The organism is Frankia sp. R43, from assembly GCF_001306465.1.
GTDB classification, from domain to species: Bacteria; Actinomycetota; Actinomycetes; order Frankiales; family Frankiaceae; genus Parafrankia; species Parafrankia irregularis.
The window spans coordinates 173014-230470 of the sequence record NZ_LFCW01000007.1 but is presented as its reverse complement, the minus strand read 5'-3'; the positions used below and the strand labels follow the sequence as shown (position 1 = coordinate 230470).

Sequence of the window (57457 nt, the reverse complement as noted above, 5' to 3'; positions counted from 1 at the left end):
GAACGCGGCCTCGTTGCTGGTCCGACCGGAGGTGTAGAAGGCGGCCTCGTCCGGGCTCGTCAGCCCGGTCAGCTCGGCGGCGATGATCCCGAACGCCTCGTCCCAGCCGATCGGCTGGTAGTGGTCGCTACCGGCCGGCCGGAACATCGGCTCGGTCAGCCGGCCCTGCTGGCCCAGCCAGTAACCCGACCGGCCGGCGAGATCCGCCAGCGAGTGGGTGGCGAAGAACTCCGGCGTCAGCCGCCGCAGCGTCGCCTCCTCGGCCACCGCCTTCGCGCCGTTCTCGCAGAACTCGGCCAGGTGGCGGTGCTCGTGGTCCGGGTCCGGCCAGGCGCAGCCCGGGCAGTCGAAGCCGGACGTCTGGTTGAGCAGCCGCAGCGTGGTCACCGTCCGCCGGACGCCCATCTGGCTCCAGGCCTGCCCCAGCGCGTGGGAGACCGCGGGCAGCCCCGCGGCCGAGGCCGCCGGGCCACGTACGGACAGCTGCTCGTCGCCCGGATCCGCACTCACCGGTCCGCGTGCCACGGTGGCCCACCTCCACAAGGTCTTCGGAGCGGGACCGAACCCGGCCCGGCTGATACCCGTCGCTTGGCGAGCCGTGACATCGTACGAGACCCGCGCGCGCGGACCCGGGTGCCGCGAGGCGCACCGAACGTATTCATTGCTGACCGGTTCCGGTCCGCGCTGGCCCTTGCGCGAGGCGCAGTGCCCAGATCTGGACACTGCGGGTTGGATGGAATGCGCGCTCTGTGGGTGGGTGGGTGCCCTGCGACGTGACGTGGTGCGGTGCGGCGTGGTGCGGCGCGGTGCGGTGCGGCGTGGTGCGGTGCGGCCGTCGGACGGTGGCGTTGCTACTGGGCGATGGCGGTGCCGGAGGGGCCGGCCTGGCCGGTCATGTTGCCCTTGATCGGGACGACCCGGTACTCGATCCTCAGCCCGGCCGGCAGGGTGCCGGTCGTCCACGTGTTCGTCCCGGGCTTCGCGGCCAGCGCGTACGGCAGCCGGTAGAACGTCTGCTCACCGTAGGAGAGCACCCGCTGCTCGACGAGGTAGGCGGTCGCGCCGGGCGTCGCCGCCCAGGTCAGCGTGTGCTGGCCGGGTTTCCCGACGGCGGTGACCGCGCGGCCGGTGCCGGGCCACGGCACGGTGCCGTACAACGGGCCGAACGTCGTGCCGATCCCGAGCTGTGCCAGGGCGTTCGCGACCGCGCTGGCGATCACGAAGTCGCCGGTCGGGTTCGGATGCGACCCGTCCCAGGTGTGCTGGTAGGGGTTCCAGGCGGCGTAGTCCCGCGCGACGACCACCTTGGACGTCGAGGTCTGCCAGTTGCCGACCTGCTGGTCGAGCAGGGTGTTGTAGGCGGTGGCCTGGGCCTGCAGGTCGCGCCCGCCGACGTAGTCGGAGCGGTCGAGGACCTGGGCGACGACGACGTCGATGTCGGGGTTCACCCGGCGCGCGTTGTTGATCAGTGCCAGCATGTCGTCGGCGGCCTGCTGCGGGGTCGAGAAGTAGGTGAGGTCGTTCGCGCCGAGTGCCACGATGAGCACGTCGGCGGGGGTCGCGCGCAGCAGGCCCTCGACGGCGTCGCGCTCGGTCCGGGTGGCGTCGCCCCAGACGGCGTGGTGGTCGCGGTCGAACCAGGCGTCGACGTAGTCGTTCGAGCCGGCCGTGTTGGCGGTGTTGTCCCAGACGTCGATACGGTCCCCGACGAAGTTGACGGCGCCGGGCGCGCTGAGGTTCAGGTGCTGGGCGAGCCGGTAACGCCAGGTGTAGTCCCCGGCGGTCTGGTGGGTGATCGAGTCACCCAGGATCATCACCCGGGTCTGCGTGGCGGCCACGGCCGCCGGGCTGGTCACAACCGTTCCGGCCAGCGTCACGGTGCCGGTGAGCACGATCGTCGTGCCGGCCACCCCGGCCGCCCTGCGGATCGGCTGCCGCAACCGCGCGCCGGGGCTGGGCTGGACGCGGCGGTGTCTGCCCACGCTCGTCTCACCGCCTTTCGCCGAATCGGGAGGGACGTCGCTGATCCTGGCACTGAGGCGCCTTCGCCGGCCGGCCGTCGGGCATCCGGCGGGCGGCAACACCTTCGGGTTCACCCGAAGGTGCCAGTCGGCCGCGCGGCGTGCACTGTCCCGGCTCGGTGTGGGCTGGCCGTCCGGCCCAGGCAGGTGACCCTGCGCGGCGCGTGACCGAATGCCGCGCAACTCGGCAAATAATCCGATTTGCCGAGTTTGGTCGCCCATGCTTCGGGTTTCCTGCCCGGCGATCCGGCGATCCGGCGATCCGGCGATCCGGCGATCCGGCGATCCGGCGATCGGCGACGGGGTTTCCGTGGGCATGTTTGCCGAGGGTGACGGTCCGGGTGCGCGCGCCGGTGTGGTCCCGTTTGTTTCTGATAGTCGATTCGGTGATTCGGTAATCAGTAAAATCCGGCGTTCCGGGGTGCGTGGAGAACTGGGCTCGGTCTGCTGAATGCTGCCGAGTGCGCGACTTCGGCGTGCCCGAATCGAGAGGAAACTCACGTTGCCGCAGATCCTGCCGCCCCCACAGATCCCGCCGTCGTCACAGGTCCGACCAGCGTCCGGGAGGCTACCAGTTCAAAACGACAACCTTAGATTAACAGACTCGCCATCAATGCGCGGCGATTCGTCCATGCGAAATGGATCGCGAGCCGGCGCCGGCGCCGCGACACGGCGGCGGCGTGGCGGGGGACCTGTGCGTGCCCTGGCCGGCCGGTGCGCCGTGGCGGTCACCCTGCCGCTGCTTCTCGCGACGACGTCCGCCTGTTCGGGGAGCAGCGGTGCACCGGCCGCCGAGAGCTGCGTCGCTCCGGGAGTCACCGCGGACCAGGTGAAGATCGGCTTCGTCTACCCCGACACGGGCACGGATGCCGGTGCGTTCTCCGCGGCGCGCGGCGGGGTGGAGGCGCGGGTCGGTCTGGCCAACGAACAGGGTGGCATCAACGGCCGCGAAGTCAGCTACGAATGGCGCGACGACCAGATGTCGACGGAGACGAACCGCCGTGTCGTCGGCGAGCTCGTCGAGGATGTCAGTATCGCGGGGCTCGTCGCGACCAGCTTCACGATGAGCGGCTCCGCGGCCTATCTGGCCGAGCGGGGCGTCCCGGTGACAGGTGCGGGCACCGAGCCGGTCTGGTCCCAGTACGAGAACATGTTCGTGTTCGCCAACATGAGTGGTTCCGTCGACACCTGGGGGCGGTACCTCAGAAACAACGGGGGCACCCGGGCGCTGATCGTCATCCCGGAGAACGTCGCGTCGACGGCCATCTATGCCGATCGGATTTCGCTCGGCCTACGGGCGGCCGGTGTCGTTCCGGCGGGCATCGTGCAGTTCGCCGAGGCCTCACAGAGCCCGCAACGGGTCGCCGAGGCCTTCGCCGCCACCGACGCCGACGTGCTTGTCAGCATCATCGACCCGCCGGTTCTCGCCGGCATTCTCAACGCCCTGCGCAATGCCGGCGCGACGCTGCGGGCGACGCTCTCCGTCCCCGGCTACAACGCGAACCTGCTCGGCCGGTACGGTCCCGCGCTGGCCGGGGTGTCGATCATGAGCTATGTGACGCCGCTGGAGCTGGGTGGGCCCGCCGCGGAGCAGTACGCGGCCGCGATCGCCCACCACGCCCCGCAGGTGGGGAACCCGGAACAGGAGTTCACGATCCGTTCCTACATCGAGACGGACATGCTGCTGCGCGCGGTGGCGGCCGCGGGGGAGTGCCCCGACCGGGAGAGTGTGATCAGGGCGCTCGACGGAATGCGCGACTACGACGCGGGCGGGCTGATCCAGCCGACGGACGTCAGTGGTCGCCGCAGCCAACCGCAGAACTGTCTGGCCTTCGTCCGCGTCAACGACGCCGGTAGCTCGTTCGACGTGGTGGACCGCAAACTCTGCGGGAGCGTGCTGCCAGCCCGGTGAGATACGACCCCTGCAAGCCCGCCACCTGACCGGACGCGAAACCCCGGCCCCGGCCTTCGGAGACAACACGAAGGCCGGGGCCGGGCTGTGTCAGCCATGCTCGACGACGCCGGCGCGCGGGCGCGGGGCCGGGTGGCCACCCCAGCGGGGCAGCCACCAGTTCGCCCTGCCCAGCAATGTCATGATCGCGGGGACCAGGATCATGCGGACGATCGTCGCGTCGAGCACGATCGCCGTCGCCAGCCCGAGGCCCAGCATCCGCACCAACGGCGACGGGTCGGCGACGAAACCCAGGAACACCACCGTCATGATCAGAGCGGCCGAGGTGATCACGCGCCCGGTGCCGGCCAGGCCCCGGGCGACTGACTCGACGTTGTCGCCGCTGGCGTCGTACTCCTCGCGGATCCGGGAGAGGAGGAACACCTCGTAGTCGACGGACAGGCCGAAGAGCACCGCGAAGAAGATCGTCGGCAGCGGAGAGGCGATCTGGTAGGTCTCCTCCAGGCCGAACACGCTCCCGAACCACCCCCACTGGAACACGGCGACGACGACGCCGTACGCGCCACCGATCGACAGCAGGTTCAACGCGGCGGCCTTCAGCGGCACCGCGATGGAGCGGAACATCACCATCAGCAGAAGGAACGACGCCGCCAGAATCGCCGCGATGAAGATCGGAAGGGTGTCGCTCAGCTGCCGGTCGAGGTCGTCGGTCATCGCGGTCAGGCCCGCGACCGCGACGTTGCCCGGGACGAGACCACGGACGCGGGCGAGTGTCTCCGAGGTCGCGTCGTCCGCGGGTGCAGTGGTGGGCAGCATCGACAGCACCGCCGTGTCGCCGTCGGGTGAGAACCGGGGATCACCGACCTCCGCGATGCCGGGGTCGGCTTCGACCCGATCGGACAGCACGGTGAGGGCGTCACGATCCACACCTGGGCTGCGCAGGTCGGCCACCAGCAGTAACGGCGCGTTGACGCCCGGACCGAAGCCTTCGGCGAGCAGATCGTAGGCCCGGCGGGCGGAACTGCTGCTGGGCGAGTCATCACCTGCGTCCGGGAAGCCCGTCTGCAGGCGCAGTGCGGGGGCGGCCAGCACGAGCAGCACGGTTACCGAGAGGATCAGATACGGCCACGGCCGGCGGGCGACCCGGTGAGCGAAGCGCCACCACACGGTGCTCTCAGGCGGCGAGTGGAGGCGGCGGCCCGGGACTCGGCCCGCGTCGACACGGTCACCGAGCAACGAAAGCATCGCTGGCAGCAGGGTCAGTGCACTCGCTACCGCGCAAACCACCACCAGAGCGGTGCTCAGACCGACCGAGGTCAGGAAGCCCAGACCGGTCAGCGCGAGGGCCGCCATCGCGGCGACTACCGTCCCACCGGCCAGCACGACGGCGTTGCCCGAGGTCGCCATCGCCGCGGAGAGCGCGGCGGCGTTGTCCTGGCCGGCGCCACGGTTCTCCCGATAGCGGGCCACGATGAACAGGGCGTAGTCGATGCCGACGCCAAGACCGATCATCGCGCCGATCGTCGGTGCCGCGGAGGAGACCTCCAGGACGTTCGCCAGCAGCAGCACGCTCCCCAGCCCCACGGCCACTGTGATCAGCGCGAGCGCGACCGGGATCAGCGCGGCCACGATCGTGCCGAAGGCCAGGAGCAGGACCACCAGCGCGGCCAGCAGGCCGATCGCCTCCGCACCTGACGTAGCCGCCTCACCGTTGATGAACGCGGCGTCGCCGCCCAGCTCTGTCACGACACCCGCGTCACGCGCCGGCCGCATGGCGCCGCTTATCGCGGTGAGTGCTCCTGGACCGAGATCGGTCGCCGGCACATCGAACGTGATCTGGGCGTAGCCGATCCGGCCGTCCGGTGAGGTGGTACCGGCGGCGAACGGGCTGGCCACCGCGGCGACATGATCCACCTCCGCGATCCGCGCGACGGCGGCGGTGACGGCCGCACGGTGATGGTCGAGTCGTTGGCCCGCCGGCACGGCGAACACTGCCTGCGCGCTGCCATCGGCGGCGTCGGGAAAGCGCTGCTCCAGCAGATCCGTCGCCTTCTCGCTCTGGCTGCCGGGGGCGACGAAGTCGTCGACGAACGACCCTCCGAGGGTGCTGGCCAGGGCGAGGGCGAGGACGGCGGCGAATACCCAGGCCGCGACCGTGCGTCGAGGCCTGCGTACGCTCGCTGCTGCGATGTGGCGGGTGAGCCGATTCATGGCTACCTCTCCTGCGAGATTCGGCGTGGTTCGGCCGGTGGCTCTGAGGGGCGGGACCGGCCGGGACCGCCCGGCGGCGGTGCCATGTGTGCGGACGGTGGGCCGGGCCGGCCCGGCCCTCGACCCGAGCGCCGTGCGGGCTCAACTGTGCTGGCTGTGCCCCGAAGCTGTCGCCCGCCTGGGAGCGGATTCGGAAACCCGCCGGGAGAAGGATTGCGTCGGGTGGATTCCGAGCCGTTCTCCGTCTGGCGGGGGAGAACCGTCCCCGCCGGAAGGCCGGAGACCGCACTGTCGCACTGGCATACCGTGAGCCCATGCCCACCGACGAAGCCGCGACCAGTCGCGGTTCACCTCGCTGAGAACCAGATGGAAAGCCGTGCGATGCCGATTACCCCGACGCCGCATGAGGACGTCCCGCGGAGGTTCCGCGGGCCCTTCGCCCGCTGGCCGCGCGCCGCCGACACCGTGCTCGTCCTCGCGCTCTACTTCATGGCCGCTTTCATGGCCGACGGGCCCGGAGACGCGATAACGATCCGCCCGCTCGGCGATGTCCCGATCCTCGTCCTGCTGGTCTGCGCGGTGGCCAGTCCGGCCCTGTTCTGGCGCCGGCGCGCGCCGCTGCGTGTGCTCGGCCTGACGTTGGTCTGCTGGGCCGCGCTGGTCGGCAGCGACACCCAGCTGGGCTGCGTGTCGATCATCGCGCTGTACGCCGCGGGGCGGTACAGCTCGGCGGACTGGCAGGGCGCTGTCGGAGTTGTCGTCGCGACCGGCCTGGTCGGTCTCGATGGCCTCGACGATCCGGGCCCGTGGTGGCAGGAGCCCGCGTTCGGCGGCCTCTTCATGGCCGGGGCGTGGTATGCAGGGCGCCGCATCCAGCTGCGCCGTGCCCGCACCGTCGAGCGCCGCCGCGAGCACGCGGCGGAGAGCCGGCGGATCGTCATGGAGGAGCGGGCCCGCATCGCGCGGGAGCTCCACGACGTCGTCGCCCACCGGGTGAGCCTCATGACCGTGCAGGCGAGCGGAGCCCGGGCCGTCGCGGCGCAGGACCCACAGGCCGCGCTGCACGCGATGACGGCGGTTGAGGAGGCGGGGCGCCAGGCCCTCGACGAGCTTCGCCACCTTCTCGGCGTGCTACGTCCCGAGGCAGGCCATGACGGCCTGGGCCCCCAACCCAGCCTCGCGGAGCTCCCCCGGCTGATCGAGCAGCTCCGCGGGGCCGGTGTGGTCGTGCAACTGGCGATGGACCTGCCGTCAGCGGAGATCTCCGCCCGGACGGATCTGTTCGCCTACCGCATCATCCAGGAGGCGCTGACCAACGTCCTCAAGCACGCCGGCCCTGGAACCCAGGCTGAGGTGAGTCTGCGTACCGGGCACAACGGCATGGTCATCGAGGTCCGCGATGATGGTCGCGGCAGCACCGTTGCCGCCAGGCCGGACGCCGATGGTGGGCATTCGGGAGGCCACGGCATCGTCGGGATGCGGGAGCGGGCTCTGCTGCTGGGCGGGAGCCTGGACGCAGGACCTCGTGTGGGAGGCGGGTTCCAGGTCGCTGCCCACCTGCCTTTCGGAGGGAAACCGGGTTGACTGTTCGTGTTCTCATCGTCGACGACCAGGCACTGGTCCGTGGCGGCCTGGCCATGGTGCTGCGGATCCACAGCGACATCGACGTCGTCGCCGAGGCAGGCAACGGGCTGGAGGCGATGGAGGCCGCCCGGGAGCATCGTCCCGACGTGATTCTCATGGACATCCGGATGCCGGAGATGGATGGCCTGGAAGCCACGTCGAGAATTCTCGCCGAGGCCGACTGGGGCGTGCGGGTACTGATTCTCACCACCTTCGATCCGGACGAGTACGTCTATGAGGCGCTCCGCGCCGGAGCGAGCGCCTTTGTGTTGAAGGACATTCCGGCCGACCAGCTCGCCGTCGCGGTCCGCACCGTCGCCGATGGTGGCGCACTGATCGCGCCGTCGATCACCCGGCGCCTCATCGGCCGGTTCACCGAACGCAGGCCTGTCAGCTCGACGGTTGCGCGCCGCGTGGAACGCCTGACCGACCGCGAACGTGACGTGGTGGTCGCGGTCGCCCGCGGGTCCAGCAATTCGGAGATCGCCAACGAACTCTTCATCGGGCCCGCGACAGTCAAGTCGCATGTGTCGAGCATCCTCACCAAACTCGGCCTTCGCGACCGCGCCCAGGTCGTGGTCTTCGCCTACGAAAGCGGGCTGGTCGAGGCCGGCGACCACGACATCGGCCGGTGAGACCGGTGCCTCGGCCCGTCAGACAGCCTCGTCGTAGCCTCGTCAAGGTTCGAACTGTGCGTCCGAAGGAGGGCCTTGGTGGCTGATGCCGACGATGTGCGGCGCCTCGCGATGAGCCTGCCGCATGTCGTGGAGATCGACAGCGACGGTTTCGACTTCCGGGTCGCGGACAAGGGATTCGTCTGGTCCTACCCGGAACGTGTGCCGGGGAAGCCGCGGGTGATCCGAACTGACATCGCCGTGCTCTTCGTCGGTGACGAGGCGGAGAAGCAGGCGCTCCTGCTCGGCGAACCGGACCTCTTCTTCACCGCGCCCGGTTACGACGGCTGGCCGGTGCTGATGGTGCGCCTGACGAAGGTGACGGCCGAGCGGCTGGCGGAGCTGGTGACCGACGCCTGGCGGATGCGCGCACCCGAAGAGCTGGTGAGCGACCTGGACGAGGCGAGTCTCGGGCAGGCCCGCTGAGCAGGGGAGTCCGCGGTGCCGGGCACAGACGTTTCAGACGTGCCAGAAGCGCCGCTGCTACCCGGGCGCGGGTCGGACTCACCGCGTTTCCTGCCCATGGGCGCCGAAAACACGAACGCCGCTGCCGGCCCGTGGCGATGTACGGGCTGGCAGCGGCGCGGACGAACCCGAGCCGTCAGGCAGCTCAGGGAGCGTCGGCGTAGCGGAGGTAGGGCTTGACCTCTTCGACGTTGCTGAACTTGCCCTTGGCGTCCTCGGTCGACAGCGTCGGCGCGACGATCACCCGGTCGCCGGGCTTCCAGTCGACCGGCGTGGAGATCGGGTTCTTGTCGGTCGCCTGCAGCGCGTCGATGATCCGAATGATCTCGTCGAAGTTGCGCCCCACCGACTTGGGGTAGGTGAGGGTGAGACGGATCTTGTTGTTCGGGTCGATGATGAAGACCGAACGAACGGTGGAGGTGTCACCCTCGCCGGGGTGGATCATGTCGTACAGCTCGGCGACGGCACGGTTCGGGTCCGCGATGATCGGGAAGTTCAGCGCCGTCCCGCTCACCTCGGCGATGTCGGGTGCCCAGCCGCGGTGGTCCTCGACCGAGTCGACCGACAGCGCGATCGCCTTCGTGTTGCGCTTGTCGAACTCACCATGCAGAGCCGCGGTACGCCCGAGCTCGGTGGTGCACACAGGGGTGAAGTCGGCCGGGTGGCTGAACAGCACGGCCCACGAGCCCTGCTTCCAGTCGTGGAACGAGATCTCGCCATCGGTGGTCGTGGCGGTGAAATCGGGCGCGATGTCGCCCAGGCGGAGGCCCATAGGAGCGTCCCTTCGTCGTTGTCAGAGACCGCACGGCTGCCACGGCCCGAGGCGTGACAGTAGGCCAGAAACTACCTGAGATTGCGCTGCCCCCCGCACGTCCCGGGGTCCAGCATCGCAGAGACGTCCGAGGTCACGACGGCCACGAGGACGCCGGCACCACCCATCCGCGGTCCGCCGCCGAGCGGCCTGGCCTCAGGTGTCGGCTACCTGCCCCAAAAGCACTAGTCCGATGTAGCTACGATGGTGGTCGGCCAGTGCCATCCGAGAGGGAGCTGCGACATGAGCAACCGCTCTGACGTCTCCTACGTGCCGCCGCAACCAGACGCCGGCCCGGACGACTTCGCGTGGTGGGTACACGAGATCGACCCGTTCCACCGGCTCTCGCCGCCTGTCCGCCAGGCCCGCGCCCGAGCCGCCCGCCGCCATTGGCTCGCCGACAACGAGGCCGCCGCCATCCGCTGCCGCCTCGCCGAGAGCCGGTAGCCGGCGCACTGCCCGTGCTGAGGTCACCAGGCCGCCCGGGCTGAGGTCACCAGGCCGCCCGGGCTGAGGTCGCCAGGCGCAGGGGCAGGCCGCGAGCCGCAGGGGCAGGTCGCCGAGCGCGGGCCAGGTGGCCAGGCCAGGCAGGTGGTCGTGGCTTGGGCTCCCCGGTTTCCGTGCTGCGTGCCCCCGCGGCGCATGGGAGCATGCGGTCGCGTGGCGACCGAGAGACGGTGATCGGCACGATGGGTGTGCTTGACGGCAGGACGGCGCTGGTCACCGGGGCCAGCCGTGGCATCGGTCGGGCGATCGCGCGGCGGCTCGCCGCGGACGGGGCGGTCGTGGCCGTCCACTTCGGCAGCAGTGTGGCCGCGGCGAAGCAGACCGTTGAAATGATCCTTGCTGCCGGCGGCCGCGCGTTTCCGGTGCACGCAACGCTGGGCGCGCCCGGCGACGCGGCGGCGCTCTGGGCCGCCTTCGACGCGGGGCTCGCGTCAGCCGGCCTCGACCCCGGGGTCGACATCATCGTGAACAACGCGGGCATCGGCCGGTCGGAGGACATCAGGAACGTCACGCCGGCGGAGTTCGACCAGCTGTTCGCGGTGAATGTGCGGGCACCGTTCTTCATCGTGCAGCACGGCCTGGTCCGGCTGCGTGACGGCGGGAGGATCATCAACATCTCCTCGGGCGTCACCCGCATCGCCACCCCGGACATCCTCGCCTACGCCATGACCAAGGGCGCACTCGACACGTTCAGCCTCGCGCTGGCCAAGGATCTCGGCGTGCGCGGCATCACCGTGAACTCGGTCAACCCTGGCATCATCGACACCGATGTGAACGCCGACTGGCTGCGCGGCGACGAACAGGCCCCCGCGGCGCGGTCCGCCGCCTCCCTCTCGGTCTTCGGTCGGGTGGGTCAACCGCAGGACGTCGCCGATGTGGTCGCCTTTGTGGCCTCTCCTGACGCCCGCTGGGTCACCGGCCAGACCATCGACACCACCGGCGGCTCGGCACTGTAGGTCTGAGCCCACTACGGAGGTCTGAGCCCACTACGGAGGTCTGAGCCCACTCCGGCAGCCGTACCTCACACACCCCGGCTGTACGTCCGGAACCTCCCTGCCGCTGGCAACCGGGTGCGGAGACGGTTGTCGACCCCGACCGGCACGACGCGCGGCGTGTCGGCGCCTGAAAGGCGCTGACCAGGGCCTCTTCGAGCCGATGCCGATTCGCGGCCTCCCGTGAGCCCGACACACACTTCGAACTAGTCAGATATGACTAGAATTGGGTAGTCCATCAGTGCCATTCACTGGAGAAGTCGAGATGCGCATGCGCTCAGCCATCACTCACAACCCGCCTCAGCCGGACGTCGAACCCGACGACTTCGCGTGGTGGGTGCACGAGATCGACCCGTTTCACCGGCTCGCTCCGACCGAGCGCGCGGCTCGCGCCTGGGCCGCCCGACAGGGATGGCTCACGGATATCGAGGCAGCCGCCAGCCGGCACCGACTCGCCGGTTCCAGGCGGGCCGCGGACCGGACGACCGGCCGATGGCTCACTTCGAGCCCGACCGTCAGGCCGGCATGCTGATCGTCGTCGCAACTGTCGAAGAAGACAGGCACCCAGTCAGCGCCCAACAGGCCGAACCGCCCGCGGCAGCTGACATCTCATGCTCTGGACCGGCGTCCCATTCCCCGCCAAGAGATCAGGACGCCGGAACCAGAGGTCTTCCCTGCAACCTCAACGAGAGAGGCCGCTTTGAGTAGACCATGCCCGCCACACAGGCGCAGCGACGGACCCGGCGTCCCACGGCCGGCCGCGACTGCCAGTTGTGGCAACCCGATGGCCGGACGCCTCCGCCCGGTGCGCACGGCACTGGCGATCGGCACCATCGTCATTCGGCTTATCACCGTCCTGTCCGTTCTGCACGGCAACCACGACGACATCGACCCGCACTTCTAGCTAGCTGATCAACCGTTCTGCACCGAGGGTGGACGTCGTAGGACCGATCTGGACGACGCCCTGCCGAAGACCACTGGTCGAGCTCGTGTCGAGGGGTCCAGCGCGGACGGCGGGACGGCCACCATCCGTCCCGCCGCGCCGTGGGCAAGACCGACCGCCCACCGGACGCTCACCGGATGCCCACCGGCCGCCAGCCGGCCGTCCTCCGTGCCGGCATGCTCTGCGTCACCGGGTTGTAGCCGGGTGGTCATCATCGACGCGGACGGTGGCCTTTGCGCTTTACCGAGCGTTCATCCGCCGCTGGCCGGCGTGCGGTGCTTAGGAAAGGGGGCCTTACTTGAATCGTCCAGCCTGCCGGAGTGTTTTCGGTGGGTCTCGGGTGGGAGCGCTCGCGGGGGACCCGGGCGGGACGGACGAACAAGGACTGCGAGACAGGTGAAACACAGGCAGAGATGGGCTCGGTCGTGGCACCGGGTGGCCGCCGTGACCGCGGCCGTGGCCACGGCTTCGGCTGTGAGCGGCGTGCTGGTGGTCGGGGGGGTGTCGGTGGCGGCGGCCGACACCACAGGTGAGCAGGTCGTTCTACAGCAGGACTTCTCCGGCGGCTCGCTGCCCGCCGGCTGGAACGCGGTCACCGGCAACTGGCGGGTCGAGAACGGCCGCCTGGTCGGTACCGGCGCCGCGTACTCGGCCAGCCCCGCGCGGATCACCTTCGGCCAGCACCTGGAGAACTACCGGTTCGACGCCACGGTGCGGTTCGAGTCGGTGGACAACACCAGCCGCTGGCAGGCGCTCGCGCTCGACATGGCGCCCGACGGCGCCGTGCCGTGGCAGCACGCCGCGATGCGCACCACCACCACCGCGACCAACGGGCTCGAGTTCGCCCAGCGCACCGCCTCGAACACGTGGAACGTGACCGACACGGCCGCGGCGCCGACGTCCGCCGGCACCGGCAAGGACGTCCACGTCTCGATCGTCGTCGAGGGCACCCACGGCGAGTGGTGGTTCGAGGGGCAGAAGATCTTCGAGACCGAGAACCTGGTCCGCAGCGCCACCGGCGTCGAGGGCTTCGTCGTCGACGGCGCCACCGTCTCCTACGACGACGTGACGATCACCCAGCTGCCGGACCCGAACGCGGCGAACATCGTCCTGTCCGAGGACTTCTCCGGCGGCGTCGTCCCGGCCGGCTGGACCGCGGTCAACGGCAACTGGCGGGTCGAGAACGGCCGGCTGCTGGGCACCGGCGGAAGCATCGTCCGGATCACGTTCGGCCAGCACCTGGAGAACTTCCGGTACGACGCGACCGTCCGTTTCGAGGCGGTCAACGAGGCCACCCGCTGGCAGGCCCTCGCGCTCGACATCCCCGCGAACGGCGGGGTGCCGTGGCAACAGGCGGCGATGCGCAGTGGCACGACCGCGGCCAACGGGCTCGAGTTCGCCCAGCGCACCGCGGCGAACGCCTGGTACGTCCCCGCCACGAGCGCCGCGCCGACCGCGGCGGGCACCGGCAAGGACGTCCAGGTCTCGATCGTCGTCCAGGGCACCCACGGCGAGTGGTGGTTCAACGGCCAGAAGGTCTTCGAGACCGACGGGCTGCTCCGCAGCACGACCGGCGTTCAGGGCCTCGTCGTCGACGGCTCCACGGTCTCGTACGACAACATCAGGATCACCAGGATCGACCCGCTTCCGCCGGCGGCGTGCGTGCCGGTCGGCACCACCGCGCCGGGGCAGACCGGGCTGGTCATCGCGCACCGCGGTGACTCCGCCGCCTACCCGGAGAACACGCTGCCGGCGATGCGGTCGGCTTTCGCGAAGGGCGCGGACTACCTGGAGACGGACATCGACTGGTCGTCCGACGGTGTCCCCTTCCTGATGCACGACGACAGCGTCGACCGCACCACCGACGGCACCGGTGCCAACCACAGCCTCACGATCGCCCAGATCAGGCAGCTGGACGCCGGATCGTGGAAGGGCGCCCAGTTCGCGGGCACCCCGGTGCCAACGCTGGAGGACCTGCTCGCCTGGATGAAGCAGAGCGGTGCCAAGCTCCTGCTGGAGTACAAGGGCGACTGGCCGGTGAACTACATCCAGACCACCAGGGACCTCATCGAGCAGTACGGGGTGCGTGACCAGGTCATCGCGCAGGGCTTCAGCACGACCACCATCGACCGGCTCTACCAGGTGCACCCCGAGCTGCCGACGATGATCCTCGCCAACTTCCCGGCCGACCCGGTGACCTTCACCCAGGCGCACCACGCGATCGGCCTGAACCCGGACACCTGGCCGAGCAAGGCGGCGCTGGAGGCGATGCGTGCCGCCGGCCTGAAGACCTTCGTCTGGACCGAGAACTCCGCGACCGCGTGGGCGAGCCTCACCGCGCTCGGCGTCGACGGGATCATCACGGACCTCGGCGGTGAGCTCGTCACCTGGCGGGCGAACTACAACGCGACGCCGCACGCCGAGCCCAACTGGTGCGAGGCGCCCGACACCGACGCACCCGCCGCCACGGCGTCCCTGACCGGCGCGGTCGGTGGGCAGTGGCTCGGTGCCGACGGCCGGGTCGTACTGGCCGCGACCGACGAGGGCTCCGGCGTCGCCACGGTCGAGTACCGCGTCGACGGCGGCGCGTGGGTGGCCTACAGCGCGCCGTTCGCGGTGCCGGCGGGCCAGCACCAGATCGAGTACCGCGCCACCGACAAGCAGGGCAACGTCTCCGCGGTCGCCAGCCTGCAGGCCGGCCTCGACGCCACCGTGCCGGCGGTCACCGTCGCGACCGAGCGGCTCGCCCTCACCGGGGCCGTCCGCCCGGTGAAGATCACCCTGACCGCTCAGGACGCCGACAGCGGCGTCGCGAAGACCCTCTACCGGATCGACGACGGCGCCGAGGCGGAGTACACCGGCCCGTTCGCCGTCGACGCCGCCGGCGAGCACACCGTCACCTACCGGGCGGTGGACCGGACCGGCAACGCCAGCGTGCCGGCGGGCGAGGCCGTCCGCGTCGACGGTGCGAAGACCGCCCCCGCGAAGGGCGTGCTCAGCTCCGACGAGGGCTGGGACACCGGCCTGAGCGACGGCACGTTCAACGTCATGCTGAACATGTGGTACGGCGAGAACGCCACCTCGTTCGAGCTCTACCAGGCCGGCGAGCGCCTTGCCACGCTGCCGCTGACCTGGGCCACCCCGGGCGTGCAGAAGGCGTCCTTCCAGGTCGGTGGCCTGCCCAACGGCCAGTACACGTTCACCGGCGTGCTGATCAACTCTGTCGGCCGCACCGAGACGACGACGCTGCGCGTCACGGTGGACGACGCGAACCCGGCCAGGCCGGTGCTCTCGCACGACAACTGGGACAACGACGGTTCCTACCAGGTCACCGCGAACCTGTGGTGGGGCACCAACGCCACCGGCTACCGCTTCTTCGAGAACGGTGTGCAGGTGGCCGAGGGCGCGCTGACCGCGGCGAGCCCGGAAGCCCAGAAGGCGGTGCTGAACGTGACCGGCAGGGCCGCCGGCACCTACCGCTACACCGCCGAGTTCCGTAACGCGGCGGGCGCCACGACGAGCGACGAGCTCGCGGTGACGGTCCGCTAGTCCGCAAAACCGCTGGACCGGCGGATCGTCCTGCCTACGGGCGGGACGATCCGCCAACCCGCCCGGGTGTTTTGACAGCCGCGTCGGGACTGCGTTGAAAACTCTGTTCGGCGGCCTTCGGCGATGCTACTGTTCCGATCTGGAATTCTCGGACTGATGGTGCCGACAGAAGTCCCGCCAGGTGCATCCGCCGGCGGTGCTGGCCCGTTCCGTGCGGACGGTTCCAAAGGGGGATTCATCATGGTCGCCGGTGTTCATATTCCCGTCCTCGACGACGTCGACCCAGGTGCGGCGCTTACAGCTGTCATCGAGCACGGCGCGGCGTTCATCAAAAGGCCAGGAACCACCCTGTTCGACTTCAGGGAGTTCACCGATGCGCTCATGGTCCCGATGGTTCACCACGCAACGAACACCATCGAACGTGACCCGGTGGGCGCGGATCCAAGCACGTCCACCGTCAACAAGGGTATGGACGCGATTCCGCTGCACCGGGAGGGCTCCTACGCGCCGGGCTGCCCGGACCTGCTCGTCCTCTACTGCGAGCGCCCCGCCGCCGCCGGTGGTGAGACTGTCCTGTGCGACGGGGCGGAACTGCTGCGGCGCCTCGACGAGTCGACCCGTGCATACGTCTGCGACCTGGACCTTTACTGGAGCTGGGAGGCTACGCCGGCACGCTGGCAGCAGACCTTCGGCGTGACCGACGTGGCGCAGGCCCGGGTGGCGCTGGCTCGGGTCGGCAGTTTGCTGCGCCCCTACGAGCGGCTTGACGGCGACTTCCAGGGGGATGTGCTCCACGGCCGGTTCCGCACAAAGGCGGTGATCCCGTCAGAAGGTGGTGTTCCGTCCTTCTGCAACTCGCTGATGATCTATGCCTATCGGGAGAAAAGCGACTATTACGCCAGGGACAGCTTCCGTGTCGCGCTGGCGGACGGGAGCCCATTCCCGGCCGATCTCCTCGCCGAGATCCGCAAGGTCGCGGAGACGGTCTCCGTGCGCGTCTCCTGGGAACCCGGGAACCTCGCGGTCTTCGACAACTCCCGTTTCATGCACGGCCGCACGGGGTTCGATGACACCGGCCGCCGGGTCCTCATCAGGATGGGCCATCTCAGGAACCGGTGATCCTATTTCGTCTCACGGCGCATGGCCGGGGATGCCGCAGGTCCGAGTCGACGACGGAAAAGGATCGGTCATGATTGAAATCTTCGACGGGAGTGACGCGGCCCGCCTCGCCACGGTCCTCTCGCTTCGGAGGGCCGCGTTCTCCGGCAGCCGGCGCGATCCGGCCCACCTCGACGCCTGGGCGTCGGACACGTACGACCGCGCCTGCCGGCACATCGTGATGACGGACCACACCGGTGCTCCGGTCGCCGCGGTGCGGGTCGTCCTCGAAGGCCGCTGGCCGCTGCAGGACCGCTATGACGGCCCCCTGGAGCAGACGAGGGGCGCGGAGTTCGGCCGGCTCTGTGTGCTGCGGCGGGAGACCGCCGACGTCAGGAACCTGTACGAGCTGATGGTCAACGCCGCCCGGCACTGCGTCGAGTTGCAACGGCCGATGATGTACGGCCTGACCATCGCACCCTTCTGGCGCGCCCTGGCCCGGGCGGGCGTTCCCCTGGCGCCACTTTCCGGCCCGATCCAGGCCTACGGCGAGGAGGAGAACGTCATCCTCTTCGACGCCCACGACCTGATCGCCTTCTACGACGGCTGGCGCTCACAGCGGACCACGGCCGACCACGGCGGACACGGTGACCGGTGAGCGGGCCTGAGCGCCCCGTGACGATCCCGGCCCGCGTTCTCGGGGAGCGGGCGATGCGGAGGCTGGCGGAGAACGCCACCCCCGGCAGCCTCCAGGAGACCGCCCGGCTGCTGCGCGCGGGGGAGCTCTCCCCACGGCAGGTCCTCGACGACTGCCACCGGCGCGCGACCCGGGCGAACGCCGCGCTGAACTGCTACGTCACCATCGGCGCGGAGCAGGCCCTGGAACAGGCACTCGAGCAGTCGCTTTCCCGCTTCCGCACCAGCGCGCCGGACGAGCGGCCCCTGCTGTGGGGAATCCCGACCTCCGTCAAGGACCTGACCCCCACCGCGGGAATGCGCACGACCTTCGCGTCCCGTGCGTTCGCGGAGCACGTACCGCCGCACGACGCGCCGGTGGTCGGACGGATGAAGGCCGCCGGCGCGGCCGTGTTCGCGAAGACGAGCACGTCCGAGTTCGGCATCCTCCCGGTCACCGAGCCCGAGCTGAACGGTGTCTGCCGAAATCCCTGGGATCACACGCTCAGCGCCGGCGGGTCGAGCGGAGGCGCCGCCGCGAGTGTCGCGGCCGGGGTCACCGCCGTCGCGCACGGAAGCGACGGGGCGGGATCGCTGCGCATCCCCGCCTCGTGTTGCGGGGTCTTCGCGGTCATGCCGGGGCCGGGCCGCCTCCCCGTGACCCCGCGCCCGGCCCTGGGCGCGGGCGCCCAGGACGGTGTCGTCAGCCGCACGGTCGCGGACGCGATCTACTGGCTGACCGCGCTGGGTGCGCTCGACCTCGACGAGGTGGCCCTGGCCGTGTCCGAGGATCCGTGGCCGGCGGACGACCACCGGATCGTGCTGACGAACGTCCCGCCGGTCGACTGCGAGGTCGACCCGGTGTGCACCGCCGCCGCGGTGGCGGCCGCGAACCTGCTGGCAGGGGCGGGGTGCCGGGTCGAGGAGGCGGCACCGGACTGGTCGGCCGACGCGGTTCTCGACGATCTGATGCTGGTGCGCAGCACGGTTCCGGTGGCGTACGGGGATCCTCGGCCCGAAATGCTGGACGCGACGACCCGGGCGGGCCTCGAGCTCGCCGGCCGGACCAGCGCGCTCGACCTGCACCGGGCCATCGCACGGCTCGGCGCGTACACCCAGCGGGCCAGCCGCGTGCTCGCCGAAGGCGACGTCCTGCTGACCCCGACCGTCGCGAGGCCGTCGGTCCCGCACGGCTGGGTCACCGCCCCCGCACATCCGGCGGACGTCTTCCGGCGCGCCGCGCACTTCGCGCCGTTCGCCGCGTTCGCCAACCTCGCGGGCCTCTGCGCGGTCTCGCTACCGCTGGGCGCACCGGGCGCACCGGGTGCATCAGGCGTACCGGGCGCGCTGGGCGCCGCCGCGTCGGTTCCGGTCGGGGTCCAGCTCATGGCACGGCCGCGAGACCTGGCGGGCCTGCTCGGGCTGGCCCTGCGGCTGGAACGGCTCGCCCCCTGGGCGGACCGGGTGCCGCCCGTCTGGGTCGGTTGACCAGGCACCGTCATACCCGAGCCGCCACACAGGAGCGCTCCTCTTGACCACACGCGAAACGCTCAGGCCGATCTCGGCGCCTGCCAGCCCCCGCTTCCACAATGCCGCATCGCTCGACGGCCTGCTCGAGCGGGCCGGCCTCGCCGGGCCCGACCGCCTGATGGCCCGCGCCGTCGCGGCCGTGCTGCCGTTCCGCGTCAACGACTACGTGGTCGACGCGCTCATCGACTGGGACGCGGCCCCCGACGACCCGATCTACCGGCTGGTCTTCCCGCAGCCGGACATGCTGCCCGCCGAGCAGGTGGCGCCGATCGCCCAGCTCCTGGCGCGCGGCGCGCCCACGCGTGAGGTCCAGGCCGCCGCGGCGGCGGTGCGTGCGGCGCTCAACCCGCATCCGGCGGGCCAGCGGGAGCTCAATGTCCCGGAGCTCGCCGGCACCCGCCTGGACGGGCTCCAGCACAAGTATCCCGAGACCGTCCTGTACTTCCCCGCCCACGGGCAGACCTGCCACGCGTACTGCACCTACTGTTTCCGGTGGGCGCAGTTCGTCCAGGAGCCGCACCTGCGGATGGCCTCGCGCAACGTGGACGACCTCGTGAGGTACGTACGTGCGCATCCCGAGGTCACCGACGTCCTGATCACCGGGGGCGACCCGATGGTGATGTCGGCCGAGATGCTGGCGCGGTGCGTGCTGCCGCTGCTCGACGAACCCGGGCTCGGGCACCTGCAGTCGATCCGGATCGGCACGAAGTCGTTGTCGTACTGGCCCGCGCGGTTCGTCACGGATCCGGGGGCCGACGACACCCTGCGGCTGTTCGAACGAGTGGTGGCCAGCGGGCGCAGCCTCGCCCTGATGGCCCACTACTCACACCCGCGTGAGCTGGAGACCGACCTCGCCGAGCACGCGGTGCGCCGGGTGCTCGCGACCGGGGCGGTGATCCGGACCCAGGGCCCGGTCATCCGCTCCGTGAACGACGACGCCGGGGCCTGGGCGGCCATGTGGCAGCGCCAGGTGCGGCTCGGCATGGTTCCGTACTACATGTTCGTGGAGCGTGACACCGGGCCGCGCGGCTACTTCGAGGTCGCGCTGCTGCGTGCCTACGAGATCTTCAGCGCCGCCTACCGCTCCGTGTCCGGTCTGGGACGCACCGTCCGTGGGCCGGTGATGTCCGCCACGCCGGGAAAGGTGGTGGTCGACGGTGTTCATACCGTGGGTGCGGAGAAGTACATCGCGCTGAGATTCCTGCAATGCCGCGATCCGGGACTGGTGAACCGGCCGTTTCTGGCCCGGTATGATCCGCGGGCGTGCTGGTGGGACGACCTGCGCCCACCGGTTGGCGCGGCGCCCGGCGTGCCGTGGTCCTCCTGGGGCGTGGACCACGGCCCCGATATTCCCCTGGCGCGGTAAGAAAACCGACCGCGGGCCCGGCCGGCTCGGGTGCGCTCCGTGCTCACTGCGGCTCACTGGTAGGATTGGCCTCCAGTGCCGGCACGGTGATGAGTTGCACGACGATAAGCTGCACAGTCGAAGTTGCATAGTCGAAGTTGCACGGTCGAGCGCGGGAGGAAATCCGAGCACGATGTTCGATCCGGCTGGATTCAGCGAATTCTCCTATGAGGGCTATTCCTTCGATTCGACCGGGGAGACGTTTCGCGCCTTCTACTCACTGCTGGGGCAGGCTGGGAGCATCGAGTTCGTCGAGACGATCCGCCTCCCGAACGGGAACCAGGGCCGGCCCGCTGGAGTGCCGTCGGCGCGGACGGCTCGGCTGCTGGCACTGGCGAGTGGCCTGAGCTACTACAAGGCGGCCGCTCCCGGTACCGTCCGGGTGGGGTTCGGTCTCACCGACGGAGAGCACACGTTCCTGTCGGAGCTGATCAGGAACGGGCTCGGCGAATTCGCGTTCCGTAACCAGCTGCCCGGCGCCCTCACGCCCCAGATCACGGGCAAGCGCCTGGACGAGGTCCCCGACGAGATCACGGGCGCGGGCGGCGGCGGAGCCGCTGGCGGCGGCGGCGGAGCTCGCGACGGTGGCGAAGCTGGCGGCGCGGTGGCCGCGGCGCCGGCCGCGCCGCTCGTTCCGGTCGGCGGCGGCAAGGACTCCGTGGTCACGATCGAGTCGCTGAAGGCCGCGGGCTTCGACCCGGTGCTCTTCTCCGTCAACACGTTCGCGCCGATCACCCGCTGCGCGCGGGTCAGCGGGCAGCCACTGGTCTCCGCCCAGAGGTCGATCGACCCCACCCTGCTCGAGGCCAACCGGCAGGGGGCTCACAACGGCCATGTGCCCGTCACCGCGGTCGTCAGCCTGATCGCCCTGATGGCCGCGGAGCGCCTGGGCCTCGGCCCGGTGGTCATGTCCAACGAGCGGTCGGCGGAATACGGAAACCTCTCCTGGAACGGCCACACCATCAATCATCAGTGGTCGAAGAGTATTCATTTCGAGGCTTTGCTCCGTTCGGCGTTGGAGCGTTCCGGGGGAGCTGCTTCCGGAGGAACCGGTGCCGACGCGTACTTCTCGCTGCTTCGCCCGCTCTCGGAGCTGGAGATCGCCCGCCGGTTCGCCGGGTTGCCGGCCTATTTCGAGGCTTTCACCAGCTGTAACCGCAGCTTCCGGATCGACGAGTCCAAGCGGGCGTCGTCCTGGTGCCGTGAATGCCCGAAGTGCCAGTTCGTCTTCCTGGTGCTCGCCCCCTTCATTTCGAGCGGGCGGCTGACGGAGATCTTCGGGGGAAACATGCTCGACGACCCGGCGAACCTCGACGGCTACCTGGAGATCCTGGGTCTTCGCGGGCACAAGCCCTTCGAATGCGTCGGCGAGTACGACGAGGCTCTGGTCGCCCTGGCCCGGCTGGGGCGCGATCCCGGGTGGGCCCGGGCCCGGCTGGTGGGGCCGCTCACCGACGAGATGCACGCCCAGGGCCAGGCCCCGGCCCCGGGGCTCGATGCCGCGTTGCTCGAGCCCTCGGCCACCCACTTCATCCCGCAGTCCTTCCGCGAGGCACTCGATGCGCTTGGCTGAGATCGCCACCAGGCGCGTCGGGATCTGGGGTCTCGGGCTGGAGGGGCGCGCCGTCCTCGGCGCCGTCGCGGCCTCGCCCGCCGGGGTGGTCGTCGTGGATGAGCGGGAGGCGTCCGCGCTCGCGGCCGAGCCTCTCCCCGGGGTCGACTACAACTGGGGTGCCGGCAGCCTGGAGCGGCTGCTCGACTGCGACCTCGTTGTGGTGAGCCCGGGGATACCGAGGACCCACCCGTTCCTGGAGACGCTGCGGGCGAAGGAGATCCACCTGACCTCGGGCTCCGCGGTCTGGCTCGAGTCCGAGGCCGCGCGGGCGGTCGGGGTCACCGGCACCAAGGGCAAGAGCACCACGGCGTCCCTCATCCACGCCATCCTGAGCCAGCCGACCGGCACCCGCTCCGGCTCCGGCTCCGGCTCCGGCTCCGGTTCCGGCTCCGGCACCGACGCGGGCGCCGTGCTCGCCGGGAACATCGGCCTGCCGCTGCTGGCCGTGCCGCCGGGCCCGGCCACGGTGGTCGCGGAGCTGTCGAGCTACCAGTGCTTCTGGATCACCCGGTCGCCGCGGGTGGCCGTCGTCACCAACCTCTACGAGGAGCACCTTCCCTGGCACGGCTCACTGGAGCGGTACTGGCAGGACAAGGCGCGGATCGCGGTGCACGGTGCCGCGGTGCTGGTCTGCGACGAGCCGACCCTGGCGAAGTTGGTCTCGGTCGAGCCGCGGGTCCGCGGGCTGCCCACCCTGTTGGCCGCCACGTCCGGCGAGGACATCGTGGACCGCGACGGCACCCGCCTGCTCACGGTGCGCGAACTGCCGCCGCACCTGCGGGCCGGCCATCTGGTCTCCAGCGTGCGACTGGCGGTGCTGGCCGCCGGCGCGGCCCTCGAAACACCGCTGTCGCCGGACGCCGTGCGCCGAGGCCTCGCCGGGCATGCGCCCCTCCCGCACCGGCTGGAGACGATCAGCCGTGACGGCGGGCTCGTCTGGGTCGACGACACGTTGTCCACCACGGCGAACAGTGTCGTCGCCGCGGTCGAGGCGTTCGACGCCGAGCACACGATCCTCATCGTCGGCGGTCAGGACCGCGGCATCTCCTACCAGCCGCTCAACGACTTCCTGCTGGGCAGCCCCCGCAGGGTGGACGTCATCGCGATTCCCTCGAACGGTCTCGCGACGGTCGCGGAGTTCGGCGAGCGCCACCCGGATCGGGTCCACCCCGCCGCCGGCCTGCGGGAAGCGGTGGCCCTGGCGGCCCGCCTGGGCTCGCCGGGCTGCCACGTGATTCTCTCGCCGGGCGCGCCGAGCTACGACCGGTACGCGAACTACGCCGAGAAGTCCGCGGAGTTCCACGACGCGGTGACCCGGCTCCACTCCCCGACCCCCCAGACCCCCCAGATCGCCTGACGGCCGGCGCTACCTGAGGGGCCGCCGCTGCTGCCGAGCACCGAGAAGTACTGGCGATTAACTCATTTTGGAACAATGGGGGACAGAGTCGTTTGACGGCTCGCAAGAAGTGAGGATTTCGGTTGTTGTCGCAGCCGATATCCTCACTTCTTGCTCGGTGACAACGACAACGACGGCTGCTGGACGACGAACATCTCCAGATCGTCGGATGGGCTGGCCCCGGCGGCGCTTCCGATCTCTAGCGTGGAGCTCCCGGCAGGTGCACCAGCGATGCCAGCAGGGCGCGATGGGCACCCGGGGTGCCGAACGCGATCTGGTCGGCCTTGGCCTTCTTCAGGTACAGATGCGCCGGGTACTCCCAGGTCATGCCGATGCCGCCGTGCAGCTGCACCGCCTCCTCCGCGGCGACGACCGCGAGGTCGCCGCAGAACGCCGCCGCGACGCTGGTGGCCACGGCCAGGTCCGGGTCGCCGGACGCCAGCGCCGCGGCGGCGTAGCGGGCGGCCGCCGCCGCGGACTCGACGCCGGCGTAGAGGTCGGCCAGCCGGTGCTTGAGTGCCTGGAAGCCACCGACCACCCGGCCGAACTGCCGACGTGTCCTGAGGTACTTCACGGTCTCGTCCAGGCACCAGCTCGCCACGCCGAGCTGCTCGGAGGCGAGCAGGGCGGTGCCCGCGGTCAGCCCGGCGCGGATCGCCCGCTCGGCGGCTCCGGGATCGTCCGGGTCGTCGAGCACCGGCGTGGCCTCGACGTCGAGCAGGTGCACATCGGCAAGCTGGCGGGTCATATCGAACGAGACCACGGGCCGCCGGTCCGCCGCGGCCGCGTCGACGGCGTAGAGCGTGACGTGGCCGTCCCGGTAAGCCGGCACCAGCAGCAGGTCCGCCTCCAGCGCGCCGGCCACGGTGGTCACCGTCCCGGTGAGCGTGTGCGGCCCGACAACGTCGACAGCGGTCAGCCGAGCGCCCCGCGCCTCCGAGCCCGGTGCATCCGAGCCCCGCGCCTCCGCGCCCGGCACCGCCGTGAACGGCGCTGCCGTGAACGGCACGGCCAGCGCCGCGGTCCGCTCACCGGCCGCGAGCGACGCCGTGAGCTTGGCCGCGGGTTCGGAACCCGCCGCCAGCAGTACCGTCGTCGCGACGACCGCGCTGGTCAGGAAGGGGACCGGTGCCGCCGCGCGGCCGAGCTCCTCCAGCACGACGGCGGCCTCCCGGGCGGAGGCACCGGCGCCGCCCCTGTCCTCGGGAACGAGCAGCCCGGCCAGGCCGAGATCGACAGCCAGGGCCTGCCAGAGCGGGTCGACGAACGTGCGGTCGCCGTCGTACACGGCGATGACCGCCGCCGGCGGGCAACGATCCGCGAGCAGGTCTCGCACGGTCGAACGCAGGTCGTCCTCGACCTCGGAGTAGAGCAGATCGAGATCTGTCACCGCGCTGTGTCCTTCCAGGGAACGTCCTTGTCGACGCGTGGCTCACCGGGCAGGCCGAGCACCCGCTCGGCCAGGATGTTGCGCAGGATCTCCGAGGTGCCGCCCTCGATCGAGTTTCCCTTGGCCCGCAGGTACCGGTAGCCGGCGTCGCGGGCGGTGAACTCGACCCGCTCCGGTCGGACCATCGTCCAGTCGGAGTAGCGCAGGCCTTCCTCCCCGAGCAGTTCGAGCTCGAGGCCGGACAGCTGCTGGTTGATGCGGGCGAAGGCCAGCTTGATGGCGGAGCCTTCCGGGCCGGGCTGCCCCTGGGCCAGCTTCTGCGCCAGCCGCCGACCGGTCAGCCGGGCGACCTCCGCCTCGACCCAGAGCTTCATCAGACGGTCGTGCAGCTCGGGCGTGCGCAGCTCGGGCCGTATCCGCCAGGTATCGGCGACGACTCCGATCATTCCGGCCTCGCGCACGGTCGCCTTGCCGCCGATCGAGACGCGCTCGTTGTTGAGCGTGCCGGTGGCCACCCGCCAGCCGTCTCCGATGGCCCCGAGGCGCTGGCTGTCCGGGATGCGGACGTCGGTGAGGAACACCTCGTTGAACTCCGCCTCGCCGGTGATCTGCCGCAGCGGGCGGACGTCGACCCCCGGATCGTGCATGTCGCACAGGAAGTAGGTCAGCCCGCGGTGCTTGGGCAGGTCGATGTCGGTGCGGGCGACGAGGATCGCCAGGTCGGAGTGATGGGCGCCCGACGTCCACACCTTCTGCCCGTTGACGATCCAGGTGTCGCCGTCACGTACGGCGCGGGTGGCCACATTGGCGAGGTCCGAACCGGCGCCCGGCTCGCTGAACAGCTGGCACCAGATCTCCTCTCCGGTCCACAGCGGGCGCAGGTACCGCCGCTTCTGCTCCTCCGTCCCGAAGGCGGCGATCGTGGGCGCGGCCATGCCGAGCCCGATGCCGTTGGCGTGCGGCCGGTTGTCGGGCGCGCCGGCGGCGGTGAAGCTCGCGTCCACCTCGGACTGGTACGACTGCCCCAGCCCCAGACCGCCGTGGCCGACGGGAAACGCGACCCAGGCCAGGCCGGCGTCGTACCGGGCACGCAGGAACTCCAACCGGTCCGCGTCGGTGCGCACGCCCGCCGGGTCATGGTCCGCGAGGAACGTCCGCACCCGTGTGCGCAGGTCCGCGTGGATCGCCTGGATCGCGTGCTCGTCAGCCACGGCGGGCCTCCCGTGCCTTGGCCTGGCGGCGCAGCTCGGCCCGCGCCAGGGCGTTCTTGTGGACCTCGTCGGGGCCGTCGGCGAACCGCAGGGTCCGGATGCCGGCGTAGTGGCGGGCGAGGGGAAAGTCCGGCGAGAGCCCGCCGGCGCCGTGGGTCTGGATGGCCTTGTCGAGGATCCACTGCACGGTCGCCGGCGTCGCGATCTTGATGGCCTGGATCTCGGTGTGGGCGCCCTTGTTGCCGACCGTGTCCATCAGCCAGGCCGTCTTGAGCACGAGCAGGCGCAGCTGTTCGACCCGGACCCGGGACTCGGCGATCCAGTCCCTGATCACGCCCTGCTCCGAGAGCGGCCGGCCGAACGCGACCCGGCCCTCCACCCGCTCGCACATCAGCGCGATCGCCTTCTCCGCGACGCCGATGGAGCGCATGCAGTGGTGGATCCGGCCGGGGCCGAGGCGGGCCTGCGCGATCGCGAACCCCGACCCCTGCTCGCCGACGAGGTTCGCGGCGGGCACCCGGACGTCGTGGAAGGCCAGCTCGGCGTGGCCACCGTGATCGTGGTCGTCGTACCCGTAGACCTCCAGGCCACGTCTGATCTCCACACCGGGGGTGTCGCGGGGGACGAGGATCATCGACTGCTGCCGGTGGCGGTCGGCACCGGGGTCGGTCTTCCCCATCACGATGAGGATCCGCGCGTTGGGGTTCATCGCCCCGGTGATCCACCACTTGCGGCCGTTGACGACGTACTCGTCGCCGTCCCGGGTGATCCGGGTGGCGATGTTGGTCGCGTCGGAGGAGGCCACGTCGGGCTCGGTCATGGCGAAGGCGCTGCGGATCTCGCCGGCCAGCAGCGGCTCCAGCCAGGCCCGCTTCTGTTCCGGCGTGCCGAAGTCGCGCAGTACCTCCATGTTGCCCGTGTCGGGGGCCGAGCAGTTGACCGCGGCCGGCGCGAGACGGCAGTGACCGGTGATCTCGGCAAGCGGTGCGTACTGCAGGTTGGTCAGGCCTGCGCCGTCGTCGCCGGGCAGGAAGAGGTTCCACAGGCCCCGCTTACGCGCCTGCGCACGCAGATCCACGAGCGCTGGGACGGTGTCCCACGCCCACCGGTCCGGCTGCGCGGCGAGCTGGGAGTCGAAGTCCGCCTCCGCCGGCTCGACGCACGTCTGCACGAAGTCGAGCAGGTCGGCCCGCAGGTCCTCGGTACGGGCGTCGAGCGAGAACTCCATCGGCCCCTCCAGAGACTGGTCGGTGGGATGCCGCCGCCGTCCGGCACAGCGACTGACTAAGCGACCGCTTATTTCTGGCTGTCAGCCTGCCGTCAGCTTCCCGCGGTGTCAACCACTGCTCTGGCGGCGCGCCCCGGCGAGCCCACGACCAGGAACGACAGGCGGTGATCAGGAACCGCCGCCAGCCGCGTCCGCAGGCGCTCCGACGGAGCCGGTGTGGACGGAGGTGAAATGCCGGCGGGCGATCCGCCAGCCGCCCGCGGTCCGGACGAGATCGTCGTCGTAGAAGCCGTGCGCGGTGACACCGCTGCGCCCGTCCACCGACATGATCAGCGCGTTGACATAGGTGCGCGCCCGGGCGCGGTCACCGTCACCGTCACCGTCGAGGCGGATGTCGATGTTGCTGAGGCTGTGCATGGTGTGGCCGAGGGGGGCGTGCAGGGCGGTGAAGACCTCGGTGAACGCCGCCGCGCCCCGCCACGAGCCGATCTCGCCGTAGTCCAGGTCGCAGTCGTCGGTGAAGCACGATCGGAACAGATCCCAGTCGCGGCGGTCGATACCGGTCGAGTAGCGCAGCAGCACGTCGGCGATCGCGTCGCGGTCACTGGTCATGGTTCTCCGTTCGGATGGGGACCGCCTGGGGCCGCAGCACCCGGAGGATCATTTCGACGGTGCGCTCGATGGGGCGGCGGCGGGCGGTGGCGTTGAACAGCAGCGTGCGGGTCAGGACGGCGCCGAGGAGCAGGTCGAAGACGTCGTCCGGGTCCACGGCGGGGTCGACGCTGCCCGCCGGGGCGGCGCACAGGATGTCCTGGAACTGCGGCCGCGCCGACACCCGCAGGTAGAGCTCCGGCGGGCGTTGCCGGCCGCCGGTCTGGTAGTGGGCTAGCAGGCCGGCGGCGGCCGCGCGTGCCGCCGGTGCGTCGAAGGCCGCCACATAGGCGCGGATGAAGCGGCGCAGGTCGCGCCGGAGGTCCCCGGTCGGCCGGACGCTGAGCGGGCTGAGGCCGGGAAACGTGGCCTCCTCGATCAGCTCGATCCGCGACCCCCAGCGGCGGTAGATGGCGGAGGCGTGGACCCCGGAGTGCCCGGCGACCGCCTGGATGGTCGTCGCGTCGAAGCCGCGCTGCACGAGCAGTTCGCGGGTCGCGGCCAGTGCCCGCTCGTCGATGCTCGTGTCGCGGGGACGACCCGGGCGCCGGCGGGCGGGCTCTGTCATGACAGCGATCGTAACGCCGTGGCGCCTCCGGCCAGCGCGGTCGGCGCCAATTTACAGGACAAGATCTTCCATAATTTTTTAGGACAGGCTCTTCTATAACTCCGGAACCGTGGCTACAGTCCCGTGACGGGGCAGGCCCCGTCACACGAACGAGAGGGAGCGGCTGATGCGTGCTGCGGTGCTGCGGGGCGGAACGGTGCGGGCGCGCGTCATCGACGATCCGGTCCCGGGGCCGGGGCAGCTGCTCGTCCGGTCGCTCGCCTGCGGGATCTGCGCGTCGGACATCCACTTCATGGACCACCTGGAAGCCGGTGCCGACGACGACAGCGGCATGTCGACCTACGACCGGGACGTCGACATCGTCATGGGCCACGAGTACTGCGCCGAGGTCGTCGACCACGGCCCGGGCACCGAGCGCCGGATCCCGATCGGCACCCGGGTGAGCTCACTGCCGGTCCTGTCCACCGGTACCGGCCGCAGGATCATCGGCCAGAACCCCGAGTCGCCCGGCGGGTTCGGCGAGTACTTCCTGCTGGACGAGTCCCTCACCCGCGTCGCGGCCTCGGAGCTCCCGAGCGAGATCGTGTGCATCGCCGACGCGATCTCGGTCGGCTGGTCGGCCGCCTCCCGCGCCCAGCTGACGACGCAGGAGGTACCGCTGGTCATCGGTTGCGGGGCGATCGCCCTGTCGGTGATCGCCCAGCTGCGGCGCCTCGGCGTGGGCCCGATCATCGCGGTCGACTTCGTGGCCTCCCGGCGCGCGACCGCGCTGGCCATGGGTGCCGACGTGGTCATCGACCCCGCCGAGATCTCGCCCTACCAGGCCTGGCGGGACGTCGCCCACGGCTCACCCGAGTCGACGAAGGAGATGATCGCGATGGCCGGCCTGCCCGGCTGCGTCGTCTTCGAGTGCGTCGGCGTCCCCGGTGTCCTCGACTCGATCATCAGGGGGTGCGAGCGCGGCACCCGGATCTTCTCCATGGGCGGCCCGCCGGAGGGCGACCACCTGAGTACCCTGATCGCCAAGCGGAAGGGCCTGAACATCCAGTTCGGCGGCGGCCCGTCGCTGCGGCACTGGGACGAGGCGTTCGAAGCGGTCTGCTCGGGCAGCCTCGACGTCACCCCGATGCTCGGCCGGACGGTCGGGCTCGACGAGGTCGCGGCGGCCCTCGATGCGTCCCGCGACGCCGACGGGCCGGTCCGCATCGTCGTCGTCCCCTGAGCCGCGTCCCCTGAGCCGCGTCCACTGAACCGCGTCCCCTGAGCCGCGTCGCCGTCCCCGCGCCGCATCGCCGTCCCTGGAAGGGCTGTCGCGTATGAGCGAGATCGACGATCTTCGTGCCGTGGTCGAGAAGCTGGCGGCCCGGGTCCATGCCCTGGAGGACCAGGTCGAGATCATGCAGCTCGTCGCCCAGTACGGGCCCGCCGTCGACAGCGGCTCAGCCGAGGCCGCGGCGGCGCTGTGGACCGAGGACGGCACCTTCGACGCCGTTCCCCACCTGCGGATGCGGGGTCGGGGCGACATCGTCGACATGGTCGAAGGCGGCCACCAGAGCCTGATCCGCAACGGCTGCGGCCACGTCCTGACGGTGCCGCACATCGTGGTCGACGGCGATGAGGCGACCGGCCGCAGCTACGCGCTCAACATCCGCTGGGATGCCGGCGCCGACCGGTTCTGGGTCGCCAGGGTCTCCGCGAACACCTGGCGCTGGGCGCGCACCGCGCAGGGCTGGCGCATCACCGAGCGGATCAACGCCAACCTCGACGGCACGCCCGAGCACCGCGAGATGCTGGCCCCGCCGTGGCAGCGGCCCCCGTCGGCGCCGTCGTCCGTTCCCGCTGGGCCAGCACGCTCTCTGGAGGATTGAGGATCAATGAGGATCGGGTTCATCGGAGCGGGTCGCATGGGCCGGCCGATGGTCGACCGGCTGATCGCCGCGGGCCACGAGGTGACCGTCCTGGCGCGCAGCCCGCAGGCCCGGGCGGCGGCTGAGGCCGACGGGCTGACCTGCGCCTCCACGGTTTCGGCGACGGTCCGTGACGCCGACGCGGTGTTCGTCGCCGTCCTGACCGACGATCAGGTCCGCTCGGTGTGCCTCGGCCCGGAAGGTGCTGTCGCGGCCATGCGGCCGGAGGCCACGCTCGTCCAGCACACGACGTCCGACCCGCAGACCGCGCATCTGCTCGCCGAGGCGGGATCAGGCCGGGGGATCGGGGTGCTCGACGCCGCGCTCTCGGGCGGCCCGCACGACGTCGCCGCGGGCCGGCTGACGTTGTGGGTGGGTGGCGACGAGGCCCTGCTGGACCGGATGCGTCCGGTGCTCGGCACGTACGCGTCACCCGTCATGTCCGTCGGGCCGGTCGGCAACGGCCAGCGAGTGAAGCTGGTGAACAACGCGCTGTTCGTGGCGCAGGTGGGGCTCGCGATCGACGCGGTGCGCCTCGCGGGCTCGCTCGGGATCGAGGAGTCGGCGATTCTGGCCGCCCTCCAACACGGCAGCGGCGCCAGCCGTGGCCTGGGTGTCGTCGCCGGCGGCGGTTCGGTCGACGCCGTCGCGGGCCGCATCGGCGACCTCATGCTGAAGGACGTCACGGTGGTGCGCGAGGTCGCCCGAAGCGCGGGTGCGGACCTCGGAATCATCGGCACGGTCCTGGCCTCGGAGGCGGTGGAGAAGAAGGTGCTGCGCCCGCCGAATACGCCGGAGTCGACATCCGTGGGGAGGGCACGGTGAGGGTTGGATTCATCGGGCTCGGCAGCATGGGGCTACCGATGGCACAGCGGATCCAGGCCGCGGGCCACGAGCTGACCGCCTACGCCCGGCGGCCGGCTTCTCTGGAACCGCTCGCGGGCACCGGTGCGAAGGTCGCGGCGACCCCGGCGGAGCTGGGGGCGGCGGTCGAGACCGTTGGCATCTGTGTCTTCGACGCGGCGGGTGTGGAGGAGGTCATGTTCGGCCCGAACGGCTTGGCCGAAACCCTCGAACCCGGCGCGGTGGTACTTGTGCACAGCACGGTGGCGCCCGCGCACATACAGAAGATCGCCCGACAGGCGGCGACCCACGGCCTCCGCGTTCTCGATGCGCCGGTGAGCGGCGGCGGTCCACGGGCGCTGACCGGCGAACTGACCATCATGGTCGGCGGCGACGCCGAGGCTCTCGCTGATGTCGCCGACGTGATGTCGGCGCTGTCCAACCATGTCGTGCACCTCGGCGGGATCGGGACGGGTTCGTACGCGAAGCTCATCAACAACACCATGTTCTCCGCGCAGGTCGCTCTCGCGGACGAAGCGATGAAGGCAGGGCGGTCGCTCGGTGTCGATCCCGCTGGCCTCGCGGCGATCCTGACGACGAGCAGCTCGGCGTGCGTGGCATCCGCGATGTTGCTGCGGGTGGGCTCCATCGCGGCTCTCGCGGATTCTCCCGCCAACCTGCCGCTTACCAAGGACGTCACATTGATGGCGGACGTCCTGGGCGATGCGCCCGGAAAGGAACTCGTCGAGGTGGCGCGGCGCTTCGTCACCGCGATCCGGTCCAGCTGACATGGAACGACTGGGGATAGAGCATCAGACTGTCTTCGGGCTACCGCCGGTGGAGTTCGTGAACCTGGCCGCCGACCTCGGCTGCCGGTACATCGCCGTGGTGCTTTCCGGAAACCCGGTCAACCCGGACGGATACCAGCCGTTCTCGCTGCGGGATGACGCCGGGCTGCGGCGGAGAACAGCGGCCGCCCTGCGTGACCGCGATGTGTCGATCTCGCTCGCCGAGGGCTTCGTGGTCCGTCCAGGCAGCGACATGCGCGCTCATGCGGCTGATCTGGACACGATGGCCGAGCTCGGTGTCGCGATGGTCAACACCGTGACCATGGACCCGGACGTCGAGCGCAGCCTGGACGAGTTCGGGGTGCTCGCCGAGATGGCCGGTGAGCGGGGGATGGAAACGACGGTCGAGTTCGCGCCCTCGTTGACGATCAGCAGTCTCGACGCCGCGCTGGCCGCGGTGCGCCACGTCGCGCGCCCGGACTTCCGGCTACTGATCGACACCATGCATCTCGTACGTTCCGGGCACACTGCGGCCGACCTGGCCACCGTCGACCCCACGCTGATCGGCTACGCGCAGCTCAGCGACAACACCCTCCAACAGCGCGGCTCGGTCTACCGCGAGGACTCGATCAACCGGATGGTGCCGGGCGAGGGCGAGCTACCGCTGCGGCAGATCCTCGCGGCGCTCCCGCCGGGCATCGTGATCGGCCTCGAGGTCCCCATGCTGTCCCGGGCCCGGGCCGGCGAGTCGACGGAGGCACGGGCCCGCTGGTGCGTCGAGGCCGCACGCGCCCTCCTCGCCTCGGCGGGGGCCGGTCGAGCCGCACCCAAAGACGCCAACGAGCCACCAGGAACGCCGAGAGACGAGGAATGGACAGCGTGAAAACGAGTGCGTACGGGCCGTGGGGGATTGTGGCCGGCGGATCGGACGGAGTAGGGGCCGCGTTCGCCCACGAGATGGCCGCCAGGGGCCTGAACGTCGTGCTGGTGGCACGTCGGGTCGCCGTGCTGGAGGCGTTCGCGGCGGAACTCCGCGCGAAGCACGGCGTCGAGGTCCGCGCGGTCGCGCTCGATCTGAGTGCCCCGGGCGCGGTGGCGGAGCTCGCGAGCGCGACGTCCGACATCGAGATCGGGCTCTTCGTCTACAACGCCGGCGGCGACGACTTCAGCACCCCGTTCCTCGACAAGGATCTCGGCACCCACCTGCAGCTGATCCACCGCAACTGCGACAGCGTGCTCGAGGCGGCCTACCGCTTCGGCGGGCCGATGGTGGCGCGCGGGCGGGGCGGCGTGGTGATCGTGACGTCGGGAGCGGCCTGGGTGGGTGGTGCCACGCTCGCCGCCTACGGTGCCACCAAGGCGTTCGACCTCGTCCTGGCCGAGGCGCTGTGGGCCGAATGGCGTTCCAGCGGGGTCGACGTCCTGGGCCTGGTGCTCGGCAAGACCGACACACCGTCGATGCGCCGGGTGTTCGACGCCAAGGGCGAGCCGTACGGCGACACCGCCGACCCCGCCGACGTCGCCCGGGAGGCGCTCGACCACCTCGCCGACGGCCCGACCTGGATCTTCGGTAGCGCGGACCCGACCGGTGGTTCGCCGTTCGGCGCGATGTCCCGCCGGGACGCGGTGCTCGCGATGAGCCGGGCCAGCTCCGGCTCCACCGGCCACCCGGCCGACGTGCCTACCGCGCTGGGAACCGATCCGTCGGCGTGATGGGCGCGAACGATCCCGGTGCCGGATCCGCGGTTCGGCGCCGCCGCGGTTCCGCGGAACCGCGGCAGCGCCGATGTCACGGGGCTGCGACCGAGATTGATTTGACGTCCAGGTAGCTCTCGAGGCCCTCCCGGCCGAGCTCGCGGCCGTAGCCGCTGGCCTTCACGCCCCCGAACGGGGCCGCGGGGTCCATCGCATAACCCTGGTTCACGCCGAAGGTGCCGGTTCTGACCTGGGCCGCCACCGCGAGCCCCCGCTCGACATCGGCGGTGAAGACCGATCCGGCCAGCCCGTACTCGGAGTCGTTCGCGATCCGGATGGCCTCGTTCTCGTCGTGGTAGGGAATGACGACCACGACCGGGCCGAAGATCTCCTCCTGGGCGATCGTCATCGCGTTGTCTACATCGCTGAAGACGGTCGGGCGTACGTACCACCCGCGGTCGACACCGTCGGGCAGCGCGGTGCCACCGGTGACGAGCCGGGCGCCTTCCCGAATGCCGGTGTCGATGTACCCGCGCACCCGCTCCTGCTGGCGCCTGGCGACCAGCGGGCCCATCTGGGTCGCGGGGTCGGCCGGGTCGCCGACCCTGATGGCGGACAGGGTCGCCGCGAGCGCGTCGGCGTGGTCGTCGATGCGGCTCGCGGGCACCACCACCCGGGTGAGGGAGTTGCAGATCTGCCCGGCCATGCCCATGCCCGAGTAACGGACCGCCAGCGCCACGGCGGCCGGGTCGGCGTCCGCCAGCGCGATCGCCGCCGACTTGCCGCCGAGCTCCAGGCTGACCTTGGTGAGCTGGGCGGCGCACGCCGCGGCCACCTGCCGGCCGGCGCCCGAGGAGCCGGTGAACGAGACCTTGTCGATCCCGGGATGGCCGACCAGGTAGGCGCTCACGTCGCGGTCGGCGGGAACGACGTTCAGGACGCCCGCGGGCAGGCCGATCTCCTCGACGAGATCGGCGAAGAAAAGTGCGTCCAGCGATGATTCGGGGGCCGGCTTCAGAATGACCGCGCAGCCCGCGAGCAGCGCAGGGATCACCTTTGTCACGGTCAGGAACTGGGGCATGTTCCAGGGGACCACCGCGGCCACGACACCGACCGGCTCCCGGCGCAGGATGACGTCCTGGCCGTACACGCCCGGTCGTTTCTCCTGCCACGGGTAGCCGGCCGCGATGTCGGCGAACGCGGTCATCATCATGCCCGGCAGGGCGACCTGCGCCCGCCTGGCGAACGAGATCGGTGCGCCCAGCTCGGCGCAGATGAGCGCGGCCAGTTCGTCAGCGCGCTTTCCGTAGCGCGCGGCCAGCCGGCGGATCGCCTCGACCCGCTCGGCCGGATCCGTGCGCGGCCAGGGCCCCTCGTCGAAGGCCTGCCGGGCCGCGCCGACGGCGCGGTCGACGTCGGCGACGCTCGCCGCCGCCACGTGGCCGATCGGTTCCTCGGAGTGCGGAGAGATCATCTCGATCCGCCGGTCGGTGCTCGGCGCGACCCAGGCGCCCCCGATGAACAGGTGCTGCCGATCCCACATGCCTGCTCCCTCGTCCATGCCAACCACGGGCTCCGCCGATGCCAACCACGGGCTCCGCCGATGCCAACCGCGGGCTGCGTCCATGCCAACCACGGGCTCCGCCGATGCCGACCGGAGGCGCCACCGGGACCAGCCGCGGCCTCCGCCGATGCCGGCCGCGAGCCGAACCGGGACCTTGCGGCCCGGCGGGTCCTCATGTTAGTCACTTGTAGAACAGAAAGTTAGTCGAGTGTTGAACATGCCGATCTGGTGATCTCCACGGATGCGAACGGAGGGCTAGCCATGGCGCATGCCGGCAAGCCGGCGGAGGCCAGCTGGACCGGGCGCTACCCGGACCTGGGCACCGGGCTCGTGTCGTACCAGGACTCGATCTCTCCGGAGTTCTACGAGCTCGAACGCGAGGCGATCTTCAAGCGGGCCTGGCTGAACGTCGGCCGGGTCGAGCAGCTGCCCCGAAAGGGAAGCTTCTTCACCAAAAATCTGGACGTCGCGAAGACGGCCGTGATCATCGCGCGCGACATGGACGGCCGGGTTCGGGCCTTCCACAACGTCTGCCGGCACCGGGGTAACAAGCTGGTGTGGGAGAACACCCCGAGGCACGAGACGAGCGGCGTATGTCGCCAGTTCATGTGCAGATACCACGGCTGGCGTTACGGGCTCGACGGGCAGCTGAAGTTCGTCCTCCAGGAGGAGGAGTTCTTCGACTTCGACAAGGCGGACTTCCCGCTGGTGTCGGTCCACTGCGAGGTCTGGGAAGGATTCATCTTCATCAACCTGGCGGACGAGCCCAGCCAGACGCTGCATGACTTTCTCGGGCCGATGGTGCGCGGGCTCGAAGGCTATCCGTTCCACCTCGTCACCGAGCGGTACGCGTACAAGGCCGATCTCCTCAGCAACTGGAAAATCTACCTGGACGCGTTCCAGGAGTACTACCACGCCTCCGTCCTGCACTCGCAGCAGCAGGTCCCGAGCCTGCGAAGCTTCGAGTCCGGTTTCAAGGCCCCGTACTACCAGACCGACGGGCCGCACCGGCTGGTGAGCACCGGCGGCTGGAAGGGCGTGCCGCGCCATCTGCTGCCGCGCGACCAGATGTACCCGATCGAGCCCAACATCGAGGCCGGGCTCATGGGCCCCTGGCAGCGCCCGGACATTCCCGAGCTCGACCCGGCGAACCTGCCGGCGGGCCTCAATCCCGGCGGTCTCGAGCCCTGGTCGATCTCGAACTTCCAGATCTTCCCGAACTTCGTGATTCTGGTCTACGAGCGGGGCTGGTATCTCACGTACCACTACTGGCCGACCTCCCACAACACCCACGCGTGGGAGATGTCGTACTACTTCCCGCAGTCGCAGAACGCCAGTGAGCGGATCCGGCACGAGCTCACCGCCGTCATCTCGAAGGAAGCCGGTCTGCAGGACGCCGGCACCCTCGACGGCACCCAGATGGGTTTGGAATCCCGGGTCATCGACCGGTACCCGCTCTCCGACCAGGAGATCACCGTTCGACATCTCCACAAGGTCACCGAGAACTGGGTGCAGTCCTACCTTCATGACGAAAAGGCGGTCCGGGCATGAGTGACCCGTCGGCCGGGCCGTTACTCCCGGCGGAGTTCGCCGACCTCGAGCCCTTCGCGCGGCGCTGGTGCCTCGCGACCGAGCCGGCCCGGTACGCCGAGCGGCTCAACAGCACGATGGCCGACATGGAGGCCTTCTACGACGCCGCGTTCGGACGGGTACGGGACGCCATGGCCTATCTCGACAAGTTCCCCCTGCAGGAACTCTCCGCGGCGCAGGAGAACCTTCTCCACCTGGTCTATTCGCTCATCATGGTGTCGCTGCCCGTCGAGGTCTGGCACCAGCCCCGGGTCATCGATTCCGGGACCGCCTACTTCGACCGTTACCTGGAGCCCGCACCGTGACGCCGACCATCATCTGTCAGCCGCTCGCCACGACGGTCGGCGCCGAGGTCAGCGGGGTCGACGCGGAACAGCTCGGTCGGGACGACGCGGTCGCCGGAGCCGTCCTGGCGGCACTCGAACAGTACGGAGTGCTCGTCTTCCGCGGTCTGGACCTCGACCCGGAATCCCAGGTCGCCTTCTCCCGGCGCCTCGGCGAGATCGACTACGAGCCGGGGCACCACCCCGTCCCCGGGATCTACCGGGTCACCCTCGACGCGTCGAAGAACTCCTCGGCCGACTACCTGAAGGCCACGTTCGAGTGGCATATGGACGGCTGCACCCCGCTGCACGGAGAGCCACCGCAGAAGGCCACGGTGCTCAGCGCCAAGGCGGTGGCGGCGACCGGCGGGGAGACCGAGTTCGCCAGCACCTACGCCGCCTACGACGCGCTGGATGGCGAGGAGAAGGAGGCGCTCGCCGCCCTGCGGGTCGTCCACGCCATGGAGGCCTCCCAACGCCGGGTCACCCCCGACCCGACCCCCGAGCAGCTCGCGCGGTGGCGGGCCCGCCCGACGTCCGTCCACCCCCTGGTGTGGCGGCGCCGCACCGGCCGGCGGTCGCTCGTCATCGGCGTCCAGGCCGGTCACGTCGTCGACATGGATCCCGCCGAGGGCGGGCGGCTGCTGCAGGACCTGCTCGACCGGGCGACGGCGCCCGAACGGGTCTACCGCCACCGGTGGTCCGTCGGCGACACCGTCATCTGGGACAACACCGGGGTGGTGCACCGGGCGGCGCCCTACGACCCGCGCTCGCCGCGGGAGATGCTGCGGACGACCGTCTTCGGTGACGAGCCGATCCGTTGACGGCGCTCTCCCTCCAGCGCACGGATCTCACGTTCGATCACGGCGACCATCTCGGCGTGGCCGACGGTGACGTCGAAATCCTCCTCGATCTGCAGGAACCGCGAGATCGCGGTCATGGCGAGGATCAGCGACACCGGCGGCCATCGCTCGTGGTCCACTCCGTAGTCCTTGAGCGCCTCGGTGAGGGCGTCGAGCTCCAGCTTGCGGAAGGTCCGCGAATAGGCCGCTATCTCGGCCCGGATCGCCTTGCGGTGATTGGCCAGCGCGGTGAACTCCATCGTGAGCGCGTTGCTGGAGAAGTCGTGGGTCAGGTCCCACAGCGCCCACAGCGGCTGCGGGGACTGCAGGATGAGCCGCAGGCGCGCCAGGCTCCGCTCGGCGCCGCGCCGGAACAGCTCGATGTACAGGCCGTCCATCGTCCCGAAGTAGTAGTAGACGAGCCCGTTGTTGACGCCGGCCTTGCTGGCCAGCCGGCGGGTGGTGACGGCGGCGTAGCCCTCTTCCAGCATCAGGCTCTCGGTGGCGTCGAGAAGCGCGGTGCGGGTGACCGAGTCCTCGACGGTGCTCCGCCGTGCCGGCGCCATGAACGTCCTCCTGCTGGTCGGCGGTGCCGCAACTGTCCTCAGCTGCCCTCAACTGCACTTCCAGTGTTACGCCGCCGGCACCGGTGGGCTGCTCGCGCACCCGGCCATCGTGATGTTAGTCATATGGAGAACACGTGTCAGAGGACGTCGAGGTGACCATCCGGCTCGGCGGCAGGACGATCACGACCGCCTACCGGCAGGGCTCCACGCTGCTGCAGACCGCGCGGTCCGCGGGCCTGCGGCCCCCCTCGTCGTGTGAGACGGGCAGCTGCGCCACCTGCCTGGCCCAGATCGTGCGAGGGCGGGCCGAGATGCGCAACAACGACGCGCTGAGCCTCGACGAGGTCGCCGAGGGCTGGGTGCTCACCTGCCAGGCCGAACCCGCCACCCCGGCTGTCGAAGTGGTCTACGAGTGAGGAGGCAGGCAGCTATGTCAGGTACCAGGCCAGGGCCGGGCGCCAGGCCGCGGAGGTCCCGGGTGGCGGTGGTCACCGGCGGGGCGTCGGGCATCGGCGAGGCCACCTGCCACCAGCTGGCCGAACGAGGCCACCGCGTCGCCGTGCTGGACCTCGACCGCGAGACGGCGGACCGGGTGGCCAAGGAGGTGCGGGCCGCCGGCGGGCAGGCCATCGGCCTCGCCGCGGATGTCACCGACCGGCCCGCCCTCGACGCGGCCTTCGCCGAGATCCGTTCGACGCTGGGGCCGACGGAGATCCTGGTGACCAGCGCGGGCCTCGTCGCGTTCGACCCGTTCGAGCAGATCACGCTCGACCAGTGGAACCGCGTCCTCGACGTGAACCTCACCGGCACGTTCCACAGCTGCCAGGCGGCGATCCCCGACATGGTCACGGCGCGCTGGGGCCGCATCGTCACGATCGCGTCGTCGAGCGCCCAGCGCGGGTCGCCGAACATGGCGCACTACGCCGCGGCCAAGGGCGGTGTGATCGTCCTGACCAAGTCGCTGGCCCGTGCGTACGCCTCGCGCGGAATCACCGTCAACAGCATCCCGCCGTCGGGCATCGAGACGCCGATGCAGCACCAGTCGCAGGCCGAGGGGAACCTCCCCAGCAACGAGGTGATGGCCGGGACCATCCCGCTCGGTCACCTCGGGACTCCCGACGACATCGCCGCGGCGGCCGTGTTCCTCGCCTCCGAAGAGGCCGGTTTCATCACCGGGCAGGTCCTCGGGGTCAACGGCGGGTCCGTGCTTTGACCTCATCGACCCGCTCCGCCGCGCCCCGGCTGGGCCCGCTGCCGGTCGCGGACTGGACCGAACAGGACCGCGAGACGCTGCGTGGCAGTTTCGCCCGCGCCGATCGCTACCTCTCCGGTGACGCCGACGCGCCACCGATGCCACCCATCCTCGGCCTTCTCGCCCGGCACTCGCGGGTGGGTGGGCCCTGGCTCGCCTTCAACGGCCGCCTGCTCGACGCCGGGACGCTCGACCCGCGCGACCGGGAGCTGCTGATTCTGCGGGTCGCCTCCCGGACGGGCTGCCGCTACCTGTGGGCGGAACACGTCGGTCTCGCCCGCTCGGCAGGGCTGACGCGGGAGCGAACCGCCGCCGTCACCGAGGGCCCCGAGGCCGCCGGGTGGGCCGAGCGGGACCGTGACCTGCTGCGCGCCACCGATCAGCTCGTTGCCGACCACGCCCTCGATGACGCTCTCTGGGCGCGACTGGCCTCGTATCTCGACGAACGACAGCTCCTTGAGGCGATCTTCGTGGTCGGAAGCTACACGTGTCTCGCCATGGTGCTGAACAGCGTTGGGCTGGAACCGGCGACCAGGCCCGTTCCCTGACACCGATCCTGCGAAGGAGGCGGCCCGTGCCGCGTTTCCCGAAACCCCCGGAAGGCAGCTGGACCCAGCATTACCCGGAGCTTGGAACAGCCCCGGTGTCCTACGAGGACTCGACCTCACCCGAGTACTACCAGCGGGAGAAGAAGGCGGTCTTCAAGCGTGCGTGGCTGCATGTCGGCCGGGTGGAACAGCTGCCCCGTGTCGGCAGCTACTTCACCAAGGACATCCGTGCCGCCAACGCGTCGATCGTCGTCGTCCGCGACCGGGCGGGGCAGGTCCGCGCGTTCCACAACGTCTGCCGCCACCGCGGCAACAAGCTCGCCTGGACGGAGGACCCGAAGCTCGACAGCCAGGGCATCTGCCGGCAGTTCACCTGCAAATACCACGGCTGGCGTTACGACCTCGACGGCGCGCTGAAGTTCATCCAGCAGGAGGGGGAGTTCTTCGACGTCGACCGGAGCCGGTACGGCCTCGCGCCGGTGCACTGCGACGTCTGGGCCGGGTTCGTCTTCGTGAACTTCGCGCCGGAGCCGGAGCAGTCGCTGCGCGAGTTCCTCGGCCCGATGGTGACGGCGCTCGAAGGCTATCCCTTCGACAGGCTCACGGCCCGCTTCGGGTACAGCACGACGATCCAGTCGAACTGGAAGCTGTACATGGACGCGTTCGCCGAGTTCTACCACGCGCCGATCCTGCACGCGAAGCAGTCGCCGGAGAAGTATTCGGCGGCCGCCGCGCAGGCCGGCTTCGAGGCACCGCACTACCAGCTCGACGGGCCGCACCGGCTGGTGAGCACCTCCGGCGTCCGTTTCTGGGAGATGGACGCGGACCTGCTCAAGCCGATGGAGATCATCACCCGCAGCGGGCTGTTCGGCCCGTGGGAGAAGGCCGAGCTGGGGGAGATGCCACCCGGGCTCAACCCGGCCGGGTGCGACCCGTGGGGGCTGGACTCGTTCCAGCTGTTCCCGAACTTCGTGATCCTGATCTGGAGCCAGGGCTGGTACATCACCTACCAGTACTGGCCGACGGCGTACAACACCCACGTCTTCGAGGGCAGCGCGTATTTCCCGCCGGCCACGAACATCAGGGAGCGGGTCGCGCAGGAGATGGCGGCGGTGACGTTCAAGGAGTTCGCGCTGCAGGACTCCAACACACTCGAGGCCACCCAGTTGATGCTCGAGAACGACTACGTCAACGAGTTCCATCTCAATGACCAGGAAATCCTCTGCCGACACCTGCACAAGGTCGTCCGTGACTGGGTCGCGGACTTCGAGGGGGCCCGCCGATGACCACGCTGCCGATGGCCAGGCGGCTGCCGGCGGAGTTCGCCGACCTCGAACCCTTCGCCGCGAAATGGTGCCTGCCGACCGAACATGAGCGGTACCACACCCGGCTGGCCTCGACCATGGACGAGATGCAGGCGCTGTACGACGCCGCGAAACCACGGGTCGAGGGCGCCATGGTGTACCTGGAGAAGCTCCCGTTCGACGCGTTACCCGAGGACGCGGTGAACCTCCTGCACCTGGTGTACTCCACGATCCAGGTGTCGTTCCCGGTGGAGGTGTGGCGCCAGCCCCGGGTCCCCGACACCGGATCGGCGTCCTTCGACTGCTTCATCGAGCCGGTCCCCTGATGGCGGCGGCCCCCATCACCATCCTGCGCGCGCGGCGCTGGCTGGACGTCGACGCCGGGGAGGTCCGGTCGCCGGCGGTGATCGTCGTGGAAGGTGACCGGATCAGCGCGGTCAACCCGACCGATCTCGCCGCGGGCGTGGCCGCGGGCGTCGACGTGGCCGAGATCGACCTGGGTGATGTCACCCTGCTGCCCGGGCTGATGGACATGGAGCTCAACCTGCTCATCGGCGGGCCGGAGACCCCGACGGGCCTGCCGCTGCCGATGCACGGCGTCCAGGACGACCCCGCCTACCGCACGCTGCGGGCGACCGTGAACGCCCGCACGACGCTGCACGCTGGCTTCACCACGGTCCGCAACCTCGGGCTGATGGTCAAGACCGGGGGCTACCTGCTCGACGTCGCGCTGGCGCGTTCGATCGAGCAGGGCTGGGTGGAAGGGCCACGGATCATTCCGGCCGGTCACGCGGTCACGCCGTACGGCGGGCACCTCGACCCGACCGTCTTCCAGCGCCTGGCACCCGGGATCATGCCGTTGAGCGTCGCGGAGGGGATCGCGAACGGAGTGGCCGACGTGCGGGCCTGCGTCCGCTACCAGATCCGCCACGGCGCCAAGGTGATCAAGGTGTCGGCGTCCGGCGGAGTGATGTCGCACAGCACCGGCCCGGGCGCCCAGCAGTACTCCGACGAGGAACTGGCGGCGATCGCCGACGAGGCGCACCGGGCCGACATCCGCGTCGCCGCGCACGCCGTCGGCGACCGGGCGGTGCGGGCCTGCGTCCGGGCCGGCATCGACTGCATCGAGCACGGCTTCCTCGCCAGCGACGAGACCCTGCGGATGATGGTCGATCACGGCACCTTCCTGGTGTCGACGACGTACCTGACCGACGCGATGGACATCGCGCGGGCAGCACCCGAGCTGCGGAGGAAGGCGGCCGAGGTGTTCCCCCGCGCCAGGGCGATGCTGCCCAGGGCTGTCGCCGCCGGCGTCCGGATCGCCTGCGGCACCGATGCCCCGGCGGTTCCGCACGGCGACAACGCCAAGGAGCTGGTCGCGCTGGTGTCGCGGGGTATGACCCCGGTGCAGGCGCTGCGGGCCGCGACCGTGACCAGTGCGGAGCTGATCGGGCTGGACCACGAGCTCGGCCGGCTGCGGGAGGGCTACCTCGCCGACATCATCGCCGTCCCCGGCGACCCCGCCCAGGACATCACCCGCACCCAGGACGTCCGGTTCGTCATGAAGGACGGGCACGTCCACAAGAGAGTCTGATCATCGTCATCGATCCGAACGGAGCAGGAATGGCAAGCGGTGTTCTGATCGTCGAATCGCGTCCCGCCTCGCCGGAGGAGGCCGCGGCCTATCACGACTGGTACGAAAACACGCACCTGCCCGAGATCCTCAAGGTGGACGGCTTCGTCGCCGCCCGCCGGCTCGCGGCGCTCGGCGGCGACACCTTCATCGTGATCTACGAGATCGACGGCGACGTCGAGGCGGCGAAGGCGGCGCTGGCTCAGGCGCAGGCCTCCGGGACGATGTCGCGCCCGACCGGAGTCGAGCTCACACCACCTCCGACGGTTCGCTACTTCACCCAGCTCTTCCGCTGATGCGGCTGCTTCCGAGTAAGTAGTCGGGATTCAGGATTTCGACTGCCAGGGCTCGCTTGGTGCTCCGCAAGAAGTGAGGGTTTCGGTCGCGTTCATGACCATAATCCTCACTTCTTGCTCGGGGTCGGCCGCACTGCTTGCTGATTGTCAGGTAGCTCGGTCCGGTTTCGCTGTGGTGTCGTGTGGCGGGTGGGCGCGGACCGTGCGGCCGCGGCCGCCGGCGCTGGCGCCGGGCGAGGAGGCTCGGTACGAGCGGGGTACGGGCCTGACGCATCAGTGCGGTCGCGCCGAATCGGCGCCATAGTTTGACGTAATGACTACGTCAAACTATCGTGGATGCATGCTCTACCCCACGCCCGCCCTCGGCTCTGCCGACGGTCAGGTGCTCGGCGAGATCGACGGCATGCGGGCTGTGCTCCGGCACCAGATCCAGAGCACGCCGTCGAAATGGGCCGACGGACTCCGGAAGTTCCTGACCGCCGATGCCGTCGCGGCGTCGAACTCCATCGAGGGCTTCAAGGTCGCCACGATCGACGTCGAGGACCTGATGGATGGCGAGCGAGATGTCGAGGTCTCCGACGAGAACCGCGAGGAGACCCTCGCCTACCAACGGATGATGACCTACATCCAGACGCTCCACGACGCCGAGGACTTCAGCTACAGCAAAGGCCTGCTCAACGCGCTGCACTGGATGCTGCAGGGTCACCGTCACGCGGTGCGAAGGCCGGCGGGGCAGTGGCGCCGGGGCCCGGTCTACGTCACCGATGCCCGCGACCCGAGCATCGCGGCCTACACCGCCCCGGGTGCCGATGCCGTCCCCGCCCTGATGCGGGAACTCGTCGACTGGCTCAACGCCGACGACGGCACCCATCCGCTGGTGCGGGCGGCCATGGCCCATCTGCACCTGGTGTCCATCCACCCCTGGGCCGACGGGAACGGCCGGATGTCCCGCTCGCTGCAGACACTCATGATCGCCCGCGAAGGTGTGCTCGCCCCGGAGTTCTCCTCCATCGAGGCGTGGCTCGGCCGCCCCGGCAACACCTGGGAGTACTACCGCGAGCTCGCTGACCGGGGCCCGACCTACCTTCCCGACCAGGACGTCTCCAGCTGGATCCGGTTCAGCCTGACCGCCTACCACCAGCAGGCCCAGACCGTCGCGGGGCGACTCGACCGATCCGGGCGGGTGGGGGAGGCACTCGCCGCGTTCGCCGTGAGCACCGGGCTGGACGAGAGGGTCGTGACCGCCCTGCACGACGTGGCGATGACCGGGCGGGTCCGCCGCGCACGCTACGAGCACGCCGAGGGCCTGAGCCTGCAGCAGGCGCAACGCGACCTGCGCGACCTCACCACCGCCCAGGTCCTGCAGCCGGTCGGCCGCACCCGGGCCCGCTACTACACGGCGGGCACCCGCTTCCCGCAGCCGGCGCTGGACGTCGCCCACACGCCGATGACCCTGCGCAAACCCTACGCCTCCGCGGGCTGACCGCCGTCCGCTGCTTCGGCCTCCGTGGTGGCGGCCCAGCTGGCGAGGAGCCGCAGGCCGTCGGCCGCGGGGGTGCCGGCCGGTGCGGTGTAGACGACCAGCGTGAGGCCGGGATGGGACGGGAACTCCATGGCCTCGAAGGTGAGGTCGAGGGCGCCGATCACGGGGTGATGGAGCCGTTTACGGCCGGTGCGGTGGAACCGGACGTTGTGCGCGGCCCAGCGGGTGCGGAACTGGGCGCTGCGGGTGGACAGCTCGCCGATCAGTTCGATCAGCTGCCGGTCGTGGGGGTTGCGGCCGGCTTCGGAGCGCAGCATGCCGGCGGTGTCGTCGGCGGCGCGTTCCCAGTCGGCGAAGAACGCACGCGACGCGGGGTCGAGGTAGATGAAGCGGGCGGTGTTGGCCGGCCGCCGCGGGTCGGCGAGCACCGGGGCGTACAGCGCGCGGGCCAGCCGGTTGGTGGCCAGCAGGTCGTGGCGCGCGTTGCGGACCCAGGCCGGGGCTTCGGTGATGGCGTCGAGGACCCGCTGGATCCCGTCGGTGACCTCCGGTGTCACCGTCCGGCGTTGCCGGGTGGGAGCAGGGTGCGCGGAGCGGGCGAGGTCGAACAGGTGCTCGCGCTCGGCATCGTCGAGCTGCAGCGCGGTGGCGAGGCAGCCGAGGACGGCGTCCGACGTGCCGGCGAGGTTCCCGCGTTCCATCCGGACGTAGTAGTCGACGCTCACCCCGGCGAGCAGGGCGACCTCTTCGCGGCGCAGTCCCTTGACGCGGCGGTTGGCGCCCCCGTAGGCGGGCAGCCCGGCCTGCTCGGGGGTGATCCGCTCCCGCCGCGAGATGAGGAACTCGCGGACCTGGGCTCGGTTGTCCGCCCGGTTGCCCGCGCGGTCGTCTGCCCGGTCACCCGCCTGGTTGTCCATGCGTCCACGGTAGGCACGGCCGCCGCCGGGGAACGGCGAGCAGGGAGGTACTGCCGTTACCTGGAAGGCCAGGCACTCCCCGGGCGTCCCGGCCGGCTCCAGAGTGGGGACTGCCCGACCGGGCCCCTGCCGCCCGCGAGTCACAGCGCGGGCCTCGAACAAGGCAGGCAGGGAACAAGGCAGGCAGGGCACGACACAGGCAAGGGAGAGACCACCATGCGGCACGTCAGGCTGGGAGAGCTCGACGTCTCCCGGATCGGTCTGGGCGCGATGGGCATGTCGTTCGGTTACACCGGCGCGGGCAGCGACGACGACGAGTCGATCCGGACCATCCACCGGGCGCTCGACCTGGGCGTGACCTTCCTCGACACGGCCGAGGTCTATGGCCCGTTCACGAACGAGGAACTGGTCGGGCGGGCGCTGAAGGGCCGCCGCGACGGTGTCGTGCTGGCCACGAAGTTCGGCTTCGTCTCGCACACCGGCCGCGCCGGCCTGGACAGCAGCCCGGCGAGCATCCGCACCGCGGTCGAAGGGTCGCTGCGACGGCTGGATACCGACTACATCGATCTGTACTACCAGCACCGGGTCGACCCGCAGACGCCGATCGAGGACGTCGTCGGAGCCCTGGCCGACCTGATCGCCGAGGGCAAGATCCGTCACATCGGGCTGTCGGAGGCGGGGGCGGGCACGATCCGCCGGGCGCACGCGGTCCATCCGGTCACGGCGCTGCAGTCGGAGTACTCGCTGTGGACCCGCGACCCCGAGGCGGCGGTGCTGGGGGTGCTGCGCGAGCTGGGCATCGGGTTCGTGCCCTACTCGCCGCTGGGCCACGGCTTCCTCACCGGGCAGATCCGGTCGATCGACGAGCTCGACGACAACGACTGGCGCCGAACCAGCCCGCGGTTCATGGGCGACAACCTCCAGTACAACCTGCGCATCGCCGACGAGGTCGCGGCCGTCGCCTCCGAGGTCGGCGCGACCCCGGCCCAGGTGGCGATCGCCTGGCTGCTGGCCAGGGGGGACGACATCGCGCCGATCCCCGGCACCAGGCGGGTCGCCCGGGTGGAGGAGAACATCGCCGCCGACGAAGTCGCTCTCACCCCCGAGCAGGTCGGCAGGCTCGACGGCCTCACCGTACCCGCCGGTGATCATCACAACGAGGAGCAGATGCGGATGATCGAGCGCTGACCACGTGCTGGTGCACGTGCTGGTCCAGCCGCCGTCCCGCGCTGTCTCGGTACACGGAAGGTGACCGTTCCATGCGAGCAACATTCATGTACGGCCCCGGTGACGTCCGCGTCGAGGACGTCCCGGACGCGAAGCTGCACGAGCCGACGGACGCCGTCGTGCGGGTGGTGCTGGCGTGCGTGTGCGGGTCGGACCTGCATCCGTACCGCTCCATGTCCGCCACCGGCGACGGTGTTCCGATGGGGCACGAGTTCATCGGCGTGGTGGAGGAGGTCGGCGCGGCGGTGACCGGCCTCGCGCCCGGTGACTTCGTCGTGTCCCCGTTCGCGTTCTCCGACAACACCTGCGAGTTCTGCCGCGAGGGCTTCCACACCTCCTGCGTGCACGGCGGCTGGTACGGCATCGGCGGGGTCGGCGGCGCGCAGGCCGAGGCGGTGCGGGTCCCGCAGGCCGCCGGCACCCTGGTGAGGCTGCCCGCCGACGTCGACGAGGCGTTGTGGCCCTCGCTGCTGACCCTCTCGGACGTCTACCTGACCGGCTGGCACGCCGCGCACATGGCCCGGGTCGCGCCGGGGCGGACCGTCACCGTGATCGGTGACGGCGCGGTGGGGCTGTCCGCGGTGCTGGCCTCGAAGCGGATGGGCGCCGAGCGGATCATCCTCATGGGCCGGCACACCGACCGCACCGACCTCGGGCGTGAGTTCGGCGCCACCGACGTCGTCGCCGCCCGCGGCGAGGAGGGCGTCGCCGCGGTCCTCGCGCTCACCGGCGGCGCGGGCAGCCACGTCGTGCTCGAAGCCGTCGGGCACCTGCCCGCCTACGAGCAGGCGTACGGCGTGCTGCGCCCCGGCGGCACCATCTCCCGGGTCGGGGTGCCGCAGTACGAGCAGGCACCGGTCGGGTTCGGCTCCCTGTTCCGCAAGAACGCCACCCTCAACGGCGGGCCCGCCCCCGTCCGCGCCTACATCGAGCGGGCCCTGCCCGACGTGCTCGAAGGCCGGATCGACCCCGGCCGGGTGTTCGACCGCACCGTCGACCTCGACCATGTCGCCGACGCGTACCAGGCCATGGACTCCCGCGATGCCCTGAAGGTCGTCGTCCGCCCTTGACCCGGCGCCCGGTGGAAGGGGGCGGCGTGCGCGGGCGTTCGTGAACACGCCGTAGCCGTACGGCCGGATCAGCGGCGAGCCGGGGGCGGAGGTCGAGGATCGTCGAGGGGAACGCCGAGCCGGTCCGAAACGGTGCGGGCCAGTGCGGTGAGCAGATCACGCCGGTTCTCGACCCGGCGGCCGGTGACGTCGACGGCTACCGTGACCCCCTCGGTGACGATCACCGCGCGAACACGGCCCCGCAGGTAGACCGTGCCCGGCACGGGCAGCCGCCGCCGCCGCGACGCGGCCGTCAACAGCCGCCGGAACGGCCCGGCGGTGGCGACCAGGCACTGGATGGTCACCGTGGGACCGCCGGCCCGTCGGGCCCGATAACTTCTCATGTGGCCGAACTGCGGTGGAATCTCCTCGATCCGGTGGTCCGGGAACAGCTGCCGCAGGTCCGCGCCGTCGAGCAGGTCGTCCGGATTCGGTCGGGCCGCGACGATCAGCTGGCTCGGTGCCGCTTCCACGACGTCGGCTGACCAGGCGCGTGCGCCGTCGCTCCAGGTCAGTCGGACGACCGACCCGACGCCGGGTGGGCGTGGCCCGCCGTCCACGCGGTCCCCGCCGAGGCGGCGCGCGATCGCGTGGTCGGACATGCCGTCGTGCACGGCAATCCACCATCCGCCGCCTGCTGACCACCGGGCGCGCACCACCTCTCCGACGATCGGTGCCTCCGGGTCGGTCGTGAACGACGGAGCACCGACGGCGGCGCCCGGTGAGGTGCTGATGCCGCGGGTGATGAGCTCCGGTTCGACATGAACGGCGATCGGCCGCGGCGTGCCGCTTCGGGCGGTCCAGGCTGTGGCCTCGGCTGACTCGTCCGGTGTGAACGGACCCACCGCCGCTGGTGCGTGTCCCAGCGCGGCGCCGTACACCAGCTGGTGACCAAGCGCACCGATCCGTTCCGGCCCGGCGGTCGTCAGGTCCCGATCGGCGGCCAGGCCCGAGCTGACCCGGCGCCAGCGCGCGCGCCGGCGCCGGTCGTCCTCCCCGTGGGCACCCCCGATCACGATCATCGAGACGGCGGTGGTCGCCAGCAGGACGAGGACGAAGGTGAGGAACCACTGCCCGGCCGGGCTGTTGATGGTGTCCTCCGTCTCGACCTCCGGCTCCACGAACCGGCGCGCGGAGGTGAACCCGGCGAACGTCGAGACGGTGAGGACCAGCAGGGTGCTGGCGGTGCTGAGGTGGCGGACTCGGCGTCGCCGCGGGGTCTGGAACCGGCTGGCGGCGGCCTCAGCCTCGGTGACCAGCTCCTCCCGCCACCGCGCCGGCGACGGCGCCGCCTCCTGGAACAGTGCCTCGGCCGGCAACGGCCCGTGCGCTGTGCGGGTGGCGATCAGACGCAGCACGGCCGCCTCGTGCGCGGCGAGTGCCGGCGCCACCCGCGTCGATCCGGCGAGCGCTGACCGTGCCCGGACCAGGACGCCGAACCGTTCGTCCCGCCAGATGTCGACCAGCCCCCGGCGGGCCAGATCGAGAACGGTCGTCGCCACCGCCGTCGACGGCACCGTGGCGGGGGCGGTGGCCATCGCGGCCGCCAGCGGCGGTTCCGGCCCCGCCGCCGGCGGCAGGCCCTCGCCGAGCAGCTCCCGCCTGATTCCCAACCGGGTCAGCGCGACCGCGGCCGTGACCACTGCCCAGGCCAGCGAGGCCGCCGCCGTCACGATGTCCACCCACCCGAGCTCGGCCCCCAGGACGATCAACGCGTCGTCACCTCACGGATCGGCGAAGCGGCTCCGTTCGGGCGGGTTCCCTTTTGGTGCCCGGGAATCCTGCCCAGGGATCGGACTCGAGATCCGAGATCCCCCCGAAACGTCGCATGTTTCCCAGAGGCGGGCAATCGGTCCGCACTGTCGGCTCCCGGACCGACCCGGCGACCACCCGACCGGTCGTGTTCAGATCCGGCCGAGTGGCAGCCGCGGAACCGACCATGGCCCGCGGGCTGCCACCCGAGTACGTCCTGCGCCTAATACGTTCGCTCGAATTCTCGTGGCGAGACGTCCGGTCAGGAAAGGTCCGCCTGGTTGCAGACCGACGTCGCGACGTCGACCTTCTCGAGGCCGAGAAGGTTGAGTGACAATGCGTCGACCGTGAGCGTGCCATCCGCCGCGACGGTCTGGCGATTCAGGGTCAGGGTGCCCAGGCCGGAGGCCAGGTCCAGGGTGGTGTTCGGTGCCGGATTCGGCTGGAGCACGACGGGCGTTCCGAGCACCACGAGCCGCCCGTCCGCGATGTCGGCATCACCGGTGACCGCGTCGGTGTCCGGGTCGTAGGAACAGCTCGACTCGATCGTGCCGACTCGCAGGCTCAGCAGCGGCGCCAGCGCCAGCGAGAGGTTGTGGACCGCCGCCTGTGCGCTGGTCGAGTCCGCCGCGGTGTCGATGACGCCCGTGCTGAGCAGCGGCGCGAAGTTGACGCTGGCCAGGTGGTTCGGCGAGGTGCCGGGGGAGGTGCTGACGACGGTCGGGGCGATGGGGATGATTCCCGTCGCCTTGAGGCCGACACCCGCGTTCGGTGCGGCGGCGACGGCGGGTGATCCGGCCGCGAGCGCGAGGCCGGCGGCTGCCGCGACAATTCCGAGACCACTGGCTGAACGATACTTCCGCATAACCCTGATGCTCCTTTCTGGTCGTTGGGAGTGGTCGGCACGACCTCGGCCGGCGGTTCGGCCACCCGGGACTTTCTCCTGGGCAGGTCGTGGCTTTGTTCCCGGCCGGAAGGTAACGGGCGCGGAACCGGAACGGGCGCCTCGTCGGGGGAGATGGAGGTTCATCGCCGAACGCGCGACTGGCTTCCTATGGACGCGTATGGGCCCCGTCCGTCACGGAGATGGACCCGGTCCGCGTGGGGAGCTTGCACACGGGCTTGGTAAGTCGTAGCTTACCGTTCGTGGGGACTTACCAAGAGGCGTTCGCGGCGCTCGCCGACCCGACCAGGCGCGAGGTCTTCGAACGGGTCGCGGCCCGGCCGATGTCCGTCGGGGAGCTGGCCCGGGAGCTGCCGGTGAGCCGCCCCGCCGTTTCGCAGCACCTCAGGGTGCTCAAGGACGCCGGCCTGGTCACCGACCAGGCGGCCGGGACTCGGCGCATCTACCAGGCCAACCCCGAGGGCGTGGCGATGCTGCGGGACTACCTCGACCGGTTCTGGCGTCGCTCGCTCGACACCTTCAAATCCGTAGCCGAGGAGTCATTCCGTGATCATTGAGACAGCATCGACATCGGTCACCCACAGCGTCGACGTCGCCGCGCCGGCCGAGCATGTCTTCGACGTGTTCACCGGGCAGATGAACACCTGGTGGGATCCCACCCATCACCTGCTCCCGGGCACCGTCGAGATGCTCGTCGAGCCGTTCGTCGGCGGCGCCATCACCGACGTCGCGGCCGACGGCAGCCGGTGCACCTGGGCCCGGGTCCTCGCCTTCGACCCGCCCACCCACTTCGCCTTCAGCTGGAACATCAACCTGCGCTGGGAGATCGAGACCGACTCGGAACGCTGCAGCGAGGTGCATGTCAGCTTCGAGGCGACCTCGGAGACGTCCACCCGCGTCGTGCTGGAGCACCGGCATCTCGACCGCCACGGTGAGGGCTGGGAGTCGATGCACGACGCGGTCGGCGGCCCGGACGGCTGGGTCCGCGGCCTCACCCGGTTCGCGCAGACCGCCGCGCGGAGCTGACCGGCGGCTGGCCGCCTCCGCGGGTGGACGTGGCGGAGGGCTGAGGACGTCCGGTGCGCGAGCACCCGGCCAGGTTCTTCCCCCAACTTCGAACCTGACCGGGTGCTCACCGTCTCACCGTCTCAACCGCCTCGGCGGCCGTAGGTGCTACCGCTTGTTGAGCAGGCCCGCGTCGACGGGGACGACCGTGCCGGTGATGTACCGCGCGTCCTCCGACACCAGCCAGGCGACGGCGTTGGAGACGTCGATCGGCTCGACCAGGTCGACCGGCATCGCGTTGGTGAGCGCGTTGGCCAGCTGCGGGGCGTGCTCGAGGATCTTCTGCAGGTTCCCGTCACCGGCCATCGGCGTGCGCACAGCGGTCGGGGCGACGCTGTTCACCCGGATGTTGAACGGCGCGAGGAAGTTCGCCCACGACCGCATCAGGCCGATGACGCCGTGCTTGGCGGCGGTGTAGCCGAGGAACCCGGCGGTGGGGATGCCGACGCCGACCAGGCCGCCGGTGGAGCTGGTCAGAACGATCGAACCGCCCTGGTTCAGCTCCAGCATCTGCGGGATCGCGACCCGGCCGGTGTTCCACACCCCGGTCAGGTTGACCGCGACGACGTCCTCCCACTGCTCGTCATCAGTGGCGACACCGCCGGCGCCGATCCCGGCGTTGGCGACGACGAGCTGCACCGGGCCGAGCTCGGCCACGCCCTCCTTGAACGCCGCCTCCAGCCCGGCGAAGTCCCGGACGTCGGCCTGGCGCGCGAAGACCCGCCGGCCGAGGGCCTCGACGTCCTTCGCGGTCTGCTGCAGGTCGTCCAGCGTGGGCATCGGGTAGGCGACCGAGCGCACCGGGCCACAGAGGTCCACGGCGATGATGTCGGCACCCTCCTGCGCTAACCGCAGCGCGTGGCTGCGGCCCTGGCCACGGGCTGCACCGGTGATGAAGGCGACCTTGCCGTCAAGCTTTCCCATCACTTCTCCCTGAGTCCCGCCGTGTCGTGCTGTGTCTGGATTTTTAACAGTCGTTCTAACTTTGCCGATGGCCCATGTCAACCAAATCGCCGGGCCCCGAAGGTCGGGTGCACGGGTTCGACCGACCGGCTCGGCAGGCGACCCGCCGGCCGGGAAGGGCGGTCGCGGCGGCCGGGAAGGGCGACCCGCCTGGCCGGGAAGGGCGGTCGCGGCGGCCAGCCGTGCTGTCGTCCAGGTCACGTCGCGGGCACGGAGTCGGCCCCCGAACGGGCGCATCCGACATCATGAGACGTCTGCCGGCGCCCGGAGCCGGACGACGCGTCCTGGAGGAAGGTGCATGGCCGAGCCCCGCCGACGCCGGGCGGCGACCGCGGAGAAGGTCACCCGCCTCCTCGACGCGACCGAGGAGATCATGCTGGCCGAGGGCTACGCGGCGGTCAGCTCCCGCAGCGTGGCCGCCCGCGCCGAGATCACCGCGCCACTGCTGCACTACTACTTCCCCACGATCGACGATCTGTTCGTCGCGGTCCTGCGGCGGCGCGCGGAGGAGACCCTGGCACGGACGGCGGTGGCGCTGGCCTCCCCGCGGCCGCTCGCCGCCTGGTGGGAGCTCGTTTCCGACCCGCGGGGCACCGGGCTGACCGTCGAGTTCGTCGCGGCGGCGAACCACCGGCCGGCGCTGCGCGCGGAGGTCGGCCGGGTCGCCCGCGAACTGCGGCGGATCCAGATCGACGCCCTGACATCGATCCTCGGCGAGTACGGCCTCGACGAGCAGGACTTCCCGGCCAGCCTCGTCGCCGCCGCCGTCCAGGGCCTCGCGTTCGCGGTGGTCAGCGACCGGGCCGCCGGCCACGACACCGAACCCGAGGAGGCCACCGCGGCGATGACCCGGCTGGTGGCCCGCCTGGAGGACCGCCGCGCCCACCGCATCCCGGGCTGACCGCACGCTCGCCGGGCGCTGCGCCCGGATCACTTCGCCGCTCAGCGGCGTGAGGGGATGCGCTCCGGCCTCGGCGGCTCGGCCGTGCGGGCGCAGTCGACCAGGTCGGTGAGGGCGCCGTGGACGTCTCCGGCGGCGGCACGGATGCGCGCGCGGTCGAAGAGCGCGGCGGTGTGCTGCTGCGCCATCCCGCGCTGTTCGGTGAGGCCGACGGCGCCGTCGAGCAGCGCATGCGCCGTGGTGAGATGACCATGCCGGGCGCACAGGCCGCCGCAGGCGCGGGCCAGCCGGACGGCGAGCTCGGGCAGGTCGCCCTCGGACCTGCTGGCCTGTGTGAACAACGCGCTGATCGTGTGATGTTCGGCCTCGATCCAGCAGGTCACGTCCGCCGGCCGCACCCCCTGCGCCGCGTCGGCGCCGGCGGTGGTGCCGGCGTCGTCCAGCGGCACGGCGTGATCCGTGACGGCGAGGTAGGAGAGTGTGAGGCGTCGCAGGGCTTCGTCCCGCGCGGCGCGGCTCTCCTCGTCGCGGGCGCGTTCGTGCGCGTACGCCCGCGGCAGCTCCGGGAGCGTGTACCGGCCGTCCTGATGCGGCTCCAGCAGGCGGTGATCGGCGAGGGTGTCGAGCAGCAGGCGGGTCCGGTCCGCGGGCCGGTCGACGAGCGCGGCCGCCGCGTGGAGCGTCACCGTCGGGGCGGGCGCGACCCCGAGCAGGCGGAAGGCCCGGGCGCATTCCCGCTCGTGCTCGGTGCCGGCACACAGAGCCAGGTAGGCGGGCTGTAGCGCGTCGCGGACCCGCAGGTCGTCGTAGCACAGCTCGTCGAGCCGCCGGGCCGGGTCGGCAAGCCGGTCGGCGAACGCGGACAGCGACCACTGCGGCCGGCTGGCCAGCCGGGCCCCGGCGGTGCGCAGTGCCAGCGGCAGCTGCCCGCACAGGTCAGCCACCCGGCCGGCGGCGTCCGGGTCGTCCGTCGCCCGCTGCCCCGCCCCGGCGGCGGCGAGCAGAGCGATGGCATCGTCCCGGGTGAGCGGGTCGACCGCGAGATGCCGGCCGCGGGGCAGGGTGGCGAGACGCCGCCGGCTGGTCACCAGGACCCCGCAGGTCGGGTCGGCGGGCAGCAGCGGTGCGACCTGCGCCGCGCTGTCCGCGTTGTCGAGCACGACCAGCACCCCGCGGCCGGCGAGCTCGCGGCGGTAGGCGGCACCGGCCTCACCCGTCTCGGTGGGGACGGCGTCACCGGGGACGCCCAGCGCGCGCAGCAGGCGGCCGAGCGCCTCGACGGGTCGCACGGGGCCGCCGTTCCCGGCGGCGCCGCTGCCGAGGGCGCCGCCCCCGGGGCCGACGTTCGCCGGGGCGGTGCATCGCAGGTCCGCGTACAGGACGCCGCCGGGGAACACCGCGGCGAGCGCGTGCGCGGCGGACACGGCCAGGGACGACTTCCCCACGCCGCCCGGGCCGTGCAGGGCGATCACCGGGCCGTCGTCGCCGCGCGCCCACGACAGCATGGTGGCGAGATCGGCGTCCCGGCCGACCAGCGGCTCGACGGTCGGTGGCAGCTCGTGGCAGCCGGGACGCGGCGCCGGGCCCGGCGCGCGGGACGGCCGGGCGTCGTAGCGCTCGGCCAGGACGGCGCGGTTGTGCAGGATGTCGTCGTGCAGCCGGGAAAGCCCCGGAGCCGGGTCGAGGCCCGCCTGCTCGGCGAGAGCCGCCCGTGCCGCCCGGAACGCGTCGAGCGCGCCGGCCACGTCACCCAGGCGGTACAGCCCCACCATCAGCTGCCCCCACGCCCGCTGCCGCAGCGGATGCTGTTCCAGCAGCGGCCGCAGCCGCTGTACCGCCTCACTCTCACCACCCAGGGCCAGCAGGGCGGCGGCGTGGTCCTCCTCGACGAGCAGCCGCCGTTCCTGGAGCCGGTCGGCCCAGGCGGCGAGCGCTCGCGGCAGCGGAAGGCCGTCGAGCGGCGCGCCGCGCCACAGCGTCACCGCACGGGTCAGCGCCGTCTTCGCCCGGGAGGCGTCACCGGCGTCGAGGGCGCTGCGGCCGCGTTCGGCGGCGGTGTCGAACCGGTCCACGTCACGTTCGTCGACCTCCACCCGCAGCAGATAGCCGCCGGATGTGGCCGACAGCCGCGGTGCCCCGGCTGCGGGCTCCACCGCGCGCCGGAGCCCGAGAACGTACGTGCGCAGGTTCGCGGCCGCGGACGGCGGCGGCTCGCCCGTCCACAGCACCCGGGTCAGCTCCCCGGTGCGGACGGCCTGGTTCGGCCGGCTGAGCAGGGCCGCGAGGAGCAGTCGCTGTTTGACCGAGCCGAGCCGCACGGGATGGTCGTCGAGGTGCACCGCCAGCGGCCCGAGGAGATCGAAACGCAGGCTTGGCGCGGATGCGTCACGGCCTGTACCTGGCATGTACGCCGGGTGTATGCGGAGCATTCTAGTGTTGTACCGTCGCCCGCGACCTCGGCAAAGGTGAATCCCGCAATTTCGCCGCCTATTGCGGTTATGGCGGCCGGGTAATCCCTGATTTCAGCGGTGGACCGTCGAGCGTAACCAGGTATTTCCTGGCGGCCACTTGTGGGTGCGGGTGCGACGAGCTAGCGGGATTTCCGGCGGCAGTGGACGAACGGGGTGACAGATGGCGATTGACGCTGTAACATCGCCCGCCTGGCGCGCGGAGACCGAGGTCGCCGAATCGGGGATTGCCGAGTCCGGGATCGCCCGTTCGGAGATCGCCCGTTCCGAGATCGCCGAGCCCATTTCCGTCGCACCCTACGCGGTCGTGCGGGTGTCCGCGCTCGCGCCGCGAGCCGAACCCGATCTCGTCCGGGCCTTCCGGCGGGACGGCACCCGGCTGGTCGAGCTGCATCGCTGGTGTACCGAGCAGGCCGAGCCGCTCACCGAGCTGCTGCACGCCCAGGCCGGCGCCGGTGGGGCGGCGGACGCGCCGCGCCGGGCGCTCGTCTCGCTGCGCCGCGACGTCCACAACGGCCGGTCACCGCGGCCCGCGCTGCGGGCCGCTCTCACCGCGGTGCCCGACCTGCCGGTCCTGGCACACCGCTGGCTTCAGGTCCGCGCCGAGATGGACGAGCTGATCGCGGCGCGTACCGACCAGGCGCCCCTGGTGCTCGCCGCCGAACGGGTGGCGCTCGCCGAGCTGTGCCAGGCCGAGCCGCTGCGACAGGCGGTGGCCACCATCAGCGACAACCTGCTGCGTGCCGTGAGCCGCACGGCGCAGCGACGCGGCGCCCCCGACGATCGCGTGCGCAGATCGGAGCCGACGGTGCTGCGCTACGTCCTGCGGGCTACGACCAGGACGACCCCGCTCTCCTGGTTCACCGAGGTGGGCTGGGGGCGCTGGGCCGCCGGGGACGGGGCGCCGGCCGGCCTCGGCGACCGGTGGCCGGCGTCGGCCGGCACCGCGCGGGTGCTCGCCGCCGCCACACCGGACCGCCACCTCGTCGACCGGCTGGTCGCGTTGCTCACCGCCCATCCGGCCCTGACCGCTGCGCTCGAC

51 protein-coding genes and 1 pseudogene (2 of these 52 running past the window's edge) are annotated in these 57457 nt (G+C 71.0%); 36 read left to right on the top strand and 16 right to left on the bottom strand.

The window, feature by feature from the left end; genetic code table 11:
• Together ACG83_RS28560 and ACG83_RS28555 are read right to left on the bottom strand one after the other, a co-directional pair.
• Positions 1-525, bottom strand: the start of a protein-coding gene (locus ACG83_RS28560) for an FdhF/YdeP family oxidoreductase (protein ID WP_054569348.1). The gene continues 1821 nt to the left of window position 1, outside the view; only the first 525 of its 2346 coding nucleotides appear in the window; the start codon lies at positions 523-525; its stop codon lies beyond the left edge, outside the window.
• Between the two features lie 326 nt (positions 526-851).
• Complete coding sequence (locus ACG83_RS28555) at positions 852-1982, bottom strand: SGNH/GDSL hydrolase family protein (RefSeq protein WP_054569347.1); 1131 nt, start codon at positions 1980-1982, stop codon at positions 852-854.
• Between the two features lie 760 nt (positions 1983-2742).
• Here ACG83_RS28555 and ACG83_RS28550 point away from each other — a divergent pair.
• The gene (locus tag ACG83_RS28550) at positions 2743-3933 is read left to right on the top strand and encodes an ABC transporter substrate-binding protein (protein WP_235498244.1); all 1191 of its coding nucleotides are present in this window, start codon (positions 2743-2745) and stop codon (positions 3931-3933) included.
• Positions 3934-4023: 90 nt separating this feature from the next.
• Here the strand turns inward: ACG83_RS28550 and ACG83_RS28545 are convergent, their stop codons facing one another.
• A complete protein-coding gene (locus ACG83_RS28545; protein WP_054569345.1) occupies positions 4024-6144 on the bottom strand; it encodes an MMPL family transporter in 2121 nt (706 codons plus the stop codon).
• A 381-nt stretch (positions 6145-6525) separates the two neighbouring features.
• Here ACG83_RS28545 and ACG83_RS28540 point away from each other — a divergent pair, with 381 nt between their 5' ends.
• The 3 genes from ACG83_RS28540 to ACG83_RS28530 all read left to right on the top strand — a co-directional run bounded on the left by ACG83_RS28540 (position 6526) and on the right by ACG83_RS28530 (position 8867).
• Positions 6526-7728 carry a sensor histidine kinase gene (locus tag ACG83_RS28540; protein WP_235498243.1) on the top strand — a complete coding sequence of 401 codons (1203 nt, stop codon included), beginning with the start codon at positions 6526-6528 and terminating at the stop codon, positions 7726-7728.
• Entirely contained in the window at positions 7725-8402 is a 678-nt protein-coding gene (locus ACG83_RS28535) for a response regulator transcription factor (RefSeq protein ID WP_054569343.1), read from the top strand. Before ACG83_RS28540 ends, ACG83_RS28535 begins: the two co-directional genes overlap by 4 nt.
• A 78-nt stretch (positions 8403-8480) precedes the next feature.
• The gene (locus ACG83_RS28530; protein ID WP_200931392.1) at positions 8481-8867 is read left to right on the top strand and encodes an MmcQ/YjbR family DNA-binding protein; all 387 of its coding nucleotides are present in this window, start codon (positions 8481-8483) and stop codon (positions 8865-8867) included.
• A gap of 184 nt (positions 8868-9051) precedes the next feature.
• Here the strand turns inward: ACG83_RS28530 and ACG83_RS28525 are convergent, their stop codons facing one another.
• Positions 9052-9678 (bottom strand): peroxiredoxin, encoded by a 627-nt coding sequence (locus ACG83_RS28525; protein ID WP_006538648.1) that lies wholly within the window; start codon positions 9676-9678, stop codon positions 9052-9054.
• A 282-nt stretch (positions 9679-9960) separates the two neighbouring features.
• Between ACG83_RS28525 and ACG83_RS28520 the strand changes: the two genes are divergently transcribed.
• The 9 genes from ACG83_RS28520 to murD all read left to right on the top strand — a co-directional run bounded on the left by ACG83_RS28520 (position 9961) and on the right by murD (position 23388).
• On the top strand, positions 9961-10164 hold the full coding sequence (locus tag ACG83_RS28520; RefSeq protein ID WP_006538649.1) for a hypothetical protein: 204 nt from the start codon (positions 9961-9963) through the stop codon (positions 10162-10164).
• 242 nt (positions 10165-10406) lie between these two features.
• Positions 10407-11180: an SDR family oxidoreductase gene (locus tag ACG83_RS28515; RefSeq protein ID WP_054569616.1), complete on the top strand. Its 774-nt coding sequence runs from the start codon at positions 10407-10409 to the stop codon at positions 11178-11180.
• Between the two features lie 1423 nt (positions 11181-12603).
• Entirely contained in the window at positions 12604-15708 is a 3105-nt protein-coding gene (locus ACG83_RS28505) for a glycerophosphodiester phosphodiesterase family protein (protein ID WP_152991540.1), read from the top strand.
• Positions 15709-15948: 240 nt separating this feature from the next.
• Positions 15949-16827: a TauD/TfdA family dioxygenase gene (locus tag ACG83_RS28500; protein ID WP_054569340.1), complete on the top strand. Its 879-nt coding sequence runs from the start codon at positions 15949-15951 to the stop codon at positions 16825-16827.
• A 70-nt stretch (positions 16828-16897) separates the two neighbouring features.
• Positions 16898-17464, top strand: a complete 567-nt coding sequence (locus tag ACG83_RS28495) for a GNAT family N-acetyltransferase (RefSeq protein WP_054569339.1) — start codon at positions 16898-16900, stop codon at positions 17462-17464.
• A complete protein-coding gene (locus tag ACG83_RS28490; protein ID WP_152991539.1) occupies positions 17461-18969 on the top strand; it encodes an amidase in 1509 nt (502 codons plus the stop codon). The genes ACG83_RS28495 and ACG83_RS28490 overlap by 4 nt, the downstream gene beginning before the upstream one ends.
• Before the next feature lie 43 nt (positions 18970-19012).
• Positions 19013-20377 carry a KamA family radical SAM protein gene (locus ACG83_RS28485; protein WP_152991538.1) on the top strand — a complete coding sequence of 455 codons (1365 nt, stop codon included), beginning with the start codon at positions 19013-19015 and terminating at the stop codon, positions 20375-20377.
• Between the two features lie 172 nt (positions 20378-20549).
• Positions 20550-21989 carry a hypothetical protein gene (locus tag ACG83_RS28480; protein ID WP_054569337.1) on the top strand — a complete coding sequence of 480 codons (1440 nt, stop codon included), beginning with the start codon at positions 20550-20552 and terminating at the stop codon, positions 21987-21989.
• Complete coding sequence (gene murD, locus ACG83_RS28475) at positions 21976-23388, top strand: UDP-N-acetylmuramoyl-L-alanine--D-glutamate ligase (RefSeq protein WP_054569336.1); 1413 nt, start codon at positions 21976-21978, stop codon at positions 23386-23388. The genes ACG83_RS28480 and murD overlap by 14 nt, the downstream gene beginning before the upstream one ends.
• Positions 23389-23626: 238 nt before the next feature.
• On the opposite strand, the gene ACG83_RS28470 is transcribed toward murD, so the two are convergent.
• The 5 genes from ACG83_RS28470 to ACG83_RS28450 form a co-directional block, all read right to left on the bottom strand.
• Positions 23627-24817: an acyl-CoA dehydrogenase family protein gene (locus ACG83_RS28470; RefSeq protein ID WP_054569335.1), complete on the bottom strand. Its 1191-nt coding sequence runs from the start codon at positions 24815-24817 to the stop codon at positions 23627-23629.
• Positions 24814-26028 (bottom strand): acyl-CoA dehydrogenase family protein, encoded by a 1215-nt coding sequence (locus tag ACG83_RS28465; RefSeq protein WP_054569334.1) that lies wholly within the window; start codon positions 26026-26028, stop codon positions 24814-24816. Before ACG83_RS28465 ends, ACG83_RS28470 begins: the two co-directional genes overlap by 4 nt.
• Positions 26021-27256: an acyl-CoA dehydrogenase family protein gene (locus tag ACG83_RS28460; protein WP_054569333.1), complete on the bottom strand. Its 1236-nt coding sequence runs from the start codon at positions 27254-27256 to the stop codon at positions 26021-26023. Before ACG83_RS28460 ends, ACG83_RS28465 begins: the two co-directional genes overlap by 8 nt.
• Before the next feature lie 168 nt (positions 27257-27424).
• Entirely contained in the window at positions 27425-27868 is a 444-nt protein-coding gene (locus ACG83_RS28455; protein WP_054569332.1) for a nuclear transport factor 2 family protein, read from the bottom strand.
• Entirely contained in the window at positions 27858-28475 is a 618-nt protein-coding gene (locus tag ACG83_RS28450; protein WP_054569331.1) for a TetR/AcrR family transcriptional regulator, read from the bottom strand. Before ACG83_RS28450 ends, ACG83_RS28455 begins: the two co-directional genes overlap by 11 nt.
• Positions 28476-28641: 166 nt before the next feature.
• Between ACG83_RS28450 and ACG83_RS28445 the strand changes: the two genes are divergently transcribed.
• The 6 genes from ACG83_RS28445 (at position 28642) to ACG83_RS28420 (ending at position 33726) form a co-directional block, all read left to right on the top strand.
• Entirely contained in the window at positions 28642-29697 is a 1056-nt protein-coding gene (locus tag ACG83_RS28445; protein ID WP_054569330.1) for a zinc-binding dehydrogenase, read from the top strand.
• A gap of 94 nt (positions 29698-29791) precedes the next feature.
• Complete coding sequence (locus ACG83_RS28440; RefSeq protein ID WP_054569329.1) at positions 29792-30343, top strand: nuclear transport factor 2 family protein; 552 nt, start codon at positions 29792-29794, stop codon at positions 30341-30343.
• A 6-nt stretch (positions 30344-30349) separates the two neighbouring features.
• Positions 30350-31207 (top strand): NAD(P)-dependent oxidoreductase, encoded by an 858-nt coding sequence (locus tag ACG83_RS28435; RefSeq protein WP_054569328.1) that lies wholly within the window; start codon positions 30350-30352, stop codon positions 31205-31207.
• Positions 31204-32013: an NAD(P)-dependent oxidoreductase gene (locus ACG83_RS28430; RefSeq protein WP_054569327.1), complete on the top strand. Its 810-nt coding sequence runs from the start codon at positions 31204-31206 to the stop codon at positions 32011-32013. The genes ACG83_RS28435 and ACG83_RS28430 overlap by 4 nt, the downstream gene beginning before the upstream one ends.
• A gap of 1 nt (position 32014) precedes the next feature.
• Positions 32015-32896, top strand: coding sequence for a sugar phosphate isomerase/epimerase (locus ACG83_RS28425; RefSeq protein WP_054569326.1), 882 nt, complete (start codon positions 32015-32017; stop codon positions 32894-32896).
• The gene (locus ACG83_RS28420) at positions 32884-33726 is read left to right on the top strand and encodes an SDR family oxidoreductase (RefSeq protein WP_054569325.1); all 843 of its coding nucleotides are present in this window, start codon (positions 32884-32886) and stop codon (positions 33724-33726) included. The genes ACG83_RS28425 and ACG83_RS28420 overlap by 13 nt, the downstream gene beginning before the upstream one ends.
• Before the next feature lie 76 nt (positions 33727-33802).
• Here ACG83_RS28420 and ACG83_RS28415 read toward each other — a convergent pair whose 3' ends face one another.
• Positions 33803-35251 (bottom strand): aldehyde dehydrogenase, encoded by a 1449-nt coding sequence (locus ACG83_RS28415; protein WP_054569614.1) that lies wholly within the window; start codon positions 35249-35251, stop codon positions 33803-33805.
• A 282-nt stretch (positions 35252-35533) separates the two neighbouring features.
• Between ACG83_RS28415 and ACG83_RS28410 the strand changes: the two genes are divergently transcribed.
• From ACG83_RS28410 to ACG83_RS28400, 3 genes are read left to right on the top strand one after another with little or no spacing between them, the layout of a single operon-like run.
• Positions 35534-36823 carry an aromatic ring-hydroxylating dioxygenase subunit alpha gene (locus tag ACG83_RS28410; protein WP_054569324.1) on the top strand — a complete coding sequence of 430 codons (1290 nt, stop codon included), beginning with the start codon at positions 35534-35536 and terminating at the stop codon, positions 36821-36823.
• Positions 36820-37167 (top strand): hypothetical protein, encoded by a 348-nt coding sequence (locus tag ACG83_RS28405; protein WP_054569323.1) that lies wholly within the window; start codon positions 36820-36822, stop codon positions 37165-37167. Before ACG83_RS28410 ends, ACG83_RS28405 begins: the two co-directional genes overlap by 4 nt.
• The gene (locus tag ACG83_RS28400) at positions 37164-38009 is read left to right on the top strand and encodes a TauD/TfdA family dioxygenase (RefSeq protein WP_054569322.1); all 846 of its coding nucleotides are present in this window, start codon (positions 37164-37166) and stop codon (positions 38007-38009) included. The genes ACG83_RS28405 and ACG83_RS28400 overlap by 4 nt, the downstream gene beginning before the upstream one ends.
• Here the strand turns inward: ACG83_RS28400 and ACG83_RS28395 are convergent.
• Positions 37943-38593, bottom strand: coding sequence for a TetR/AcrR family transcriptional regulator (locus ACG83_RS28395; RefSeq protein ID WP_054569321.1), 651 nt, complete (start codon positions 38591-38593; stop codon positions 37943-37945). The two genes, ACG83_RS28400 and ACG83_RS28395, sit on opposite strands and share 67 nt — an antisense overlap.
• 149 nt (positions 38594-38742) lie before the next feature.
• On the opposite strand from ACG83_RS28395, the pseudogene ACG83_RS28390 reads away from it, so the two are divergent.
• The 8 genes and pseudogenes from ACG83_RS28390 to ACG83_RS28355 form a co-directional block, all read left to right on the top strand.
• Positions 38743-39009: pseudogene (locus ACG83_RS28390) on the top strand (2Fe-2S iron-sulfur cluster-binding protein); the annotation flags it as partial.
• Positions 39010-39023: 14 nt separating this feature from the next.
• On the top strand, positions 39024-39806 hold the full coding sequence (locus tag ACG83_RS28385) for an SDR family NAD(P)-dependent oxidoreductase (protein ID WP_054569319.1): 783 nt from the start codon (positions 39024-39026) through the stop codon (positions 39804-39806).
• Positions 39803-40393, top strand: a complete 591-nt coding sequence (locus tag ACG83_RS28380; protein WP_054569318.1) for a carboxymuconolactone decarboxylase family protein — start codon at positions 39803-39805, stop codon at positions 40391-40393. Before ACG83_RS28385 ends, ACG83_RS28380 begins: the two co-directional genes overlap by 4 nt.
• Positions 40394-40419: 26 nt before the next feature.
• A complete protein-coding gene (locus ACG83_RS28375; protein WP_054569317.1) occupies positions 40420-41679 on the top strand; it encodes an aromatic ring-hydroxylating dioxygenase subunit alpha in 1260 nt (419 codons plus the stop codon).
• The gene (locus tag ACG83_RS28370) at positions 41676-42023 is read left to right on the top strand and encodes a hypothetical protein (protein WP_054569316.1); all 348 of its coding nucleotides are present in this window, start codon (positions 41676-41678) and stop codon (positions 42021-42023) included. The genes ACG83_RS28375 and ACG83_RS28370 overlap by 4 nt, the downstream gene beginning before the upstream one ends.
• Positions 42023-43291 carry an amidohydrolase family protein gene (locus ACG83_RS28365; protein WP_054569315.1) on the top strand — a complete coding sequence of 423 codons (1269 nt, stop codon included), beginning with the start codon at positions 42023-42025 and terminating at the stop codon, positions 43289-43291. Before ACG83_RS28370 ends, ACG83_RS28365 begins: the two co-directional genes overlap by 1 nt.
• Before the next feature lie 29 nt (positions 43292-43320).
• Complete coding sequence (locus tag ACG83_RS28360) at positions 43321-43626, top strand: DUF4286 family protein (RefSeq protein ID WP_054569314.1); 306 nt, start codon at positions 43321-43323, stop codon at positions 43624-43626.
• A gap of 340 nt (positions 43627-43966) precedes the next feature.
• Complete coding sequence (locus ACG83_RS28355; protein WP_054569313.1) at positions 43967-45109, top strand: Fic family protein; 1143 nt, start codon at positions 43967-43969, stop codon at positions 45107-45109.
• On the opposite strand, the gene ACG83_RS28350 is transcribed toward ACG83_RS28355, so the two are convergent.
• On the bottom strand, positions 45091-46026 hold the full coding sequence (locus ACG83_RS28350) for a helix-turn-helix domain-containing protein (RefSeq protein WP_054569312.1): 936 nt from the start codon (positions 46024-46026) through the stop codon (positions 45091-45093). The genes ACG83_RS28355 and ACG83_RS28350 overlap by 19 nt on opposite strands.
• 216 nt (positions 46027-46242) lie before the next feature.
• Between ACG83_RS28350 and ACG83_RS28345 the strand changes: the two genes are divergently transcribed.
• Positions 46243-47214 (top strand): aldo/keto reductase, encoded by a 972-nt coding sequence (locus ACG83_RS28345; protein ID WP_054569311.1) that lies wholly within the window; start codon positions 46243-46245, stop codon positions 47212-47214.
• Between the two features lie 71 nt (positions 47215-47285).
• A complete protein-coding gene (locus ACG83_RS28340; protein ID WP_200931391.1) occupies positions 47286-48323 on the top strand; it encodes an alcohol dehydrogenase catalytic domain-containing protein in 1038 nt (345 codons plus the stop codon).
• A gap of 68 nt (positions 48324-48391) precedes the next feature.
• Here the strand turns inward: ACG83_RS28340 and ACG83_RS28335 are convergent, their stop codons facing one another.
• Both ACG83_RS28335 and ACG83_RS28330 read right to left on the bottom strand, forming a co-directional pair.
• Complete coding sequence (locus ACG83_RS28335) at positions 48392-50074, bottom strand: hypothetical protein (RefSeq protein WP_054569309.1); 1683 nt, start codon at positions 50072-50074, stop codon at positions 48392-48394.
• A 302-nt stretch (positions 50075-50376) separates the two neighbouring features.
• Positions 50377-50979 (bottom strand): choice-of-anchor P family protein, encoded by a 603-nt coding sequence (locus ACG83_RS28330; RefSeq protein ID WP_054569308.1) that lies wholly within the window; start codon positions 50977-50979, stop codon positions 50377-50379.
• Between the two features lie 281 nt (positions 50980-51260).
• Here ACG83_RS28330 and ACG83_RS28325 point away from each other — a divergent pair, with 281 nt between their 5' ends.
• Both ACG83_RS28325 and ACG83_RS28320 read left to right on the top strand, forming a co-directional pair.
• On the top strand, positions 51261-51575 hold the full coding sequence (locus tag ACG83_RS28325; RefSeq protein WP_235498242.1) for a helix-turn-helix transcriptional regulator: 315 nt from the start codon (positions 51261-51263) through the stop codon (positions 51573-51575).
• Positions 51565-52044, top strand: coding sequence for an SRPBCC family protein (locus ACG83_RS28320; protein WP_200931389.1), 480 nt, complete (start codon positions 51565-51567; stop codon positions 52042-52044). Before ACG83_RS28325 ends, ACG83_RS28320 begins: the two co-directional genes overlap by 11 nt.
• 147 nt (positions 52045-52191) lie before the next feature.
• Here the strand turns inward: ACG83_RS28320 and ACG83_RS28315 are convergent, their stop codons facing one another.
• Positions 52192-53007 (bottom strand): mycofactocin-coupled SDR family oxidoreductase, encoded by an 816-nt coding sequence (locus ACG83_RS28315; protein WP_054569307.1) that lies wholly within the window; start codon positions 53005-53007, stop codon positions 52192-52194.
• A gap of 337 nt (positions 53008-53344) precedes the next feature.
• On the opposite strand from ACG83_RS28315, the gene ACG83_RS28310 reads away from it, so the two are divergent.
• Positions 53345-53947: a TetR/AcrR family transcriptional regulator gene (locus tag ACG83_RS28310; protein WP_054569306.1), complete on the top strand. Its 603-nt coding sequence runs from the start codon at positions 53345-53347 to the stop codon at positions 53945-53947.
• A 41-nt stretch (positions 53948-53988) separates the two neighbouring features.
• Here the strand turns inward: ACG83_RS28310 and ACG83_RS28305 are convergent, their stop codons facing one another.
• On the bottom strand, positions 53989-56352 hold the full coding sequence (locus ACG83_RS28305) for an AfsR/SARP family transcriptional regulator (RefSeq protein ID WP_161934802.1): 2364 nt from the start codon (positions 56350-56352) through the stop codon (positions 53989-53991).
• Positions 56353-56578: 226 nt separating this feature from the next.
• On the opposite strand from ACG83_RS28305, the gene ACG83_RS28300 reads away from it, so the two are divergent.
• Positions 56579-57457: the 5' portion of a lantibiotic dehydratase gene (locus ACG83_RS28300; protein ID WP_054569304.1), read on the top strand. It continues 2058 nt past the right edge of the window; only the first 879 of its 2937 coding nucleotides appear in the window; it begins with the start codon at positions 56579-56581; its stop codon lies beyond the right edge, outside the window.

Excerpts from the sequence above, each read along its gene's own strand:
- ACG83_RS28545 (WP_054569345.1), bottom strand. The coding sequence starts at position 6,144 with ATGAATCGGCTCACCCGCCACATCGCAGCAGCGAGCGTACGCAGGCCT.
- ACG83_RS28540 (WP_235498243.1), top strand. The coding sequence starts at position 6,526 with ATGCCGATTACCCCGACGCCGCATGAGGACGTCCCGCGGAGGTTCCGC.
- ACG83_RS28525 (WP_006538648.1), bottom strand. The coding sequence starts at position 9,678 with ATGGGCCTCCGCCTGGGCGACATCGCGCCCGATTTCACCGCCACGACC.
- ACG83_RS28520 (WP_006538649.1), top strand. The coding sequence starts at position 9,961 with ATGAGCAACCGCTCTGACGTCTCCTACGTGCCGCCGCAACCAGACGCC.
- ACG83_RS28515 (WP_054569616.1), top strand. The coding sequence starts at position 10,407 with ATGGGTGTGCTTGACGGCAGGACGGCGCTGGTCACCGGGGCCAGCCGT.
- ACG83_RS28500 (WP_054569340.1), top strand. The coding sequence starts at position 15,949 with ATGGTCGCCGGTGTTCATATTCCCGTCCTCGACGACGTCGACCCAGGT.
- ACG83_RS28495 (WP_054569339.1), top strand. The coding sequence starts at position 16,898 with ATGATTGAAATCTTCGACGGGAGTGACGCGGCCCGCCTCGCCACGGTC.
- ACG83_RS28480 (WP_054569337.1), top strand. The coding sequence starts at position 20,550 with ATGTTCGATCCGGCTGGATTCAGCGAATTCTCCTATGAGGGCTATTCC.
- murD (WP_054569336.1), top strand. The coding sequence starts at position 21,976 with ATGCGCTTGGCTGAGATCGCCACCAGGCGCGTCGGGATCTGGGGTCTC.
- ACG83_RS28460 (WP_054569333.1), bottom strand. The coding sequence starts at position 27,256 with ATGGAGTTCTCGCTCGACGCCCGTACCGAGGACCTGCGGGCCGACCTG.
- ACG83_RS28455 (WP_054569332.1), bottom strand. The coding sequence starts at position 27,868 with ATGACCAGTGACCGCGACGCGATCGCCGACGTGCTGCTGCGCTACTCG.
- ACG83_RS28450 (WP_054569331.1), bottom strand. The coding sequence starts at position 28,475 with ATGACAGAGCCCGCCCGCCGGCGCCCGGGTCGTCCCCGCGACACGAGC.
- ACG83_RS28445 (WP_054569330.1), top strand. The coding sequence starts at position 28,642 with ATGCGTGCTGCGGTGCTGCGGGGCGGAACGGTGCGGGCGCGCGTCATC.
- ACG83_RS28440 (WP_054569329.1), top strand. The coding sequence starts at position 29,792 with ATGAGCGAGATCGACGATCTTCGTGCCGTGGTCGAGAAGCTGGCGGCC.
- ACG83_RS28435 (WP_054569328.1), top strand. The coding sequence starts at position 30,350 with ATGAGGATCGGGTTCATCGGAGCGGGTCGCATGGGCCGGCCGATGGTC.
- ACG83_RS28425 (WP_054569326.1), top strand. The coding sequence starts at position 32,015 with ATGGAACGACTGGGGATAGAGCATCAGACTGTCTTCGGGCTACCGCCG.
- ACG83_RS28420 (WP_054569325.1), top strand. The coding sequence starts at position 32,884 with ATGGACAGCGTGAAAACGAGTGCGTACGGGCCGTGGGGGATTGTGGCC.
- ACG83_RS28415 (WP_054569614.1), bottom strand. The coding sequence starts at position 35,251 with ATGTGGGATCGGCAGCACCTGTTCATCGGGGGCGCCTGGGTCGCGCCG.
- ACG83_RS28410 (WP_054569324.1), top strand. The coding sequence starts at position 35,534 with ATGGCGCATGCCGGCAAGCCGGCGGAGGCCAGCTGGACCGGGCGCTAC.
- ACG83_RS28405 (WP_054569323.1), top strand. The coding sequence starts at position 36,820 with ATGAGTGACCCGTCGGCCGGGCCGTTACTCCCGGCGGAGTTCGCCGAC.
- ACG83_RS28395 (WP_054569321.1), bottom strand. The coding sequence starts at position 38,593 with ATGGCGCCGGCACGGCGGAGCACCGTCGAGGACTCGGTCACCCGCACC.
- ACG83_RS28385 (WP_054569319.1), top strand. The coding sequence starts at position 39,024 with ATGTCAGGTACCAGGCCAGGGCCGGGCGCCAGGCCGCGGAGGTCCCGG.
- ACG83_RS28370 (WP_054569316.1), top strand. The coding sequence starts at position 41,676 with ATGACCACGCTGCCGATGGCCAGGCGGCTGCCGGCGGAGTTCGCCGAC.
- ACG83_RS28365 (WP_054569315.1), top strand. The coding sequence starts at position 42,023 with ATGGCGGCGGCCCCCATCACCATCCTGCGCGCGCGGCGCTGGCTGGAC.
- ACG83_RS28360 (WP_054569314.1), top strand. The coding sequence starts at position 43,321 with ATGGCAAGCGGTGTTCTGATCGTCGAATCGCGTCCCGCCTCGCCGGAG.
- ACG83_RS28355 (WP_054569313.1), top strand. The coding sequence starts at position 43,967 with ATGCTCTACCCCACGCCCGCCCTCGGCTCTGCCGACGGTCAGGTGCTC.
- ACG83_RS28350 (WP_054569312.1), bottom strand. The coding sequence starts at position 46,026 with ATGGACAACCAGGCGGGTGACCGGGCAGACGACCGCGCGGGCAACCGG.
- ACG83_RS28345 (WP_054569311.1), top strand. The coding sequence starts at position 46,243 with ATGCGGCACGTCAGGCTGGGAGAGCTCGACGTCTCCCGGATCGGTCTG.
- ACG83_RS28340 (WP_200931391.1), top strand. The coding sequence starts at position 47,286 with ATGCGAGCAACATTCATGTACGGCCCCGGTGACGTCCGCGTCGAGGAC.
- ACG83_RS28330 (WP_054569308.1), bottom strand. The coding sequence starts at position 50,979 with ATGCGGAAGTATCGTTCAGCCAGTGGTCTCGGAATTGTCGCGGCAGCC.
- ACG83_RS28315 (WP_054569307.1), bottom strand. The coding sequence starts at position 53,007 with ATGGGAAAGCTTGACGGCAAGGTCGCCTTCATCACCGGTGCAGCCCGT.
- ACG83_RS28310 (WP_054569306.1), top strand. The coding sequence starts at position 53,345 with ATGGCCGAGCCCCGCCGACGCCGGGCGGCGACCGCGGAGAAGGTCACC.
- ACG83_RS28305 (WP_161934802.1), bottom strand. The coding sequence starts at position 56,352 with ATGCCAGGTACAGGCCGTGACGCATCCGCGCCAAGCCTGCGTTTCGAT.